Here is a 57,671-nt window from a genome sequence, read left to right on the forward strand (position 1 = left end):
TCCTCAATATTTTTGAACAGTGAATGTTTGAAGTAACTTTTTAGTCAAAATCAGTTGATAGGGATATTAGTGATACATATTTCAATAAAATGTACCAAAGAATTAAAGCTATGAATTATTCAGGTTATTAATTTTAAATTTAATTTTTAAGAGACATCTTTACTTAAAATTAAGACAGACGTTCTGAATCAAATAACCCATTAGATTTTAGGAACAGTTACTCTGACCTAAACGCAGAACTAACATCTAAAACCCCATTTCAATTTTCCTATGCAACGAACTAAAAATATATTTAAGTATCCCCATTTTATTTCTCAAAATATATTTTTTATTCAATCACCTCTTATTTATTTTTTGATACCAGCATAGCTATACTACTCCCCCAATCCCCAAACTTTTCACAAATAAAGACTGATATCTATCATTTGTATGGTTATTATAGCGCCATCTCTTTCCATATTCCAATAAACGGTACTTTTTTGAATTAAAAAAATAAAATAACTTGTTTTTTTAATATACTTTTAATATAAAGAGGATTTTAAACATAATTTCTATAGGATTAGTTATTCACACAAACAAAAAAGGTCGTATTCATTAGAATACGACCTTTTCTTACATTTTCTTGTCTAAATAATTTTGTAAAATCATAACAGCAGCGACTTTATCAATCACTTTTTTTCTTTTAGCGCGAGAAGCATTTGCTTGTTCAACAAGCATTCTTTCAGCTTGAACGGTTGTTAAACGCTCATCTTGATAATGAACAGGTAACCCAAATGTATCTTCTAACATTTTTCCATAAGCCATTGATGCTTCAGCTCTTGGTCCAATGCTATTATTCATATTTTTAGGTAATCCTACTACAAAACCTTTGACTTGATACTCTTTAACAAGCTCTCCAACGCGTTCAATACCAAAAACTTCTTCAGCTTCATTTATTCTAATAATTTCAATTCCTTGTGCAGTCCAACCTAGCGGGTCACTTACAGCAACTCCAACGGTTTTAGAGCCAACATCCAGACCCATCAATCTCATTATAAGTTAATTCCTTGATGAGAAAGATAATCTTTCACTAATTCTTCCATAATTTCATCGCGTTCATGACGTCTAATTAAATTACGAGCATCTTGATAACGTGGAATATAGGCAGGGTCTCCTGATAATAGGTAACCAACGATTTGATTAATCGGGTTATAACCTTTTTCTTCTAAAGCTCGGTACACGATTGTTAAAGTTTCACTTACTTCTTTTTTGTTGTCTTCGTTAAAATTAAATCTAACTGTCTCATCTGTAAAGCTCATCTTTGTTCCCCCCAATATTTTGATTTGTTATGATTATTCTACAAGAAAGTTCATTAAACTACAATATTTTTTAATTTATTCGTTAATACTTACACCTAATTTAAAACTTGCTCCAACTTCATACATATCAGGCAATTCTAGAATCCCTTTAACTTCTGGTGCATTCGGTAAGTTTAGTTCACGTGCTGAACAAACCATACCATCACTCTTAACACCTCTTAATTCACCAGGCCAAATAATCATTCCATCGGGCATCATAGCTCCGACTTTAGCAACAACTACTTTTAATCCTTCACGAATATTTGAAGCACCACAAACAATTTGTAATTCTTCATCATTATCTACGACAATTTTTGTCACACTTAGGTGATCTGAATCTTCGTGTTTTTGGCATTCTTTAACAAATCCAACTACAAACTTAGGTGAATTATCTAATTCAAATTCTGTATCGAATCCTGCTTCCTTAACAGCTAAATTAAGTTCTGTTAATTGAGAAGGTGATAATTCAATTTGACCTGCTCCATTTAGGTTAGTGATTTTGTGACTTGCTGAGAAAATATTCCAAGCAACAACTTCTTTCGTTTCTGTAATACTAACGCAAGCGACGTCACCTTTTCTTACTGAGGTAACCTCTTGCCCTTTACTATCTGCCATAACTAGCATCAGTGTGTCTCCCACACCATTTAAATTATAACTAACTATCATCCTATTAATCCTTTCCTTTACATAAAGAAAGTAAGCACAAATAATTGTACTTACCTCCTATGTTTATTCCGGTCTTACAATTAAAACATCACAAGGAGCTGTACGAATAATATGATCACTAACACTCCCCATCACTAAGCGCTCTACTGCATTTAAACCTGACTGACCAACCATGATTAAGTCTGTTTTAAATTTCTCAGGTAAATCCTTAGCCATAAGAACTTTAGGAGAACCAAACTCTAAAACAGTTTCAACATGATCGTAATCTAGTTTTTTAGCAATTTCTACATAACTATCTAACAAAACTTTTGCTTGATCTGATTGGGCTTGTAGTAAATCTGGAGTGAAAGTTGAAAACGACATTGTTCCACCGTATAACTTATTTTCCATAATATGGGCAACAACAACACGAGCATTGTTTCTTTTAGCTACTGCAATTGCTTTTTCAAAAGCTAACTTAGCTTGGTCACTACCGTCTGTTCCAACTAATATTGAAGTGTATTCTTGTGATTCTATCATAAGCTCATCCTCTTTCTATAATGTTTTTAAAAATTCTGTAATCTCTTCTTTAGTTTTACGGTCTTTACTAACAAAACGACCAATTTCTTTACCACCATCAACAGCGATAAAACTAGGAATACCAAAGACATCCCATTGTTGACATAAATCAATGTATTCATCTCGGTCAATTTGCACAAATTTGAATTCTGGGAAATTAGCAACTATCTCAGGCATATGCGGTTTGATAAAAACACAATCACCACACCAATCAGCTGTAAAGAAAAGAATTGTTTTTTCATTTTCAATATATGTTGCAATTTCTTCTAATGAAGTTGGAATTATCATCTAGTAACCTACTTTCCGTAAATTATTTCGTCTACTTTTTCTCGATCTAAAGATGTTAACAAAGCAAGTACCATCGCTTTTGCAGCTTCGTAATCTTTTACACTAAACATAGTTTGGTGTGTATGGATGTAACGTCCTGGAACCCCAATTACAGCACTTGGAATACCATCATTTGCTAAGTGAGCAGCACCTGCGTCTGTTCCACCTTTTGACACAAATGTTTGGTATGGAATTTCTTTTACATCAGCTGTTTCAACAATGTATTCACGCATACGACGTAACATAATCATACCTGGGTCAAAAATTCTTAATAAGAAGCCACCATCTAAACGACCATTAGCATCTTTTTTACCTTCCAAATCATCAGCAGGGGAACAATCTACTGCAAAGAATAAATCTGGTCTGAATTTTGTTGTAGAGACTTTTGCTCCACGTAAACCAACTTCTTCTTGAACGTTTGCTCCAGCAATTAATGTATTAGGTAATTCTGTATCTTTTAATTCTTCTAATACGTCTAACACTAGTGTACAGCCATAACGATTATCCCAAGCTTTACTGATAATACGTTTACCATTAGCCGTTTGAATCGTTTCTGCATCAGGTACAATAGCATCTCCTGGTCTAACACCATATTCTTCGGCTTCTTCTTTTGAAGTAAAACCAGCATCGAATAAAATATCAGAAACATCAATTTGTTTTTGCCCATTTGTTCCACGTAATAAATGTGGTGGAACAGATGAAGAAATCACTGGATAATTTCCTTTTTTAGTTTGTAAGGTAAATCGTTGTGCTGAAACCACATAAGGATTCCATCCTCCTAGAGGGACAACTCTAAACAAACCGCTATCTAATATTTGTGATAACATAAATCCAACTTCATCCATATGAGAAGCAAGCATAATGCGTGGCGCATTTTCAGCTTTACTTTTTTTAATTCCAAATACGCCGCCTAAACCGTCGTACTCAATTTTATCCACTAAAGGTGTCATTTCTTTTGTCATAACTTCACGCATGTTTTCTTCAAAACCACTGACACTTTGAATTTCTGTTAATTGTTTGATTCGATTAAATAATTTTTCTTCCATAATTATCTACTAAAATTAGTAGACCCACCTCTCTTTCTATCCTCACTTAATTATAACATAATTCGGCTGTTGCAAAAAAATCTTTAAGCATCTAGCAACATTTTTTATGATTTTTTTTTGCTTTTTCTCTTTTTATGCTACAATAAACGTAAGTAATTACTAGAGGAGGTAGGACACATTGAGAAACAACAAAAATAAAGAGTTTTATCAACATGGTCTAACAACTGGTATGGGAATTGGTTTAGCTGTCGGCGCTATTGGTGGCGCAGCTCTAGCTTACTTCTACAAAAAAAATAAAACTTTATCTGCAGATGATATTTTAGAACGTGTTAAGGCTGACTTTTTACAAGAAGGACCTATTGAAGGGTCATGGATTCATTTCAAAAAAGAGCCTTTCCAAAAGTTTGCTGTTCAATCTAAAACTTATACAGGTGGTATTTCACGTATTGAAGATGGCGAATTAGCACAATACGAATTCTTAGCAGATGCTTACACAGGTACAATTTTAGATATTTATCGTTTACAATAATATCAATAAAGAGACTAACCCCGATGGTTAGCCTCTTATTTTTTACTATCAAATAACTTTATTCAACTTCTTTTTTCATTTTCTTTAGCACAATTGTTCCAATCCCAACAATGATCACTAAACCTAGTACGATTATTCCTTTTTGATTAACCTCTCCTGTTTGAGGTAATTTTTTTCCTGGTTTCACAGGTACAACTGTTTTCTTATTTTCTTTTACTGTAACAGTTGCCGTTGCTGTTTTTCTACCATATGTATAATCTACTTTGTAAGTTCCTGCTTTTTGAGTATTCACTCTTTCCCCAGTTACTCCTGTATGTCCCACTACTACAATATCTTTTTCAACATCTTTCCAAGTTCTCTCTGTTCCATCTGACATTTTTATTTGTTTAAAATTATCTTTTGGTTCCCATTTGCTTCCTACTGTAATCTCTGTATTTTTTACAATTATTTCTTGAACTTTTACAACTTCCATATTTTTCACTGTAATAGTTGCCGTTGCTTTTTTATCTCCGTAAGCATAAGTTACTTTGTATTTTCCTGGTACTGATGTTTTCACTTCTCCTGATACTTTCAATTCTTTTTCTACTTCTTTGAAGGTTCTCTTCGTTCCATCTGACATTAAGACATAGTTAAAGTTATCTTCAGCTTTCCATTTTTCGCCTGTTGGTAAGTTAGAATCTTTCACTGAGATTTCTTGGACTTTTATTTCTTCCATATCTTTTACTGTAACAGTCGCCGTTGCTTTTTTATCTCCGTAAGCATAAGTTACTTTGTATTTTCCTGGTACTGATGTTTTCACTTCTCCTGATACTTTCAATTCTTTTTCTACTTCTTTGAAGGTTCTCTTCGTTCCATCTGACATTAAGACATAGTTAAAGTTATCTTCAGCTTTCCATTTTTCGCCTGTTGGTAAGTTAGAATCTTTCACTGAGATTTCTTGGACTTTTATTTCTTCCATATCTTTTACTGTAACAGTCGCCGTTGCTTTTTTATCTCCGTAAGCATAAGTTACTTTGTATTTTCCTGGTACTGATGTTTTCACTTCTCCTGATACTTTCAATTCTTTTTCTACTTCTTTGAAGGTTCTCTTCGTTCCATCTGACATTAGTACGTAATTAAAGTTATCTTCGGCTTCCCATTTTTCTCCTGTTGGTAAGTTAGTATCTTTCACTGATATTTCTTGCACTTTCACAACTTCCATATCTTTTACCGTAACAGTTGCTACGGCTATTTTATCTCCATAAGCATAGTTAACTTTATAGGTTCCTGGTATGTTATTTTTCACTTCTCCTGATACTTTTAAATCCTTTTCAACTTCCTCAAATGTTCTTTTCGTTCCATCTGACATTAACACATAATTAAAGTTATCTTTTGCTTCCCACTTTTCTCCTGTTGGTAAGTTAGTATCTTTCACTGAGATTTCTTGAACTTTTACTACTTCATTAGCTTTTACATTAATCACTGCAGTAGCAGTTATACCGTCATATGTATAATCCACTTTGTAAGTTCCTGCTTTTTTGGTGTCAACTAATACACCATCTTTTAACTCTTGTCCAACGATAACCATGTCTTTTTCTACTTCTTTAAATGATAACTTAGTACCATCTGACAATAAGATGTATTCAAAGTTATCCTTGGCTTCCCATTTATCTCCAATTGATAAATCCGTATTTTTCACAATAATTTTGTCAGTAGTTACTTTTTTATCTTCTTTTACTTGAACATTTATGGTCTGAGTTATATCGCCATATGTATATGTAACTGGATAGTCTCCGACTTTTTCTGTATCAACATTTCCGCCAACAACGATATCTTTAACAACATCATTCCACGTCAATACTTGATCATTTGATAATAGAATCGATTCAAAGTTCATACTAGGTGCCCATTTATCTCCGACTAAAAGAGTGCTATTAAAAACATTTAATGTTGTCGGCATCACAATTGGTTTATTTTCTACCACAGACACTTTAGAAGTCGCAGTTACTTTACCATAAGTAAAGGTTACAGTGTAAACTCCAACTTTTTCAGAGTTAATGTTGTTCTCTATGTTCAGATTAGTAGCAATCTCTTCCCAAGTAGCAAACGTGCCATCTTTTTTTTCAGCACTTTCAAATAATGTGACTGGATCTAGTGCTTGTCCAACTTTTATTTCCATGTCTTTTACTTTTATGGTCTTCAAATCTAATAAACCAGATATCTTTTTATCAATGACTTTCACTTTTACTGGCTGCTTTATTTTATTGTACGTAAAGGTTACATCATAAGTACCGACTTTGTTTGTATCTACTTCTCCAGCAACAAGTACTTTTTCACTAATATCTTTCCATGTTAATTTTTTCCCATTTTCATCCGTTGCTAAATCAAAATTAGTTTCTGCTTGCCACTTACCACCAACTTCTACTTGACTGTCTTTCATTTTAAATTCTGCTTTTTTCACTTTTTCACTTGTTTGAGTTACTTGATCATTTGCTTTTAGTTTCATCGGTTTTACCGCCGCTGCTGTTGGAATAATAAATGACATCATCAATACTCCAACTAATAAAGCTCTCAATTGTTTCATTTTATTCTCCCCACTTTCTAAAAACTATTATATTAGTATTATAACATGTTATTAACCTCACATGTGTTTTTTGACCAAAAATAATTCTATTTAAATATAATTGGTATATATCTATAAAAGTATATAAAATATTATATAATAACAATTAAACAAAAAAAGGTATACTATATAACCTTAAGAATTCCATAGTCTACTAGCATCTATATTAAAACAAAAAAAGAAGGTGATTCTTCATAGAATCACCTTCTTAAGGAGTTGTTTTATTTACTTTGGAGGAGTAAATAAAATGAAAAAGTTTGTTAGGGTTGTTTTGTTGGTATGTCTATATAATAGTCTCTGTTTATGAATTTTCTGTGACGAAATAATTTGTTTTTTAGTAAGAAATACTTATTTATAAGATTGAAACCGTTCTATCAATTTTTGTTGATGGCTTATCAGTATGTCCTCAAATTCAATATCATATTTATCAGCTAAAATAAAAATATTATCTAAAACATCTCCTAATTCTTCTTTTAAATTATCTATTAATTCCTTATCACTTTTAACCTCTTCATCTGGCCTATCTCTGCCAATTTCAATCCCTCTAACAGCTCTTGCTACCTCACCTGTTTCTTCTGATAAAAAATTAACTCGAACAAAAGGATCTAAATCATACCATCCTCTTTCTTGATAAAAAAAACGTACCCATTTTTGATAATTTGATAAATCCATCTATTTTTTCCTCCTTTTATTTTTATACTATGGTATCATATATAGACGTAAAGGGGGATAAAAATGAAAAATATCGCTATATATTGTGGTGCAAACTTAGGTGCCCAATCTATTTATCAAGAAAAAACCAAAAAATTAGCTAACTGGATGATTGATAATCAATATGGCCTAGTTTATGGTGGCGGTGCAGTTGGTTTAATGGGTGTCGTAGCTGATACCATAATTGAAGGTGATGGGAAATCAATCGGTGTTATGCCCCACTTCCTAGAACAAAGGGAATTAGCTCATCGTGGTTTAGATGAATTAATTTTAGTTGAAGATATGCATGAACGTAAAAGAAAAATGATTGAGCTTTCTGATGCTTTTATTGCTTTGCCAGGAGGCCCTGGTACTTTAGAAGAAATCAGTGAAGTTATTTCTTGGGGAAGAATTGGTCAACATAAAAACCCATGTATTTTTTACAATATTAACGGATTTTATAACCCTCTTATTACTTTTTTTGATTCAATGATCGAAGCTGGCTTTTTAACACAAAGTGATAGAAATAATTTTCTTTTCACAGACTCTCTAACAGAGATTAGAGAATTTATTGATACCTTTGAAGAACCTACAATCAGAACATATAAAAAAGGAAGCTGATATTATTCAGCTTCCTTCCCGTTAAATATTGCTTCTAAGCGGTAGATTGGTTGACCTTTACTTGAAAATTTCTCTTCGTATTCTGTCATAATGTTACCTTCATAATTACTATTATGTAAGTCTAACCACACTTTTTTAATAGTCATTCCATACCATGTAACACTTGCTAACGAATATTCGAATAAACCTTGATTATCTGTTTTAAAATGAAGCTCAGCTTTTGGCTTTGCAATAGCTTCATAAGTTGCTAAAAATGATTCAAACGTTAGACGACGTTTTTCATGACGTGTTTTTGGCCATGGATCTGAAAAGTTTAAATAAACTTGATCAACTTCACCATCAGCAAAGTAATCAGTTAAATCAGCTCCATCAACTAAAAGTAATTGTAAATTAGGTAAGGTTTCTATTAACTGTTTTTCCAAAATCGAAATAATAGCATTGGTTTGCATTTCAATACCGATATAGTTAATGTCTGGATGTGCTTTCGCCATCTCTACAATAAATTGCCCTTTTCCACTACCTACTTCAATATGAATCGGTTGAACTTTTGAAAAGCGTTCTTGCCATTTACCTTTAAAGTCGCTACCATCTGTTAAAATATATTCTGGATAACTTAAGATAGTTTCTTTTGCTCCAGGTTTGTTACGTAATCTCATGATTCTCTCCTTTAAAACTCTTTAATAATGATAAATTGCTTTTAATTGTGCAATGTGAAAATTAGCTTGCTTATGATCATTTCTTAGATAACTACGTTTGATTTGCATCAGTAAATTCATCCCAGCATACCAGTAAGCTCGTTCTGACAGATTGTCAGCTCCCACTGGATCATAAAGATTTAACCATAAATCCCAGTAGTTAGTTGGAATGTACTGACCTAAAATCATTCCCACATCTAAAGCTGGATCAGCTAATACAGAATGATCCCAATCAACAAGATACACTTTTTCATCTGTTGAAAGGAGCCAATTATTATGAATCGCATCTCCGTGACAAGCAACATAATAAACTTGATGGAAAGAGGGTAAATGATCCTCCAAATACCTAAAAACCCCCATCAAATAGAGATTATTTTTTAAATCTTGAGGCAAATCTTGAGCATATTCACTTAAAAAATCAAAAGCAGAACTTTCTTTTCCATCCATTCTCTGTAGCATTGATTTTAATGATTTAGATTTATGTAAATGTTGTAAAATGCGAATGACATCTGAACTTTCACTCATTTCCCTAGGGGTCAACTGTCTACTATCCAACCATTCTTGGGCAGTTAAAATGTCTCCATCTCCCGTTCGTTTGGTCCAAAGTAACTTAGGTGTTATCCCTTCTCTTGATAGAGCAGCTAAAAAGGGTGTTGAGTTTCTTTTTATAAAGACTCTTTCGCTATCTTTCATTCCTTTATAGGCTTTTCCAGTATCTCCTTTGATTGGTTGGAGATTCCAGTTTTTATCAAAATTAAACATGTTTCTTTTCTCCCCATCCACTTTCTCTCAGGTAACTTAATCAACCTATCCTTTAAAAGGAAGTCGAAGAATAGTATAACATATTCTTTCTATACTTTCTTTTTAAAAAAAAGATTTCTCCATTTTTTTTAGTCTCTTTGTTCCATAAATCTTCGTTAAAATAAAACTTTCTACAAACAAGCCTCCACAGATTGCTACAGCACCTAACTTATCTTCTAATCGACTTACTAAAATCAAACTAAAAATAAGTGAAACACTTACTAAAACAACCCCCACTAATTGTTGGACAGCTTTTAATTTCATTTCGTTTTTTACCGGGTATAACTGAGTCATCAGCATATAGTCAAATTCACCATAAATCGGTAATAACTGAAAGCCAATTAAATAAACAAATAATACGCTGATAATCCCGTTAAGAATAAGTTGATCGCTAAAAATTAAAATCAAACTCCCAATAATAGTTAAACGTAAAACCAATCCACTATATTCAGTCCCTCTTAGAAAGACTCTACTATATAAGTAAGTATACGTTTGTCCTTGTTCCTTCTTGATTTTTTGAAGAATCGGATCTAAATAGCGTCTTCTCTTGATATTACTAGAAAGTCCTGGTACATCAGTAAATAGATTAATAAATGAATAGATTTTCTTCATTCTTTTTCTTTCTAAAGTAATAGCTTTTTCCCAATCAAGAGGATTGTCTTCTACCATTTTTTTACTTTGAACATAAATTATCCCTACAACTATTATTGCAATAGGTAAGCCTAGCCATGGCATGATTAAGACATTTACCACCATTGTAGTAACACTTGCAGCTAACCATATAAAAGACATTAATTTAATTGATTTATCTGTATTCAAATATAAGTTTGCTACTTGTAGCATTAAGTGACCTAATTTTAATACCCACAAAGTCAGCAAAATAGGATAAAAATCGGTAAATTCTAAGGAACTAGTTGCCACAAGTAGAGGCATCATAATCCCAGTAACTAAAGTTAAAACAACAAAAGGAAGAACGATTGAACGAAGCAATCCTTCTTTAAAGTAATGAATCATTTGTCTTTCTTTAGGTAAAACAAATATACTATCCGCTTCTTTTATTAAAGTCGCCACTTTTCCAACAAAAAGAGTAAGGACACAAAAAAGAATCCCTACTACTTTTCCTAATACAAAATCTTCTGGAATTGTTTTAATGAACTCTGAATAATATAAACCAAATCCACCCATTGAAATTAGCATAACCAATAAAAAATGGTCATTTAGAATATATTTTAAATATTTCATCATAGATTGACGATGTTTCTGTTGCCGCTTAAGGTAAAACTCTTTCATTATAACGCCTCCGCTTCTTTAGTTAATGAAATATAAATATCATCTAAAGAAGAATCTGGTAATTCAAACTCTTGGCGTAAGTCTTGAATAGAACCTAGCGCTCTTACCTCACCTTCATGAAGTACCACAAAACGATCACAATATTTTTCAGCTGTGGCTAAAATATGAGTAGACATTAAAATAGCTGCTCCTTCATTTTTCATGTCATTCATTAATTCTAACAACGCATTAATAGCTAAAGGATCCAACCCTAAAAACGGCTCATCAATGATAAAGACACTTGGTTGCGTTAAAAAGGCACATAGAACCATTACCTTTTGTTTCATCCCTTTAGAAAAGTGCGTTGGAAACCAATCTAATTTATTATCTAATCGAAAAGTCTTTAATAATTTATCTGCGCGTTTAAAAGCTTCTTCCATCGGAATATCATACGCCATTGCAGTAACTTCAATATGCTCTCTAAGGGTTAACTCATCATAAAGTATGGGAGTTTCTGGGATATAACCTATCTTCTGACGATAAGCTTCTGGTGATTCTCTTAAAGTTTTACCATCTACCATTATCTTCCCTTTTTGCTCAGTTAATAAACCAATAATGTGTTTAATAGTCGTACTTTTCCCCGCACCATTTAATCCTATTAAACCTACTATTTCTCCTGAAGCTACTTCAAAATTTATATCTTTTAAAACAGGGATATGTCCATATCCACCTGTTAAATGTTCAATCTTTAAACTCACGTGTTGACCCTCCCTATTAATTCTAGCTAAATTATAGCATATCTTTAACGCCGCAATTCTATTTTTGTCTAATATAGCATACAATTCCCTTACTATTTATGGTAAAGTTGTTATAAAACAAAGGAGGTCTTTTTTATGACAGACTGTATTTTTTGCAAAATTATTAATCGAGAAATCCCTAGTTACCCTGTATACGAAGATGATGAGGTTTATGCCTTTTTAGATATTACACAAACAACCAAAGGCCACACTCTAGTTATTCCAAAAACACATGTCAAAGATATCTTTGAGTATGAAGACGAATTAGCTGGAATTTTATTTTCTAAAATACCTAAAATAGCTCGTGGATTAGAGAAAGCTTTTCCTGAAATGGAAGGTCTAAATCTAATCAATAACAATAAAGAGTTAGCCTATCAATCTGTTTTCCATTCCCATATTCATCTAATTCCTCGTTATAGTACGGAAGATGATTTCAGTATTACCTTTAAAAACAATGGCGACAAATACTCAACTGATGACATGACCAATATTGCTAAAACCATAAGGGAGAGTATCTAAAATGGCTAAAAAATCTTTATCTGGAAAAAAAGTAATAAAAGGACTGCTTTTTGGAAGTCTTGTTGGTGGAGCGACAGCTCTTTTATTTGCCCCAAGGTCTGGAAAAGAAACAAAAGAATTAATTACTAAAGAAGTCGATGACACAATCAAATTAGTAACCGATGTAAAAAATAGTGCCCAAGATGTGCAGACAAATATTGCTAATTTAGAAAATGTTACTAACGAACTACTTCCAGAGTTTATTGAAGGAACTCAAAAATCATTAGAACGTTTTGAATTCCGTTCAAAATACCGTATCAATGATATCAAAAATCAAATCGAAAAGATTAACACAGAAATGGAAAATTTAGCTAATGAATTAAACGAATAAGACATATTTAGTTTGATTGATGGATTAAACATGTGTTTATTGTATGAATTTTTTTTGAATTCCATATTTTTTATAGAAAGAGTATGTTATAGTAATATTCGTGATGCAACGAATGATGTAACAATCAAAAATATAAATGAACAGGATGTGCAGTAATTAATGAAAAGTAAATCATTTAAATTAGCAGCAGTTACTCTTTTAGGAGTATTAACATTAGCTGGATGCTCAAGCAGTAAAGAAGTCGCTTCAATGAAAGGTGCTAAAATCACCGAAGAAGACTTATACAAAGAATTGAAGAAAGATACTAATACTACAGGCCAAGTATTAACTGGTATGATTTTAAGTAATATTACTGATAAAGAATACGGTAGCAAAGTTGATACAAAAGAAATCGACAAACAATACAATGACATGCAAGAACAAAATGGCGGTAAAAAAGCTTTTGAAGATTTATTAAAACAAAATGGTTTAGATGTTAAAACATACAAAGAAAACATCAAATCTCAATTAGCTTATAAAGAAATGTTAAAAGCTCATTTAGATATTAAAGAAGAAGATTTAAAAGCAACATGGGCAACATATCATCCAAGCGTTGATACTCAAATTATTAAATTAGATTCTGAAGATGCTGCAAAAGCTGCATTAAAAGAAATTAACGATGGTAAATCATTTGACGAAGTAGCAAAAGCTAAATCTTTAGATGAAACAACTAAAGCTGATGGTGGTAAAGTAACATTTGATTCTACTTTCACTACTAAACCTGAATACGTTGCTGTTCCTGATGCTGTTAAAGAAGCTGCTTACAAATTAGAAGACGGTAAAGTATCTGAAGTTATCACAACTACTGATATGACTACTGGAACTGATGCTTTCTACCTAGTGAAAATGGTTAAAAACCAGAAAAAAGGTAATGACTACAAGAAATTTGAAAAAGAGTTAAAAGAATTAACAGAAGAAGCTAAATTAGCTGATCCTACTTTCCAACAAGAAGTTATTGGTAAAGAATTAGAAAAAGCTAACGTTAAAATTTCTGATACTGACTTCAAAGATATCTTAACTCCTTACTTACCACAAAAAGAAGAAAAAGCTGACGATTCAAAAGATAAAAAAGCTGACAAAAAAGAAGATAAAAAAGAAGAAACTGACTCAACTAAATAATAGAATAGAGGCTGTCCTTTTGGGACAGCCTCTATTTTTATATTCAACTAATGTTTTAGGCAAAATAAAAAAGCCTTAATATTTCTATTAGGCTCTCATATTTATCCCATTAATCCTTGTTCTTCACATTCATTAAATTGGACTTCTACCGATTTTGTTAAAATGTCAGCATAGCTATAAGACACTCTTTCAAAGGCATTTTCTTCTTGATCCAAGTCAACTATGAAAACGGATGGATATGTTTCTGATAAGATACCACTTCGCTCTGTTTGTCGTTTTCTACCTGTCTGAGCGACTAACGTAATACGACTTCCTACTTTATTTTCCAATTCTTCTTTAATTGATAAAATACTCGCTGCCATTCAACTCACCTCTTTTACCATTATACCATAATAAGTCGAAAAACTCAAATTTTATCATAAGATGATTTTATTATCAACTATTTTTTTCAATTTTAATTATTTATTCATGTTTTGTTTCCTTCTTTTTATGAACAGTTAAACTCATAAATACTACTATACGTCTAATTGTTTCTTTAACTTTCTTTTTACTCGACTATAGCCACCAATAACTTTTTGTTCTTCAACATTTAAATTTTCTGCTATGTCAGCTAACTCTGTTCCTTCTAAAATATGTTGATAGACTTTAATTTCAAAACTAGATAGTTGCTTGGATAAATCTTCTAAACTTTCTCTTACAAATATGTATTCCAACCTGATATCCTTTTTATACTCAAACTCAAAAGGTTCATTATAATCTCCTCTTTCTTCTATCCTTTGCTCTAAAGATTCAACTGGATGATTTATTTTTCTTTTTTGTGCTTGCTGATAGCGTATAGCACTGATTATCCATCGTTCAAAGTTAATCTTGAAAAACAAACCAAAAGTAACATTCACATCTGAGTTATATCTTTGTAAAGATTTATAACAAACAATTCTACCTTCTTGTAACCAATCTTCTAGCTCATAATCTCTTAAATAATATTTCCCCCATTGTTTAAGAACAATTGGGGTGTACTGCATAAAAATAGTTTCAAATGCATCGTTATCACCATTTTTGGCTTTTTCAATCATACTTAGGCTGATATCTTTCATTAAGATTCCTTCTTCCTTATTAGTTTGAAAACGCTTGCTGTTCTATTCGGAAAAATAGTACCATAAAATAAAAAAACATAAAAGAGAACTAATATTCTCCTTTATGTTCATTTATCGTCCATCTCATTATATAAATCTTGTAATGTTTCTAACTGTGACTGTGACCATGGGCTTTGTCTTCTATAGTTTTTATATTTATAGTCCTCTGCATGAGCTGTTATTTTTTTTTCAGATGTTTTAATAGCCTTATACAGTTCTCGTGCAGATACTCTTAACGCTCCCCGGGAAAAGATAATCCATTGTTCCGCCATGTCACTAGTAGCTACTCGAACATGAGTTAATGGATTGATCCGTTCACTTGCTTCGCGCTCAATATAAGTATCTGCTGTTTCATCTTCTTTTGTAAAAATAACAGTTAAGCCATATTCTTTATAGGTTTTAGTTACACCAGGAACAAACTGGGCATCAAATACAACAAGGATTTCAATGCCCTCATACTTAGCGTAATTAGATAGCACAAACAACAATTGATCACGTGCGTCTCCTAGTTTTTCTTGCTTTTTGAGTTGGTTTAACATTGGCCAAGCACCAATCATATTGTAACCATCTACAAACAAAACTTGACGCTTTAATGACGTCTTCATCTAATTAAGAGCGACGCTTTCTATGAACTTCATACATTAAAAGACCAGCTGCAACACTGGCATTTAAGCTTTGTACGTGTCCATCAATTGGAATAGTAATCATTTCGTCCATCTCTTTTTTAAGTGAAGAACCCATCCCTTTTCCTTCGTTACCAATCACTAAAGCAATATCTCCAGCTACATTCCAATGAGTGTAGTCAGTGCCTTCCATATCAGTCCCAAAAATCCAGACATTATCTTCTTTTAATTTTTTGATTGTTTGACTTAAATTCGTTACACGAGCGACAGGAACATGTTCAACTGCTCCAGTAGATGTTTTAACAACAACTGGTGTAATTCCTACTGCACGGTGCTTTGGAATAATAATGCCATCTACATTAACCGCATCTGCCGTTCTCATAATAGACCCTAAATTATGTGGATCCATAATACTATCTAAAATTAAAAAGAAGCGATTTTCTTTTTCTTTGGATTGTGTTAATAATTCATCTAATGACAAGTACTCGTATGGCGTAATTTTTAATACGATTCCTTGATGATTTTCTTTATTTGTCATGTCATCTAATTTTGATTTAGGTGCCCAAACGATAGGAACTGAAAATTCTTTAGATAACTCTTTTAATTCTTCAATACGGTGACTTTTTAGATCTTCTTGAATAAATAATTTATTACCTCTTCTTGCTTGAAGAGCTTCAATTGTTGGATAAGGTCCAAAAACAACATCCTCTAAGGCAGCAGGTTCAGATACTTCTTTATTAAAATCTCTTTTAGGCTCTCTTTTGTTATCTTTTTTATTATCACGTTTAAAGTCACGTTTATTTTTCATTCTTTTCACCTATCCTTTCAATACACCAAGCTACTAATCTATCTAAGCGTTCTTTTTGGTCTGTTAAGTGTAAATAACCTATCAAACACTCAAAACCTGTAGAGGCTCGGTAAATGAATACTGAAGTGTTTTTAGCACTTGTATGACTTTTAGCATTACGTCCTCTTTTATAGATTGCTTGTTCTTCTTCTGTTAAGATATTTTCTTTCAGCATTTCTTCAATTAAAAAATGTTGCGCTTTAGCTGATACATAGTGAGTTGCTAATCTATGTAGTTGATTCGGTCTTGTTTGTCCTGACCGGATTAAAAAGTCTCGAATGTAAACTTCATAAATCGCATCTCCTATGTACGCTAATGTTAACCCACTTAATAGTGAGTAATCTTTCTGTTCACTCATTTTTCTCTGCTCCATCTCGTTCCTTGTGAGGTATCTTCTAAAATAATACCTTGGGCTTTTAAGCTATCACGAATTTCATCACTGCGTTTAAAGTCTCTATTTTTTCTCGCTTCATTTCGCTCATTGATTAACGTTTCAATTTCTTCATCAAGAACTTCTTTTTCACCTAACTCTAAACCAAATACGCCCATTAATAACTTCAGTAAATCAAGAGCAGCTGTAAGAACTGTTTTAGAAACAGTGTTCTTTTCGATATAAGCATTCAACCATTTCACTAAGCTATAAACAGCTGTAATACCGTTAGCTGTGTTAAAGTCGTCATCCATTCCTTTTTCAAATTGCTCTTTAATTTGAGCTAATTCCTTTAAGTACTCTTCATCATCTTCAAGTGACTCAACCGCTGTATCCAATCTAAAGGTTACATTATTAAAGCTAGCTTTTAATTTAGATAAATTACTTTTAGCATCTTGTAAAATCGTTTCATTAAATGGCATCGGATGACGATAATGAGTTGTGGCTAAAGCAAATCTGACCACTTCAGGATCAACTTCCTCCATTAATTCATGGGCTGTTACAAAGTTTTTAAGGGATTTACTCATTTTTTCCCCTGATTCCCCTACTGTTAAGTACGCATTATGCATCCAATAATTAGCAAATGTTTCTCCTGTTTTTGCTTCACTTTGGGCGATTTCATTTTCATGATGAGGAAATTCTAAATCTTGTCCCCCTGCATGAATATCAATGGTTTCACCTAAATGTTTTGAAGCCATAACAGAACATTCAATATGCCACCCAGGACGGCCTGCTCCCCAAGGAGATTCCCAAGACACTTCTCCTTCTTTAGCAGCTTTCCATAAAGCAAAATCAATCGGATCTTCTTTTTTATTTTGTTCGTCACCTGTTCGTTGGCTCGCGCCAACTTCTAATTCATCTAAGCTCTTATTGCTTAATTGACCGTATTTTTCAAAGCGACGTGTGCGGTAATAAACATCTCCTTGAGATTCATAAGCATACCCTTTTTCAATTAATACTTCAACAAATTCAATAATTTCATCGATATGGTCAATGACACGAGGATGAACACATGCTGGCTTAACATTTAACTTAGCTGTATCTTCTGTAAAAGCATCAATATATTTATCCGCAATTTCTTTAGTCGAAACCCCTTCTTCAATGGCTTGATTAATGATTCTGTCATCCACGTCTGTAAAGTTTGAAACATAATTCACTTCATAACCTTTGTATTCTAAATAACGTCTCACGGTGTCAAAAGCAACCGTACTTCTGGCATTTCCTACATGAATATAGTTATAAACAGTTGGCCCACATAAATACATACGAACCTTACCAGGCTCAATTGTTTTAAATTCTTCTTTTGAACGTGTCAATGTGTTATATATTTTCATTCTTTTTACTCCTTATCTTTTTGATTAATTTTAACAACTTTTGCTGGGATTCCCACAGCAGTTGCATAATCAGGAACTGGTTTCAATACTACTGAGGCAGCTCCTATTTTAGCGTATTTTCCTATTTCAATTGGTCCTAATATTTGAGCATGAGCTGAAATCATAGCACCCTTTCTAATAGTTGGATGTCTTTTCCCAGTCTCATTTCCAGTACCGCCTAAAGTGACTCCGTGATAAAGTGTGACATCATCTTCAATCACAGTAGTTTCTCCAATAACAAGACCCATACCATGATCTATAAATAATCGCTTACCAATTTTAGCTCCTGGGTGAATTTCAATCCCTGTAACAAAACGCCAGAATTGGGCATGGCATTTAGCTAAGAAATACAGTTTCTTACGATATAAAAAATGAGAAACGCGGTGGGCCCAAATAGCATGCAAACCAGGATAAGTGAAAAACACTTCTGCATCTGATTTAGCTGCAGGATCCTTTTGCCGAATTGTTTTTATGTCTTCTTTGATACTCACTCTTATCACATCCTTCAAAATAAAAAACGCCTTCTAGTCATTACAACTAAAAGACGTTTTCACGTGGTTCCACTTTTATTCGTAGAATTTTTTTCTACCTTCAAATAATTTAACGATTATCACTCGTTTTTGGCTACTATAATTTCACCAAAACTACTCAAAGAGGCACTTCACTTGCTTTCTTCTTCCGTTTTCACCAACCACGGACTCTCTAAATCAAGAAAACAACTTACTCGTCTTATCAACGTATTTAGTTTGTTGCTTGTTTAATATGATCTAATACTTTTTCTTTTCCTAAAAGCATAATTGTTTCAGCTAATTCAGGTCCATGCATTTGTCCACTAACAGCTACACGAATTGGCATAAATAAGTTTTTCCCTTTAACACCAGTTTCTTTTTGAACTGCTTTAATACATGCTTTAATTTCAGCTGCTTCAAACACTTCTAATTCAGAAATATTTTTAGCAAAAGCTTCTAATACTTGAGGTACTGTTTCACCAGCTAATACTTCTTTAGCAGCATCATCTAAAGATAATGTATCGTTAAAGAATAGACTTGATAATTCAACAATCTCACCAGCATAACTCATTTGTGGTTGGTATAAAGAAACTAATTCTTCTACCCATGCTAATTTTTCTTCTGAAGGATTTTCTTCTACTAATTTAGCTTCCACTAAGTATGGTAGAGCTAATTTAGCCATTTCACTTCTTTCAACTTGTTTCATATATTGATTGCTAATCCACTCAAGTTTTTTATTATCGAATGCAGCTGGTGATTTACCTAAGCGATCTGCATCAAACATCTTAATAAACTCTTCTTGAGAGAAGATTTCTTCTTCTCCGACTGGTGACCAACCTAATAAACCAATGAAGTTAAACATTGCTTCAGGTAAATAACCTAAATCACGGTATTGTTCAATAAATTGTAAAATTGTTTCGTCACGTTTACTTAATTTTTTCCCTGTTTCAGAGTTAATAATTAATGTCATATGACCAAAGACTGGCGCTTCCCATCCAAATGCTTCATAAACCATTAATTGTTTTGGTGTGTTAGCAATATGATCATCCCCACGCAATACGTGAGTGATTTTCATCATGTAATCATCTACTGCTACAGCAAAGTTATAAGTTGGCATACCGTCACGTTTTAAAATAACGAAATCTCCACCCACACTATCTGATTCAAAAGTAATGTTACCTTTAACTAAATCATTGAAGCTGTATGAACGGTTTTTAGGAACGCGGAAACGAATTACTGGTGTAATACCTTCTGCTTCTTTTTTAGCTTGTTCTTCAACAGATAAATGAGCACATTTTCCATTGTAACGAGGAATCTCACCACGTGATTTTTGAGCTTCACGTTCTGTTTCTAACTCTTCTTCTGTACAGTAGCATTTGTATGCTAAGTTACTTGCTAATAATTGATCGATTAATGGTAAATAAATATCAGATCTTTCTGACTGACGATAAGGTCCATACTTACCTGGTTTTTGAGGAGACTCATCCCAGTCAATATTTAACCATGATAAGTTGTCTAATTGGCTTTCTTCTCCGCCTTCAATGTTACGTTTTTGGTCAGTATCTTCAATACGAATGATAAACTCCCCATCGTGGTGTCTAGCATATAGGTAGTTAAATAATGCTGTTCTAGCATTACCTATATGTAAATGTCCTGTTGGGCTTGGTGCATATCTTACGCGTACTTTTTTTGTCATGAAATTACCTTCCTTACTGTCTTTTTCAACTCTTATCCTGTTACTCTAGATTTTACATGCAATCCGTAGATTAGTAAAGGTAACAGAACAGTAAAATCCTTTTATTTTTAATTGTTAATAGTTGTTTGAGAATGTGATGGTTTAGCAAATATCATTCTACCTGCTGCTGTTTGAAGGGCACTCGTTACAATCACGTTAATTCGTTGATTCATAAAGTGCTTACCGTCTTCTACAACTACCATCGTTCCATCATCTAAATAAGCCACACCTTGTTGTCTTTCTGTTCCATCTTTCATTACTAAGACATCCATTGTTTCACCAGGTATGACAACTGGTTTAATGGCGTTTGCTAAGGCATTAATATTAAAGACTGGAACATTTTGAAACTCGCTCACTTTATTTAGATTATAGTCATTTGTTACTACGATACCATCTAACAATTTAGCTAATTTAATTAATTTACTATCAACTTCTTGAATATCTTCAAAATCACCTTCATACATCTCTACTGAAATATTAGGTTCTTTTTGAAGAGCGTTTAAAATGTCTAATCCTCTACGACCACGAACTCGTTTTAAACTATCTCCAGAATCAGCAATGTATTGTAATTCATACAATACAAAATTCGGAATTAATAACGTTCCTTCAATGAATCCTGTTTTAGCCACATCATAAATTCGACCATCAATAATCACACTTGTATCTAATATCTTATATTCATGATAATTAGTTGTTGTTTTTTTATCGATAATTTCCTCTACACCTTTTTTAGGCTTTGGAGAAAATAATTTTTTCCACTCTTCTGTTTTTGTTGTCCCCACTTTAAAACCAAAGTAACCTAACGTTAGCATGATTAAAGCAGGTAGTAATATATTTAAAAGAGCGATTTTTAAAGAATACAAAGGAATCGATACAAGAGCTCCTAATAATAGCCCTACAATTACCCCGATACTTCCAAAAACAATATCTTGTAAGCTTTGCTCACCAATAAATTTTTCAACCTTTTTAATAGCACTTCTGACATAACGAAACGTAAATACAGAAATAATAATAAAAATAATGGCACCAATCAATCCGTTTGTTATATCATTATTCAACCACTGATTCTGATCTAAATTAAATACAGTCCAAATGATAGGTACTAATGTAGCTCCTAAACTAAAGCCAATTAAGCCCATCACAACATAAAATATCTTTTTTTGCACACACATTTCCTCCCTTCTATTGGAACACTTTTCTTAATGTTTCTGATACAGTTGATACACCAATAATTTCAATTCCAGTTGGAGCTTTCCAACCTTGTAAATTATTTTTAGGTACATAAATCTTTTTAAATCCAAGTTTCTTAGCTTCCTGGACACGTTGATCAATTCGATTAACTCGACGCACTTCGCCAGTCAACCCAATTTCACCGATAAAACATTCATGAGGAGACGTTCCTTGATCTTTATAACTTGAAGCAATACTAACTGCAATTGCTAAGTCTATAGCAGGCTCATCTAATTTCACTCCACCAGCAGCTTTTAGATAAGCATCTTGGTTTTGTAATAGTAAGCCAGCTCTTTTTTCTAAAACAGCCATAATTAATGATACTCGGTGGCGATCAAGTCCGGCTGCTGTTCGGTTTGCGTTGCCAAAAACAGATGGTGTAATTAAAGCTTGTACCTCTGCTAAAATGGGTCTTGTTCCTTCCATTGAACACACAATAGCTGAACCAGTTGCATCAGCTAATCGTTCTTCTAAGAAAGCTTCTGAAGGATTGGTCACTTCCACTAATCCTTCTTGTCTCATCTCAAAAATACCAATTTCATTTGTTGAACCAAACCTGTTTTTTACTGCTCTTAAAATTCTAAAAGTATGATGTCTCTCGCCTTCAAAATAAAGAACGGTATCTACCATATGCTCAAGCATTCTTGGTCCAGCTAAAGAACCTTCCTTGGTCACATGTCCCACAATAAAAATCGTAATTTGATTGGTTTTAGCAATTTGCATTAACTCAGCCGTTGTTTCTCTGACTTGACTAACACTTCCTGCTGCACTTGTAATCTCTGGATGAACCATGGTTTGAATCGAATCAATCACCACATAATTAGGTCTAAGTTGCTCAATGGTCTGTTTGATTAAACTCATATCCGTTTCACCATAGACGTAAAAATTATTGTTGGCTTCATCCAGTCGTTCTGCTCGCATTTTAATTTGTTGAGCACTCTCTTCACCAGACACGTACAAAACATTGTCATCAATTTTACTTAATTGTTGAGACACTTGGAGTAACAAGGTAGATTTCCCAATACCAGGGTCGCCACCAATTAATACCATTGAGCCAGGTACCACACCGCCACCTAGTACACGGTTAAGCTCTTCTAATTCAGTCTGTACTCTTTTTTCTTTATTGAAAACAATATTGTGTAATTTTTCTGGTTTAGTACTTTCACCTGTTAAGCTAACACGACTGTGACGTGTTGGTTTTTCTTGTATGATTTCTTCAACTAATGTGTTCCAATTGCCACAATTGGGACATCTCCCTAAATATTTAGGTGAGATATACCCACATTCCTGACAAACAAATTCATTTTTCTTTTTCTTTGCCATCTCTATCCCTCACCTATTGTTTAGTTTGTTCACAAGTATATAAACAGTTTATCATACTATTATGTTATTCATTTAAGAAAACAATGATTTTTTACCGAACTTTATCTTATTTTCCTGAAGAACCAAAGCCACCTGTTCTATCCATCACTGTTTCGTCACCATCAGCTTTTAAAAATGGTAAGAAGATACCTTGGCCAATTCGTTCACCTTTTTTAATCGTTAAATCTTTTAAGCCAAAATTAATAAATTGGAACATGATGTGTCCTTCGTTATCTGCATTATCATAATAATCACTATCAATAACGCCAACACCATTTCCTAATAATAAAAAGTTCTTTAAAGGATTACTTGAACGATTACATAATTGTAAAAATTCATCTTCTCCCATATAAGCTTTGATACCTGTTGGAACAAGTGTTGGTTTAACTTGTTTTAACATCTTTTCATCTAATAAAGCTTCTTCTTTATTTAATGCAGCTTTTAGAGCTACGCCAATACCTGATTTATAAATTGATGGAATGATAATATCCTCAGCTGCTTCAAAATCATAACCTGCTGCATGTGTTGTCGCTCGTTTTGGTAAATTAATCCCTTCAAATGTCGATACTTTTTCAAATCCTCTAATTTTCATTCACTACGCTTCCCTTTTTCATATTATTTTCTATCCTTCTAATTATACCTAAAATAACAAGAAAAAGGAGATAAAACTTTAATGTTTTATCTCCTTTTTTTATTAGTCATCTTCTTCGTCAAAATCATCTACTTGAATTTGTGTTAACGGATCTCCTAATTTTTTCTCACCAATAATAAGAGGTACGTGTTCTACAATCACATCACTGTATTCTAATCCAAACCATCTAGCTGGATCAAAAGCGATTTTTTTGATCGCTAATTTAATTTGCATCACCATAGTATCAATCGTACTTAATGATGTTACTCTTGTTAATTCTTCTCGAATCAGTACAAAAGCAAAGTCACCAACTTCTCTACCTTTCATAATAGAGTATTTTTGAGGTTGTTTTGGTAACTGACCATTTTCCATCAAGTCATTAACGATTTGTCTTAGATAAACATTCACTTCTTGGTTCATTCTAAAACCTAAACGCAATTGGACGTTAACAATATAATCAGTACCCATCATATCCACATAGTACTCTTTCGTATAAGGTTCATCCGTTACAAAGACGTTAACAAACCAGTACACTTTCGCTTTTTTAGGTCGTTTGTCTAAAATGGAATAAATAATCTCTTTTCCAATTTGATGACCTTTTATTTTTGATGTTAAAAAGACAATATTCGTTTGATATTGAGGTAAACTTGGATCTTGACGTAACTCTTGTAACTGATCCATGTAATCACATAACGAAACTCTATCATACTCTCTTTCTTGAATGACATTACCGCGATGCCAAATCATCATGATACCAAAAATAACGAGCGCCATAAGGACTGCTACATAACCACCATGTAAAAACTTAGTTGCACTTGAAATAAAGAAGACACTCTCAATTAAAGCAAAGAATGTAAAAATTCCGTAGGCGAATATTTTTGGTACACCCTCTTGCAATAAATAAAATAGAATCAAGAAGGTTGTCATTAACATAGTAATCGTAATCGCTAAACCATAAGCTGACTCCATACGAGCAGAAGTTCTAAAGAATAAAACAACTGCTAAACAACCAAACATTAATAACGTATTAACGGCTGGAATATAAAGTTGCCCTTTTTGATCAGTTGGATAAATAATTTTTAGTCTTGGTAATAGACGTAATTTAATTGCTTCAGATACTAATGTATAAGAACCTGAAATAAGAGACTGAGAGGCGATAATCGCTGCCATTGTGGCAAATAACACACCAATTACAGTCATTGAACTTGGCATCATTCTAAAGAATGGGTTTAATAATTCAATGTCTTGGTAAACTGGATTATCTTTAACACTTATAATCCATGCTGCTTGACCAAAATAATTCAATGTTAGACAAACTTTGATGTACGGCCAACTCACGCGGATATTTTTTCGTCCTGCATGACCTAAATCTGAATAAAGGGCCTCTGCTCCTGTTGTAGCTAAGAAGACACTTCCTAAAATAAAGATTCCCATAGCATTTTCATCTGAGGTTAACACATGAAACGCATAATAGGGATTTAAGGCACGAATAACTGACCAATCATTTGAAAAATTAATGATTCCCATAACCGCTAAAAATGTAAACCAAGCAAACATGATAGGCCCAAAAGCTGTTCCTACTTTTTGAGTTCCTAATCGCTGAATCATAAACAAACCAAATATAATAATCATGGTAATAATCACAATAATATTTTGGTCATTGCCAAAAGCATCATAAAAAGCAGGAATCCCTCGGAGCCCTTCGATGGCAGTTGTCACGGTAACCGCAGGAGTTAAAACCCCATCAGCTAAAAGAGCAGCCCCACCTATCATAGCTGGGAATAATAAATATTTCCCTGATTTTTTGACCAAGGTATATAAAGAAAAAATACCTCCCTCGCCATGATTATCAGCTTTTAAAGCAATCATGACATACTTCACAGTTGTTAATAAGGTTAACGTCCAAAATATTAATGAGACTGAACCTAATATAAAGTCTGTTGATACCTCCGAGAGTCCTCCATTACCTTCAATGATAGCTTTCATTACATATAATGGACTAGTTCCTATGTCTCCATAGACAACTCCCATTGCCACTAAGGCTCCTCCAATTTTGAAGGTATCAATATTTTGTTTAGTCAATTTCTGACTCACTTCTTTTCCCTCTCTTTCAAACTTTTACTACCCTTTTTATATAATATTTTTTATAAGAAACATACTGATTATATTCTCTTTTTTATAAAAGTCAACAAGTTTCTTTTATTTGTGGTATCAAAGGTTTAAATGGGTTAGAATCAGTAATAGATTAAGAAATATATTTGTTAAGTTTAACAAGAAATTATGAGGTTAAATTTTTACTTATCTACTTAAAAATGAACATGAAGGAATGGTAATATGTGTCGAACATCAATTAAAGCAGTCAAACGAATCGTTGTAAAAGTAGGTACTAGTTCTTTGATTTTACCTAATGGCAAAATCAACTTAAGAGCAATCGATCAAATGGCTTTTACACTAACTACACTTAATAATGAAGGTTATGAAGTGATTTTAGTCTCTTCTGGAGCTATTGGAGCTGGTCTTCATCAATTAGGACTGGATAAACGACCCACTACCATTTCACGACAACAGGCTGTTGCTGCCATTGGACAATCTGAATTAATTAAAATTTATAATCAACGTTTCCAGTATTACGACCAAACATCTGCACAAGTTCTCTTAACAAGAGACGTAGTAGATTATCCTGAAAGTCGTAGAAATGTTATTAACACCATACAAGAACTATTAGAAATGAAAGTTATTCCGATTATTAATGAAAATGATAGTGTCGCTGTGGATGAATTAGACCACTTAACAAAATTTGGAGATAACGACCAGTTATCAGCAATTGTTGCTCATTTATCAGATGCTGATTTACTTATTATGCTTTCTGACATTGATGGTTTTTATTCTGATAATCCAACAACAAATCCGAAAGCCAAATTGTATCATCGTATTTCTGAAATCACCTCTGACTTAGAAGCTGCAGCAGGTGGTGAAGGTAGTCGTTTCGGAACTGGTGGGATGTCTAGTAAATTAAAAGCCGCTAAACGTGTTTTTAAAAGAGACAGTCAAATGATTTTAGCCAATGGTAAAGACCCTAAAATCATCTTTGATATTTTAGCAGGACAGTCGATTGGTACTTTATTTGCGAGTGACACTTATCAACAGGAGGAACATAAAAATGACTAACCTATTAATAACTCTTGGTCAGCAAGCTAAAAAAGCAGCTCGATTTTTAGCTATAGCTAGTACCAAAGAAAAAAATAATGCTTTAACTAGCATAGTAAAACAATTACAACAAGATAAAGCTATCCTTTTAGCTGCCAATAAAAATGATATTATTCAAGCAAAAAAAAATAACTTACCTGAAGCCATGATTGATCGTTTACTTCTTACCTCTGAAAGACTAGACAATATGTGTCAAGACATTCAGACCATGATTCAGTTAGATGATCCTATTGGACTTGTGGATAAAATGTGGAAAAATGAAGACAACCTGTTAATTGGAAAACAACGTGTGCCCCTAGGTGTGATTGGTATGATTTATGAAGCGCGTCCTAATGTTACGACAGATGCAGCATCTCTTTGTTTTAAAGCTGGAAATGCGGTTATTTTAAGAGGTGGTAAAGAAGCCTTTCATTCAAATAAAGCTCTTGTCGACTCTATGCAACAAGCTTTAACCACAGCTGGATTCCCAAAAGAAAGCATTCAATTAATTGAAGATACCTCTAGAGAAACAGCAAAAGAATTTATGCAATTAAACGGCTATCTTGATGTGCTTATTCCTCGTGGTGGCGCTAACTTAATTAAAACAGTTGTTAACACAGCTACAGTACCAGTAATTGAAACAGGGACTGGCAATTGTCATATTTACGTGGACAAGGATGCTGATTTAAAGATGGCACTAAACATTGTTATTAACGGAAAATGTCAACGACCTTCAGTTTGTAATGCCACAGAAACAGTTATCCTTCACCAAGATATCATGACTGAATTTTTACCTCTAATGGAAGAAGCGTTAGCTCCTTATAAAGTTGAATTACGTGCTGATCAGCAAGCTAAAGAGCTGCTTTCAACAGCCGTTCTAGCAACTGAAGAAGATTTCGCTACTGAATTTAATGATTATATTCTAGCGGTTAAAACAGTCTCAGATTTTAGCGAAGCAATTGAGCATATCGACACCTTTAGCACCAGACACTCCGAAGTTATTGTGACAGAAAACTACACAACGGCTCAGCATTTTCTGCAACAAATTGATGCAGCAGCCGTTTATGTGAATGCTTCTTCTCGATTTACTGATGGTAGCGTCTTTGGATTTGGTGGCGAAATCGGTATTAGCACCCAAAAACTTCATGCTAGAGGGCCTATGGGATTAAACGAATTGACTTCAACTAAATATATTATTTACGGTAGTGGACAAATTAGAGATTAGTACACTAAACCAATAAGACTAGCCTTAAAAAGTTAGTCTTATTTATTTACAGTAGAATGACAATTGTATTTTTTAAATGACCATTCACTATTTTAGATTTATCTTATTTTTTTTATGTTAGAATAAATAAGGAAATGTACTTATGATTTATTGGAGGTTTAATAATTGAATTTAACTCGTTTTAAAGACTATTTTAAAAGAGAAGGAAAATACGGATTTGCGGCATTTTTAATACCTTTTCTTATTATGTTTTTGGCCTATTTAAGTATAGGTATCTATTGGGGAAGTAGTCGAAGTGTTTTGGCTAGTGATGCCTTTTCTCAATTTTCAAATTTTCATGCTAGTTTCAACAATGTCCTACACGGAGAGCAAAGTATCTTTTATACGTGGAATGCCTCGTTAGGTTTAAACTACTGGTCTCTTATTTCTTATTATTTGGGCGGAATTTTCACCCCGATTGTGTTCTTTTTTGACAACCAAAACATTCCAGATGCCCTTTATTTATTAACATTAATAAAAATTGGTTGCGCCGGTTTAGCTTTTTGGTATTACGGAAAAGAAACTTACCGCATCTCACCTTGGTCAGTTGTGGGTTTAAGTATTTCATATTCCTTGATGTCCTTTGTGACAGCTCATTCTGAACTCATTATGTGGCTAGACATTTTTGTTTATTTGCCATTAGTTGTTCTGGGGATTAACCGTGTCTTAGAAAAAGGTAAATCTAAGCTATTATTTGTTAGTTACTTTTTACTCTTTATATCGAATTTCTATTTTGGTTTTATGATTGGTGTCTTCACTTTCGCTTACTTTTTAGTTAGAGTACTAAGTCAACCAAAGCAATATAAACACCGTGTCTCACCTTACTTTATTACTTCTATCTTAGCTGGATTAAGCTCAATGATTATGATTTTACCAGCTGTTTTAGATCTATCAACAAACGGTGAAACCTTAACAGAGATGTCAAAATTCAAAACAGAAGCCACAGCTTTCTGGGATATTGTCATTAAAAATATGATTGGTGTTTTTGACACCACTAAATATGGTTCGATTCCTTTTATTTATGTTGGTATCTTACCACTTCTATTTTGTCTCTTTTATTTTGTTTCAAATAAAATAAAACTAAATCAAAAAATGGCTTACGGTAGTCTTTTTGTGTTATTAATTGCTAGTTTTTACATTGAGCCATTAAATCTATTTTGGCATGGTTTCCATGCACCTAATATGTTTTTATTCAGATTTAGTTTTCTCTTTTCATTTTTAGTTGTCATGCTTGCTGGTTACGGAATGGAAGTCTTTACTAAACAAGACAAAGGTTATTTTGTTAGTATCGCTCTTGTTTTACCGATTCTGTTTGTCATTGCTAAATTCACATCACCAAAAACAAGTTATGACTTCGTTACACCAGTACATGTATTAATTACTATTTTATTTATTTTACTCTATCTAACGGCTATTATCTTTTTCCAATTCAAAAAGATATCTGCTAAACGACTATCCATTCTTCTACTATTAATGGTTTCTGGAGAAGCGTTTTTAAATACTTCTTATATGGTTAATGGTATTTTAGATGATTGGAATTACGCTTCAAGAAGTCTTTATTCAGAACCTTATCCTAACTATAAAAAATTAGTAGATGAAGCTGATAAACAAAATAAAGATGAGTTTTATCGTTTAGAGTCTTTAGCACCTATCTCTTCAAATGATAGTTTTAATTATGGTTATAGTGGTATCAGTATGTTTTCATCGATTCGAAACAGACATGCTTCTGGCTTTTTAAATGACATAGGATTTCGTTCTAGAGGAACTAGTTTAAATGTTCGCTATCAAAATAATACTTTATTTATGGATAGTTTACTTGGCATTAAACACAATATAAGCGATCAAATTGTTAATAAATATGGTTTCTCTTCCACTTCAAAAGCTGGTAAATATCAGCTTTATAGTAATGAGTATGCTATGCCTTTAGGGATGTTAACAGATGATGAATTATACAAATTGAAGTTCCCTAAACAAAATAACTTAGGCACTCAGAAAATGTTAATCAATCATTTGGCACAGTTAGAAGAAGACTACTTTACCTTTAAGAAACCAACTGTTGCTGAAACAAATAATACTCAAATCATCAAAAAAGCTGATAATCACGTTCTTTATAAAGAAGAAAAACCAAATATTGCTAAGTCTATTACTTATGATATTTTTGTACCTGCTGGAAACCAAGCTTACTTAAGTCTTTTTCCAACAAACTTTGGTCAATTAGAGAGTTCAACTGCTACTGTTCTTTCTCAAGGAACTAGCTATAAGAGCCAAATTAATATCACTGGCCAATATTATAATTTAGGATACTTTGAAAAAGATACAACTTTGAGATTTACCTTAGAATTATATGGCACAAAAGAAGTGGAATTAATTGATCCACCTGTTGTCTTAATGGATACCGCTAAATATCAAACAGCCATGAAAAACATTCAAGAACAAGGGGTGGATTTTAAAGTTGATAAGCGTAAAGCAAGTGCCACTGTTTCAACACCAGAAGACAAAGTAATGATGACAACCATTCCTTATGATAAAGGATGGACGGTTAAAGTCGATGGCAAGAAAGTAGCCACTAAGCCTTTTAAAGACGCCTTTTTAACTTTTAAAGTCCCTAGTGGTGAGCATCAAGTGACTCTATCATTTTTACCACCAGGTTTTATGATTGGACTATTCTTATTTATTGGTAGTACCTTAACTTACATTGGTTACTACATTTTAATTAGTAAACGAGATAACAAAAAAACTGAGCCCTCTTAATAAGAGAGCTCAGTTTTTTATTTTAACCAGTTCTTTTTACTTAAACTTGTTTCGATTGCATTCGTGTCAGCATCAAGAGTCACTTCATTTGCTAGTGCTTTTAATTTATCTGTTCCATTAGCCATAGCAATTTTATAACCCACAGCATTAAACATAGGAATATCATTATCACCATCACCAAAAGCTATTGCCTGATCTTTAGTTAAAGATAATTTCTCTAAGACAAACTCAATGGCTACTTGCTTATCAATCCCTTTAACAGAAATTTCACCACTTTCTGGGCCAAACATAGCTACTGTGGAATGATACATTTGAAATTCATTACCAAATTTTTTATCTATTTCTTCAAAAGAAACCGTGTTATTAATAAAAGATATTTTATTAACATGACTATAATCAATCACTCTTCCCTCTTGATGAGCAATCAATTCATAAAACCATGCGACTTTTTGATTTTCTTCTTCAAAAGATTTTCCTTCTTTATCAGTAACTTTACGAACTTCTTCTTCGATTTTTCTTACACAGTTTTCACTACCAAATAAGCCATCATTTGATTCCAAATAATAACCTATATCATGTTGATTGAAGAAAGATATCACATCAAGAACACCTTCTTCAGGCATTGTTTTATGACTAACTACTTCGTTATCAATAACAATATAGCCTCCACCAGCTCCAATAACCCCATCAAAACCGACACTCAAAATACTATCTAAAATTTCAGGCTTAGAACGACCAGTACAAATAAAGGCTAAATTACCTTCATCTCGAAACTCTTTTATCCCTTGTCTAGTTGAATCCAAAACTTCTCCACTACTATTACAAAGGGTGCCATCTACATCAAAAAAAGCTATTCTCTTCATCTACTTACTCCTTCTCTTACAAAATACTCTAGTTTATTATAACGTAATTAAAAAATAAAGGCTAAGAGATTTCTCCTTAGCCTTTAATGAATTAAATAACTTCACCATTTGAAGCAATAACTTCTTTGTACCAATTAAATGAATCTTTTCTGTAACGAGTTAAAGGACCGTTTCCTTTATCATCTTGATCCACATAGATAAAACCATAACGTTTAGACATTTGAGACGTTCCACAACTAATTAAATCAATACAGCCCCAAGTTGTGTATCCCATTAAATCAACACCATCTTTAATAGCTTCTTTCATTTGTTCTACATGTTTTCTGATGTAATCAATACGGTATTCGTCATGAACTTGTCCATCCTCTGTTAACTCATCTTTTGCCCCTAAACCATTCTCACAAACAAATAACGGTAGCTCATAACGGTCGTATAATTTCATCAATGAGATACGTAAACCAATTGGGTCAATTGGCCAGTCCCATTGTGATAACTCTAAGTGCTCATTTTTAATCGGACTATCAAATGAACCTGCTAATTTTGAAGCATCTTCACGCGCTTCTGTAACGTGTGACATGTAATAACTGATGGCTACATAATCAACTTTACCTTCTTTAAGAATTTCAGCGTCCCCTTCTTCCATAACAATGTTGATGTCATTATCTGCAAAGTAGCGCGCCATATAAGTTGGGTACTCACCACGAGCTTGAACATCTGGGTAAAACATATTTAATTGATTTGATTTTAAAGCCTGTAATTGATCTTCTGGTTTTGTTGTTAATGCGTAGGATTCAATTTGGTTAATCATACAACCTACTTGTGCTTCTGGCATAATTTCTTTTGCTGCTTTTACAGCTAAGGCACTTGCTAAAAATTGATGGTGACTTGCTTGGTAAGTCACTTCTAATTTTTTCTCTGGATCAATTAAATCTTCTAAAATACCAGCTCCTGTGTATAAGCTATTTAAGTTCATGTTCATCTCATTAAACGTAATCCAGTATTTAACTTTTGATTTATAACGGTTAAATAAAACGCGAGCATATTTATCAAATAATGGAATCAATTCACGACTTGCCCAACCGTTGTATTTTTCTGTTAAAGCAATTGGCATTTCGTAATGAGACATGGTTACTAACGGTTCGATACCATACTTAGCACACTCATCAAATACTTTATCGTAAAACGCTAATCCTTCTTCATTTGGTTCACTTTCTAAACCTGTTGGGAAAATACGGGCCCAAGAAATTGATAAACGGAATGTTTTAAATCCCATTTCTGCAAACAAAGCAATATCTTCTGCGTAGCGATGATAAAAATCAATACCCCAACGTTTTGGAAATAGGTAATTAGCTTCATTTTCTTTGTATTCTGCTAATTCTTTTGATGTAACATTAAATGTAAAGTTGTCTACTTTTCCTGTTGCATAAGGATCTTTGTATGCTGCGTAATCTGAAGTTGACATCCCTTTGCCACCCTCATTGTAAGCTCCCTCGATTTGGTTGGCAGCTGTTGCCCCTCCCCATAAAAATCCTTTTGGAAATCCTGTTTGTAATTCTCTCATTGATAATTCCTCCTATGTAATAGTTAATCTATATATATTTATTTAGCTAACAACAATTAATATTTCTTCTTGAAGCTCTTCAATTTGTGTCTCTTCTTTCACAGCTACAACAACATCTAAAAAATTAGGTGTATTGGTAATCACGACTGGTGAAAATAGACTAAAACCTTTATTTTCTATTAACTTTTTATCAAAAGTCAGTAAGGGGATGCCAGCTTCAACTACATCTCCCTCATTAACTAAACGCTCAAACCCTTCGCCATTTAAACTAACGGTATCAATTCCAATATGGACTAAGACTTCTACACCACTTTCAGAAACAATACCAATAGCATGATTAGTTGGGGTTGTCATAGTAATTTTACCTTTAAATGGAGCTACTACTTGGTTACCAGTTGGTACGACACCAATTCCTTTTCCTACAATTTCAGAAGCAAAGGTATCATCTGGACAGTCAACTAATCTTTTAACTACTCCTGTTAAAGGTGACATGATTTTACTCGGTTCTTCTTTTTCAACAATTTTTTTAGTTGGTTCGCTTACTACTGACGCTTCTTGCTCACCTATATCAAATTTCAATAAAAACGTCACAACAAAAGCAACAACAAAACTAGATAGAATACCAATCATGGCAAACATAAAGTTATTAGTTCCTTTTTCAATATAAGTTGGAATCGCTAAAATTCCTGGAACAGCAAAACTAAATGACTTAACTGCAAAGGTTCCAAAAATGGCTCCTCCCACAGCACCACCAATCATACTAGCGTAAAATGGTTTTTTAAGTTTCATAGTGACACCATAAATTGCAGGTTCTGTAATTCCAAACACTGCTGGAATAACAGCTGAGAAAGCCACTTGTTTCATTTTTTGATCTTTTGTTTTAAAGAATACCGCTAATGTCGCTCCTGCTTGAGAAAGGTTAGCAACTAAGTTTAATGGTAATAACATAATGTCGTAACCAAATTTTTCTAAACTCGCAAAAGTTCCCGGGAAAAAAGCATAATGCATACCTGTAATAACAATTAATGGCATTAAACCACCCATTAAAGCTCCTGCAAAAGGACCTGCTACATTAAACAACATAGTAAAGAACTGTTCTAAGTAAACACCTAACAAGTTTCCAAGTGGTGCGATAAAAGCTAACATAATTGGTGCCGTTACTAATAAACTAATTAGTGGGACAAATATTATCGTCAAGGCTTCTGGAACAATTTTTTTAGCATATTTTTCAACATAACTAAGTAAGAAGACTGCTAAAATAATCGGAATCACAGATGACGCGTAGCTATTCATTGGAATTGAGATACCAATAAATTTCAAGCTTGTAATTTCCCCAGCTGCTGCATTGGCCATAAAGGTTGGATACATGAGTACCCCAGCTAAAGCCACAGCAATGGATGGATTAGTTCTAAATTTGTTAGCTGCAGAAAAGGCCACTAAGAATGGTAAGAAATGGAATGTTGCATCTGCAATAGCATTTAAAACAATATACGTTGAACTATCAGCTGATAAGACATTAAAGAATACTAAAATCGCCATAATTCCTTTTAACAATCCACTACCTGTAATCGCTGCTAAAATCGGTGTAAAAATACCAGATATTACATCAAAAATATAATCTAATCCTTTTACTTTGGCCCCTTCATTAGAAGTATCACTATTCAGATGACCTTCTGTTAAATCACTAATTTCTTGGTAAACTTTACCAACAGCACTACCAATAATAATTTGAAATTGTCCGCTTTGAAATTGCGCTCCCATAACACCTTCTAAAGATTTGATTTCATCTAATTTTACTTTGTCTTTATCTTTTACATTGAAGCGTAATCTCGTAATACAATGCCAACTTTGATTAATATTTCCAGTTCCACCTATTTTTTCAATAATAGTTTCTGCTAACTCACGATGATTCATTTTATTTCACTCCCTAATATTTTTGAGTAAAGAAAAAACCTAAACAAACTTTTCAACAGCTCAAAATAAGCTCATGAAAATTTGTTTAGGTTAATGCCAAAATTGTTACACACCTAATTTTATTTAATTTCTGAAACCACTCGTTCAATATGAATAATCAAATAAATCATTTCATCATCACTAACTGATAGATTATACTCTCTTTTTAACATTTCACGAATCATAAGACCACATGCATAACTTTTTGGGTATTGCTCTTGAATAATCTTATACAAATTATCGCTGCCACTAGCTTTCATCTCTTCATTATGAATTTGTCGATTCATAAAATAACGAATATGAGTCACAAATCGAGAATAATTCATACTTTCCTTATTCAAGGATACATCAAATAGAGATTGAATTGTTTTTACAATACTTTTGGTAATCTCAGTGATTAACATCGTCTCATCCATTGACTCTAAACCGTCTTGAGCGTTAACAAAATGAAGGGCAATAAAGGCTGCTTCCATTTCAGGTAATTCAACATCTAATTTTTCGGCTATAATAGTCAATGCCTTTTTACCTACTTTTGCTTCTTTCACATAAAGAAAAGGAATTTCCCATTGCAAAGAGCTCACACCAAATTCCATTCCTTCTTTTTGACGATTTATCGCACTTTGGATATGATCGGCTAATGAAATTAATAAACTAGCATTTAATTTCTTCTCTAAATACGTTTCCCCAGCATCAACAATTATCTCAGTAGTTGATAAAACATCAGGACTAATACCTGCCATAATAGCCGATATATCTTGATGTTCTTTCGTTTGAAATGTTTTAGTTATTAGAATCTCATCAATCGGATCCCCTGGTTTCTTTTTAAAACCTATTCCTTTTCCGAATAAAACATATTCCTCTAACTTATCATCATGAGCTAGGACTAAATTATTATTTAGCGATTTCACTGTCGAATACACACTATCACTCCCTATTTAAAAACAAAAAAACACCAAACTAAAGCAGTTAATCACTACTAAAGACTTGGTGGTGCCTGATCGTATCAGTTACACTCCGCGTGTTTTATGTAAATTTATATTATCACCTAAAGAAAGCGGTGTCAAGCGGATTATTTTTATTTTTTTACTCTGATGCTTTTTTGATAGCTCTCTCTAACATCTCATTCATTTCATTCGTATAAGATTCCTTGTCATGAGCACCTGAGATAAAAGCTAGTAAAATATTTTCTAGCTTATCATCTTGATTTTCTGCAAGCTCCCATTGTTTTTTGTTTTTCGTAAATAATAAACTCACTTCAACTTCTTCTTGAACAGAATGGCTGTTCTCTAAGGCTTCTTCAAAAGCTGCTAATAAACCTTGTTTGGCTTCATTTTCAGAGTAATTGGTTTCTTTCATCAACTCTTTAAAAACACTTTCTAATGTTTTTTCTACTAAATCTGAATAATCGAATCCTTTGATTTGATAGGTAACCTCGATTGTTTTTTTGTCTATTTCTTTAACTGTTGTACGATATTCACTTTTAGTACGAACTTGTTTCATTAAATCTTCTGATAATTTCTGTTTTTCTTCTTCCGTTAAATTCGTTACAACAGAATCAAACACGTCTGAAAATGTATCTTCAAATGTGGCTGTCATTAGAGTTAACTGCTTACTTAAGAAGTCACCTTCTACAAAGTTTTCTTTAAAATCTTTACTGTCTTTTTGATAGATAAAATGGTCCACAAATAACGGTCCCACTTTTTCAGCTTCTAATCCTTTTTTTCCACAACTACTTAGAATAAATAAAAATAAAATAGCACTTACTAGTATGGCTTTTTTCTTCTTCATTGTTTTACCTCGTTCTTTAAAATTCATATACAATATATCACAAAAGAATGAAAAAAGAATGATTTTAAAAAGAAAAACCTCCCTTTTTCTAATTTTATTTAAAAGGAGGTTATTTTATGATTGTCCATTTCTCTTTTACTTTTAGCTACTTGTTCATTTTAGCAACTTTATTACTACCAAATGTTAAGCAAAAATCTTCTTTCTTTTTAATAAGTTCTTTTCTTTGTTTGATAGGCTTACTAACACTTATTTTTATTTATTATTTTAACCATACAACTTACTTTTACTTACTCATATTATGGTTAATGAGTCTTGCACTTAGTTTAACTGATATGATTTATTTAACTGTTGAACCGATTATTTTATATCCCTTATCTTTTATTTCTTTTTTATGCTATTATCAAAATCACTCTTTTAGTTTCATTTCATTAGGAACCCCTTTATTCCTATTTCTCTTTTTCTTCATTCTAGATTACTTTTTACCTAATTCATTTGGCGGCGGTGACGTAAAACTACTAATGGTCTACAGTATTTTCTTATCTTTCATACAACTACTTTACCTCATTTTAATTGCTTCTCTTTTAGGGATTATATTCTTTTTTATTAACTCTAAACTTTTAAAAAAAGAAATATATCGCCTTCCTTTTGTACCATTCTTAACTGTCTCACTTATTTTCGTGTCATGTGTTTTTTAAGCATAAAAAAGGCTGATTCCATATAGGAATCAGCCTTTTCAATCACATATTAATCTTTTGATTTTAATGCGTCTGCTGCTGCCATTTGTGCTTCAATGTCACTAATACTGTAAACATTTTCGCTAGCAACACCCACTTCTTTTGGCTCCATGTTACGGTATTTTGGCATACCAGTACCGGCAGGAATAATCTTACCGATAATAACATTTTCTTTAAGTCCAAGTAAGTGGTCTTTCTTACCGCGAATCGCTGCATCCGTTAACACACGAGTTGTTTCCTGGAATGACGCTGCAGATAAGAAACTGTTTGTTTCAAGAGAGGCTTTTGTAATACCTAATAACACAGGACGACCTGTTGCCGGTGTTCCACCAGCTACTAATGTATTGTAGTTACGCTCTTTGAACTCACTAATGTCAATCAATGTACCTGGTAAGATATCAGAATCACCTGGATCCATGATACGTACTTTACGTAACATTTGACGAACCATTACTTCAATATGTTTATCTCCGATTTCTACCCCTTGCATACGGTACACTTTTTGTACCTCTTTAAGTAAGTAGTTCTCAACAGTTAACACATCAGTAATTGTTAATAATTGTTTTGGCTCAATTGAACCTTCTGTTAATGGAGCACCACGTTCGATGATATCTCCTTCAGCTACTTTCATACGAGAAGTATAAGGGACGCTGTACGTTCTAGTATCAGTTGTTCCTTTAACAATAACTTCTTTCGTACGATCAGATGCATCTTCAGAAATTTCAATAACTTCACCAGCAACTTCAGAAACAACAGCAACCCCTTTAGGATTACGCGCTTCAAAAATCTCTTGGATACGAGGTAAACCTTGAGTGATATCATCACCGGCAACCCCACCCGTATGGAAGGTACGCATTGTTAACTGTGTACCAGGCTCACCGATAGATTGAGCGGCAATTGTACCAACTGCTTCCCCAACTTCTACTTCAGAACCTGTTGCTAAGTTACGTCCGTAACAGTGTTTACATACACCGTGTTTTGTATTACATGTAAATACTGAGCGAATTGAAATTTCTTCGATTCCAGCGTCAGTAATTTCTTTCACTAAATCTTCAGTAATGATTTCATTAGCACCCATAATCTTAGCACCCGTTTCTGGATGGAAGATTGATTTACGTGTGTAACGACCTAACATACGCTCTTCAAGAGTTTCAATAATTTCATTACCTTCACGAATAGCTTTAATATCTAATCCGCGGTCAGTTCCACAATCAGTTTCACGAATGATAACATCTTGAGCAACGTCTACTAAACGACGAGTTAAGTAACCTGAATCGGCTGTCTTAAGGGCCGTATCCGTCATACCTTTACGAGCACCATGGGTAGAGATAAACATTTCTAAGACTGTTAATCCTTCACGGAAGTTCGATACAATCGGTAACTCCATGATACGTCCATTAGGTGCGGCCATAAGTCCACGCATACCAGCAAGCTGAGTAAAGTTGGAAATGTTACCACGGGCACCAGAGTCAGACATCATGAAGATTGGGTTACGGTCATCTAAACTTTCCATCAGTTTAACTTGGATAGCATCTTTCGTTGCATTCCAGATACCAATAACGCGCTCATAACGCTCGTCATCAGTGATTAAACCACGACGGAATTGTTTAGTAACTGCGTCTACTTGTTTGTGGGCTTCTTCAATCATACCTTGTTTTTCATGTAAAACTACGATATCGGCAATCCCTACAGTCATACCTGCATAAGTAGAATGTTTGTAACCTAGGTCTTTCATTCTATCTAACATCTTAGACGTTTCAGTAATCTTGAAGCGTTTGAAGACTTCTGCAATGATATTACCTAAGTTTTTCTTCTTGAATGGTCCAATTTGATCTTGCTCAGCAATATGAGCAGGAACATCTGTACCAGCTTCAACGAAGTATTTATCAGGTGTTTGAACTGTTAAGTTATAATCAGTTGGCTCATTTAAGTATGGGAATTCAGGTGGCATAATTTCGTTAAAGATAACTTTACCAGCTGTTGTGATTAAAATGCGATCACGTTGCCATTCTGTAAATGGTTTTTCAGGCATTGAGCTAGTTTGTAAACCAATACGCGTATGTAAGTGTACATAACCATTTCTCCATGCTAAAACAACTTCATCTAAGTTTCTAAAGATCATACCTTCCCCGATTTGTCCTGGCTCTTCCATTGTTAAATAGTAGTTACCAAGAACCATATCTTGAGATGGTGTAACAACTGGTTTACCATCTTTAGGGTTAAGGATATTTTGAGCAGCTAACATCAGTAAACGAGCTTCTGCTTGAGCTTCCTCACTTAAAGGAACGTGAACCGCCATTTGGTCCCCATCGAAATCGGCATTATAAGCCTCACATACTAATGGGTGAAGACGAATCGCGCGACCTTCAACTAAAACAGGCTCGAAAGCTTGGATACCAAGTCTATGTAGCGTAGGTGCTCGGTTAAGTAAAACTGGATGTTCACGAATAACATCTTCTAATACATCCCAAACTGCGTCTTCTTGACGTTCAATTTGGCGTTTTGCATTTTTGATGTTACTTGCGATTTCACGTTTAACTAATTCATGCATCACAAATGGTTTGAATAATTCAATAGCCATTTCTTTTGGTAAACCACATTGGTACATTTTTAAGAATGGCCCAACAACGATTACCGAACGACCAGAATAGTCAACACGTTTTCCAAGTAAGTTTTGACGGAAACGCCCTTGCTTACCTTTAAGCATGTGAGATAAAGATTTAAGCGGACGGTTACCTGGTCCAGTAACTGGACGGCCACGACGACCATTATCAATCAATGCATCAACAGCTTCTTGTAACATACGTTTCTCATTTTGAACGATAATACCAGGTGCGTTAAGATCTAATAATCGTTTCAAACGGTTATTACGGTTAATCACACGACGATATAAATCATTTAAATCACTTGTCGCAAAACGTCCACCTTCTAATTGAACCATTGGACGTAAATCTGGAGGAATAATTGGCACAACGTCCATTACCATCCAGTTAGGTTCGTTACCAGAAGTTCTGAAAGCTTCTAAAATATCTAAACGACGGATTGCACGAGTTCTTTTTTGTCCTTGTGCAGTTTTTAATTCTTCTTTTAATTCAACAACTTCTCTTTCTAAATCAACGTTTTCTAACAAGCGTTTGATAGCTTCTGCTCCCATACCTGCTTGGAAACCTTGACCGTATTGTTGACGTTTTTCGCGATATTCACGCTCTGTTAATAACTGTTTCACTTCTAAAGAAGTATCTCCAGCGTCTGTTACTACGTAAGACGCAAAGTAGATAATTTCCTCTAAAGCACGAGGACTCATGTCTAACACAAGCCCCATACGACTAGGGATTCCTTTGAAGTACCAGATATGAGTAACAGGTGCTGCAAGTTCGATATGAGCCATACGCTCACGACGAACTTTCGAACGAGTTACCTCAACTCCACAGCGGTCACAAACGATTCCCTTATAACGAATACGTTTATATTTTCCACAAGCACATTCCCAGTCCTTAGTAGGACCGAAAATGCGTTCACAGAAAAGACCATCACGTTCTGGTTTTAATGTACGGTAGTTAATGGTTTCAGGCTTTTTAACTTCACCATATGACCAGCTTCTTATTTTTTCAGAAGAAGCTAGGCCGATTTGCATGCTTTCGAATTTATTTACATCGATCAAAAGATGTCCCTCCGTTTCTTTATCTATCAGAAATAACTATTCGTCAAATTCTTGACTAGTTGTTGCCTTCTTGTCCATCTTTTAACGCTTTTTCAGCTTTTTCTTTTTCAGCTTGCTCTTTAGCATATTTTGCTAAAGCATCTACTGTAATTAAATCATCATCTTCATCATCCATATCACGTAGCTCAAGTTCGTTATCATCCGCATCTAATACGCGCATGTCTAAACCTAAAGCTTGTAATTCTTTTACAAGAACTCGGAATGATTCTGGTACACCTGGTTTTTGGATAGGTTCACCTTTAACGATAGATTCGTAAGTTTTCACACGTCCTACAACGTCATCTGACTTGTAAGTTAAGATTTCTTGTAATGTGTAAGCAGCACCGTATGCTTCAAGTGCCCATACCTCCATCTCACCAAAACGTTGTCCACCAAATTGAGCTTTACCTCCAAGTGGTTGTTGCGTTACTAATGAGTATGGTCCAATTGATCTTGCATGAAGTTTGTCATCAACCATGTGAGCAAGTTTCAGCATGTACATAACCCCAACAGAAATACGGTTATCAAATGGTTCACCAGTACGTCCATCATAAAGGATTGTTTTAGCGTCTTTTGCTAAGTTAGCTTCTTGTACAGTTGCCCATACATCTTCCTCGTCAGCTCCATCAAATACAGGAGTCGCTACATGAATGTTTAGAGAACGAGCAGCCATACCTAAGTGTAACTCAAGTACTTGCCCGATATTCATACGAGAAGGTACCCCAAGAGGGTTTAACATGATATCAACAGGTGTTCCATCAGGTAAGAATGGCATATCTTCTTCTGGCATAATACGAGAAACTACCCCTTTATTACCATGACGACCGGCCATCTTGTCACCTTCGTTGATTTTACGTTTTTGAACGATATAAACACGGACTAACATGTTAACACCAGGTGCTAACTCATCGCCTGCTTCACGAGTAAAGATTTTCACATCATGAACAATACCGCCACCACCATGTGGTACACGTAATGAAGTATCACGAACTTCACGAGCTTTTTCACCAAAGATAGCGTGTAATAAACGCTCTTCAGCTGATAATTCAGTAACTCCCTTAGGTGTTACTTTACCTACTAATAAATCACCATCTTTAACTTCAGCACCGATACGGATAATACCCATTTCGTCTAAGTCTTTAAGAGCGTCGTCACCAACGTTTGGTAATTCACGAGTAATTTCTTCAGGTCCAAGTTTTGTATCACGAGCTTCTGATTCATATTCTTCAATATGGATAGAAGTGTATACATCATCTTTAACTAGACGACGACTCATGATAATCGCATCCTCGTAGTTATAACCTTCCCACGTCATGAATGCTACTAAAACGTTTTGTCCTAAAGCCATTTCCCCTTCTTCCATAGAAGAACCATCTGCTAAAGTATCACCAGCTTCAACGATTTCGCCTAATTTTACAATTGGACGTTGGTTGTAACTTGTACCAGCATTTGAACGGTGGAATTTAATCACATTATATTTATCTAAAGCGCCGTTGTTACGACGAACACGGATTTCTTTTGCATCAACGTATTCAACAACACCATCATGTTTACATAATAGAGCAGCACCCGAGTCATGAGCGGCTTTATATTCCATACCTGTACCAACAATTGGAGAACGTGGTTGGATTAATGGAACAGCCTGACGTTGCATGTTCGCTCCCATTAACGCACGGTTAGAGTCATCGTTTTCCAAGAAAGGAATACACGCTGTCGCTACCGCAACTACTTGTTTAGGAGAAACGTCCATATAGTCAACTTTTTCAATTGATACTTCTAAGTTTTCACTTTGGATACGAGCCATTACTAACTCCTCAGCAAATGAACCATCTTCGTTTAATGGAGAGTTTGCTTGGGCAACCATATAATGGTCTTCCTCGTCAGCTGTTAAGTAATCAATATGCTCAGTTACTTTTCCGTTAGCACGGTCAACACGACGATAAGGTGTTTCGATAAAGCCGTATTTATTTACTTTCGCATAACTTGATAAACTGTTAATCAACCCGATATTTGGTCCCTCAGGCGTTTCAATCGGACACATACGACCGTAGTGAGAGTAGTGAACGTCACGTACTTCATATCCAGCACGGTCACGTGTTAAACCACCAGGCCCTAAGGCAGATAGACGACGCTTATGAGTTAACTCACTTAATGGGTTTGTTTGGTCCATGAATTGTGACAACTGTGAAGAACCAAAGAATTCTTTCATAGAGGCAACAACTGGACGAATATTAATTAATTGTTGTGGTGTTAACGTTTCAGTGTCTTGGATAGACATTCTTTCACGTACCACACGTTCCATACGAGATAAACCGATACGGAATTGGTTTTGTAATAACTCACCAACCGAACGAATACGACGGTTTCCTAAGTGGTCAATATCATCAACTGCGCCAATTCCTTCTTGTAAGTTCAAGAAGTAGCTCATTGTTGAAATAATATCTGCTGGACGAACTGTTTTCACTTTATCTTCTAAGTTTCCATTACCGATTACGTTAACAACGCGCTCTGGGTCTTTTGGAGATAAAACTTTAATAACTTGAACTGTCATTGGTTCAGTTACAACACCGTCTTCACTTGGGTAGTAAGTGACGCTATTAATACCATTATCTAAATGTTCTTCTAATGTATCCATTACTTGGCGAGAAATAACTGTTCCTTTTTCAGCAACGATTTCTCCTGTTTCAGGATCCACTAGAGTTTCAGCTAATGTTTGGTTTAATAAACGTGTTTTTAAGTTTAATTTTTTGTTTAATTTGTAACGACCTACAGCGGCTAAGTCATAACGCTTTGGATCGAAGAAACGAGAATTTAATAAGTTTCTTGAACTTTCTGCAGTTTTTGGCTCACCTGGACGTAATCGTTCATAAACATCTTTAAGAGCTTCTTCTGTACGAGAATCTCCTGAGTTTTTATGAATATCTTTTTCGATAGTAGCTTGTAAACTTTCACTCTCACCGAAAATTTCCATAATAGTAGAATCTGATCCAAATCCTAAAGCACGAACTACTACTGTAAATGGAATTTTTCTCGTACGGTCAATACGAGCGTAAGATAAGTTTTTAGCATCTGTTTCTAACTCTAACCATGCTCCACGGTTAGGGATAACAGTTGTTCCAAATCCTTGTTGACCATTTTTCTCTGTTTTACCATTGAAGTAAACACCAGGAGATCTAACTAACTGAGAAACGACAACGCGTTCCGCACCGTTAATGATAAATGTACCCATTTCAGTCATTAATGGGAAATCACCAAAGAATACTTCTTGAGATTTGATTTCACCAGTTACTTGGTTGTCTAATCTTAATGTTACATGGATTGGTGCTGAGTAGTTAGCGTCATGTGCACGAGCTTCTTCTACTGTGTACTTAGGTTCTTTCATTTCATAATCTACAAATTCTAATGATAACTTGTCACTAAAATCTGTAATTGGCATAATATCTTCAAACATCTCTCTTAAACCTTCATCTAAGAACCATTTGTAAGAATCTGTTTGAATTTCAATTAAATTTGGCAGTTCTAAAACTTCACTAATTTTTGAATAACTGCGTCTTTCTCGGTGTTTTCCGTATTTGACAACGTGTCCAACCAAATTAAGTCACCCCTTCTGAGTTTGCTTCAACATTCGCTTTATATTACAAATATTAAATGTTTATTACAGATTTTGTAACAAAGCATTTTTAAGTAAAAAAAAACCAAAAATAGATGGTGAACGCATAAAATATGGTCATTCTATCTTTGTTTTCCTATAATAAAGGGGTATGGACAATATTTCACACCACTTTTCATTTGAAAATATAAAACCTTCTGCAACTAATCATTTTAACGCCTTACGCATCATTTGTCAACAATAAAAAAAGCCAGATCCCCATCTGGCTTTTCTCCCCATTAATCCTTGCCCTCGCTTCAATAAACATTTAACGTGGCCACTATCTTTTTAACCTTACTTAAAAAGAAGCAGGACTATAAGTTCCCGTTAATTACTTTCAACTTGTCAATCACCCATTATTTGACTAAACAAATAATCTTACGTGAATTTCTTTTAATCTGATTATTTATAAAAATAAATTATCTGCTTGTTTCATTGCCCCTTAAATATCCCCATATCAACTAAACAAGTTTTTATAAAAGAAACTTATTTTATAAAAAACAAATTAACAGAAAATCTTCTTTTTATCCAAGAAGGAAACAAATAAAAAAAGTAACAAACACTAAAACGGAACTGCATAAATTATTATATAGTATCCGTTTAAAAAAAGTTACCGTTTTTTTCTTATAGATAAGTAATTTTTGGCTCTCGAATTTTTTTATCAAAGTTATGCGCTTACAAATGTTAATATTTCACAATTTAGTTTTTTGATAAAATTTTCATTGTAATTAAAGTTTTACAATTAACACCCTTAACTGAACTGTTTTCATAAAAGATGTTATCTTTCGAACAAGTATTTAAAATCTTATTAGGCTCAATGATTATAATATTTTTTGTGAAAGATAACGTTTCCTTTTCTTGAAGAAAAAGACTTTTTTCACATAACGATTTTACAAAAATGGTATCATTTAAAAACAATATTGTATAAAAAAGAAGCACCTCATTTGAGTTACTTCTCACTTACTATAATAAAATAACCTTTTTCTTTCGTCACAATTTCTGCATTACCAAAAATTTCTTCCATTTTTTTCTGAGCACTTGGCGCTCCCTGTTTTTTCTGAATAACAATCGTTAAAGTGCCACCTGTAACTAATTTATCATAAGAACCTGAAATAATTTCATGTACAACTTCTTTCCCAGCTCTAATAGGTGGATTACTTACAACAGCCGCAAAGTTAGTTGTTTCAACTGATTCATAAATATATGACGGATACGCTTTAATATGACTGATGCCATTTAGTGCAGCATTTTCCTTCGTTAATTCTACAGCTCGTTCATTAACGTCAACCATCTCAACAAAACGCCCTGTAGCATGAGCTAAAGATAATCCCATTGGACCATAACCGCAGCCTACATCTAAAATCGGTCCATCTGGTAACTCAGTATCGTCAAAAGCATCGATTAAGACGCGTGAGCCAAAGTCCACTGTCGCTTTTGAAAAAACATTGCTATCTGTAATAAATTTAAAATTCTTACCTCTTAATGGAAACTCCCATTGTTTTCTATTGTGGGCAACATCTGGTTGGTTTGTATAATAATGATTTCCCATTGTTATCCTTCTTTCTTTTTGATTTCTTGATTAATTAATTGGCCTAATAACTGATAACCTTTTCTTGAAAAATGAAGGCCGTCTTCTTGTAAGTAAGACAAAGACTCTTGTTTCAACATACTCTCTAATACATCAACATAAGTGATTTTGTTTGATTCAGCAATTCTTCTAACTGCCTCATTATAAGCCGTAATGCTTTCTAAAGATCTTTCGTTACTATAAATACGTTGGTCTGCATATGGCGGACCTAGTAATATCACTTTAGAATAGCCAATTTGATTCACTATTTCTTTTAAATTAATAACATATTCTTCTATATTAATACCGATTACATTTGACACATCATTAGCCCCGAAAAAAACAACGACTAAATCAGGTTGATATTTTAAAACGTGAGCGTCTAATCGACTTAAAGCACCGTGAGTAGTATCTCCAGGAATTCCCGCATTAATGACCTCGCTATCAGGGTAAACTGCTTCTATTTCCTCATTTAACCTGAAGTCTGTTACGCCATCTTCGTAACCAGCTGTAATACTATCTCCAAAAAGAATTATTTTTAGCATAATTAACACCTCTTGTTTCAATCTAATGGCCTGTTTATGATATAATCATGAAGACTTTAACATCATAGCATGAATTAAGGAGTTGTAAACATGTTTATCCCAAATCAAAATCAATCAAAAAGCAAAGATTCATGTTCAGACTACTGGTTTACATCTTCTGCTATTAGTAGCATACCACAGGAATCTTATTTAGGAGTTTAACTATGACTGAAAAAACAAACTACTATCATTTGACTCGTGATGAGTGGCAAAGTTTTTATCGAAACGGTATTGCCCCATTGACTGATACGGAGTTACAACAGATAAAAAGTTTTAACGACCGAATATCATTACAGGATGTACAAGACATATACATCCCCTTAACTCATTTGATTCATATCTATATGAAAGAATATGAATCACTACACCTAAGCAAAGGTATGTTCATGCAACAATTCGTACCTCCTGCGCCCTTTATTATTGGTGTAGCTGGAAGTGTAGCTGTAGGAAAAAGCACTACTTCTCGCTTACTTCAAATGATGCTTTCAAGAACCTTTAAAAGACGTAACGTTCAACTTATTACCACAGATGGTTTTTTATATCCAACTGCTGAATTAGAAGAACGTGGCATTTTAGATAAAAAGGGGTTTCCTGAAAGTTATGACATGGAATTATTATTAGATTTTCTTAATGCTGTTAAAAATGGTAAAGATAATTTACAAATTCCACGATATTCACATGAAATTTATGATATTATCCCTGGAGAGTTCGAAGAAATTACTCAACCAGATATATTAATTGTCGAAGGTATCAACGTTTTACAGCTACCTGCAAACCAACAAATCTATATTAGTGACTTTTTTGACTTCTCTGTTTTTGTGGATGCTGAACCAGATTTAATTGAATCTTGGTACTTAGAACGCTTTGAAGCATTATTAGACCTTGCAAAAGACGACAAAACTAATTATTATTATGAATATGCGAATGGACCTAGAGAAGACGCTTTAGCTTTTGCACGTCAAGTATGGAGAGACGTTAACCTTAAAAATTTAACAGAATTCATCTTGCCAACCAAAAGCCGAGCCGACGTGGTTTTACATAAAACTGTCAATCACACGATTGATGAAATCTCTTTAAGGAAGTTCTAGTAACACAAATAAAAAGAAAGATAGGGTGAAGCAAGTGACAAACACGTCAGATTTTAAAGACATGGAAAAAATCATTGTATTGGATTTTGGTAGCCAATATAACCAGTTAATTACACGCCGCATTAGAGAATTTGGAGTATTCTCTGAATTAATGAGCCACAAGATTACTGTGGAAGAAATTAAGGAAATAGCTCCAAAAGGAATTATTTTCTCTGGTGGCCCAAACAGTGTATATGACGAAGAAAGTTTCTCGATTGACCCTGAAATTTTTGAATTAGGTATCCCAATTTTAGGTATCTGTTACGGTATGCAATTAATGACTCACAAATTAGGTGGAGTTGTTAAAAGCGCTGGAGCTCCTGAATACGGAAAAGCGATGTTAGATATTTCTAACGCATCAACAAAATTATTTAACGGATTACCTGAACACCATCAAGTATGGATGAGTCATGGTGATTTAGTAACAGAAGTTCCAGAAGGATTTGAAGTAGTGGCAACAAGTGCTAACTGCCCTATCTCAGCAATGGAAAACCATGAAAAAGGTTTATACGCTGTTCAATTCCACCCAGAAGTTCGTCATTCTGAGCATGGTAACGACGTTTTACGTCACTTTGCTTTTGATATCTGTGGCGCTAAAGGTGACTGGTCAATGGAAAGCTTTATTGAAGTTGAAATCAACAAAATCCGTGAACAAGTTGGAGATAAAAAAGTTCTTTTAGCTCTTTCTGGTGGTGTGGATTCAAGTGTTGTTGGAGTTCTTCTACAAAAAGCAATCGGCGACCAATTAACATGTATCTTTGTTGACCATGGTTTACTACGTAAAGATGAAGGCGATCAAGTAATGGATAGCTTATCTGGAAAATTCGGCTTAAACATTATCCGTGTGAATGCTAAAAAACGTTTCTTAGATAAATTAGCTGGCGTTTCTGATCCAGAAACAAAACGTAAAATCATTGGTAACGAATTTATCTACTTATTTGATGATGAAGCTGCTAAATTAGACGGAATTGACTTCTTAGCTCAAGGAACTCTATACACAGACGTTATCGAAAGTGGAACTGATACTGCTGAAGTGATTAAATCACATCACAACGTTGGTGGTTTACCAGATGATATGGAATTCGAATTAATCGAACCATTAAACACATTATTTAAAGACGAAGTACGTGCATTAGGTATTGAATTAGGAATGCCTGAAGCATTAGTATGGCGTCAACCATTCCCAGGCCCTGGATTAGGTATCCGTGTTCTTGGTGAAATTACAGAAGAAAAATTAGAAATCGTTCGCGAAAGTGACGCGATTTTACGTGAAGAAATTGCTAACGCTGGTCTTGACCGCGATATCTGGCAATACTTTACAGTTCTTCCTGGCATCCGTTCAGTTGGTGTTATGGGAGACGGTCGTACTTATGACTACACAGTTGGTATCCGTGCCATTACATCTATTGATGGAATGACTGCTGACTTCGCTCGTATTGATTGGGACTTATTACAAAAAATCTCAGTTCGTATCGTAAACGAAGTAGCCCACGTTAACCGTATCGTGTATGACATTACGAGTAAGCCACCAGCAACTGTTGAGTGGGAATAAACCTTTTAATATCAAGGATTCTCATTCATTCTCAATGGTGCTATAAATCAATAGTTTTCGTAATAAATCATATCAATAATTATCATTTGTTATCAAAATATGGCATTTAGATGGCATTAACATTGGGAGCATAAAAAGAGAGCTAACCTTAGTGGTCGGCTCCTTTTTGTTGCTTCCATTCTTTAATTTGTTCTATATCACTTTGCATAGGAAACATTGGTGCAGTATTTGGTACATATACTCCTTCAGAAATCGCTTGTTTTATATGTAACCTAACTTCATCATAACCTTCAATGTGCAATCTCTTTATCATTTCCAAAACTTCTTTATCATCCGAAAAATCCTTCAAATCAATTTCTTCTAAAAAAGTCATTAAACCATCCTGACCTACATAATTTTTTAACAAACTATAAGAAACTGTCACATTTTCTGTATCTGACAACCTATCTTTATCATATGAACAACATTCGTTATTATGTACTAAATGTAAATCATATCTTTCATGGTTTCTTGTATTTTTCCACTCTAAAATTCCATCTTTTACATCTACAATATCACTTTTACAGCTATCGCAACTCCATACCATTTTATATCACATCCTATATATAGTTTTATATACTATCTTTCTGTATCTTCATTATTTTTTTGAGGTAATTTTTGCTTTTTTACATCTTTTTCAATTCTGTTTGTCTCTACCATATCTTGTAAATCAAATACCGTTGTTTGTTTTGCTAAAATGTCTGTATAGTTCTTAATTCCAGTTATTGCGTTTACTCTCTTCATAAGTGATTCATGTGCTGACATTTGTTTTGCTAAAATGTCTGTATAGTTCTTAATTCCAGTTGTTGCGTTTACTCTCTTCATAAGTGATTCATGTGCTGACATTTGTTTTGCTAGAATATCTGTATAGTTCTTAATTCCAGTTGTTGTATTTACTCTCTTCATAAGTGATTCATGTGCTGACATTTGTTTTGCTAAAATATCTGTATAGTTCTTAATTCCAGTTGTTGCGTTTACTCTCTTCATAAGTGATTCATGTGCTGACATTTGTTTTGCTAAAATGTCTGTATAGTTCTTAATTCCAGTTGTATTTAACCTATTATCAATATAACCTTCAAAATCATCTGCCATGTCATTTAATTCTTCACTATCTATTCCACCCGAAAGTATTTTTTTAAATGCTGACTCTAATAAGTTTATATATATTTTTAATTTTTTCTGTAATTCTTGATACACGAGTTCAGTTATTTCTTTATTATGACTTACACTATTCCTACCTTCTCTAATTAATTTCATATCTAATTGAATCTCTTCTAATTTGATATCAACATACTGATTAAAAATATCCTCCCATAGAGAATGAGGTTTGGATAGCGTATATGTTCCCTCAGAAAAAAAGTCTATCAATTCATTAGAGTTATATTCTTTAAACCTAAAAACTTCTTCTCCATCATCTCCTGATATTTTTACATAATTTTCACCAAATAAATACTCTTCAATATCATATAAATCCAATGATTGTAGTAAATTTTTAGAATCATATTCACCTTTTTGTTTCTTTTTAATAGTACTTATTATCTGCTTAGGTACAGATTTTTCTACCCAATCATCTGAAAAATATGCAGGAGCGACCAAGTAAATTAGCTTTCTCATAGACCACTCATAATTATGTAAGTAGGGTAATAGCTTCTTTGAAAAAAATAATGAATTAGTATCTAATAGAGTTGTATGGTTTATTCCTGATTTACTAACTTCAATATTTATTTTTTCTAAAACTCTTTGAAAGATTCGTACTTCTTTAATTCCAATTTGCCCTACTTTATTATATATAAAAATAACATTCAACGAATTGCCATATGTCACCATTTCGCACTGAAACACTAAGTTCTCCCACTCAAAATCACTTTGAAATTGAGAATCATTTGAAAACTTTGACATAATACCTCGGAATACTTCTTCGATATTTTCTATAGTTCCTTTTTTAGCATAGTATAGATATTCAACCATTTGCTTTCCCACAAACACACCTCTCATCTCTAATTATATAAAATAGACATAAAAACTTGCGTATCCCAATTATACATACTCTTTTCAATAATATCTATACATGAAATATTTGCAGGTCTGTTACAGATAATTTTTCCCCACTGTTTTGTAAGGTATTTCAGATATTTTAGTCTTAAAAGTAGCTTTTAATGGATGGATAGTTGAAACACACAAAACTTATTATACCAACATCTATATAGCTTTGTTTCAGATAAGTTTCAGATACAAAATTTTTTATCCTTTTGCAATTGACAGAAAAAGAATACCCCAAGTAAAGCCTTATAGCTTTAAATGAGGTACCCTTATATACGATTCCGCAGTAACGGGGTGGGGTTATCTTATTTATTCTATTCCTTGTACAATTCTTCCGAACGTATGGTTTGCCTGAGTATACTCTCCATCGACAACTGTTAAACTATACTCTGAAATATTAGGCTCTTTAACTTTAATCGGGAGTCCTGTTCCTACTTCAGTCTTTATTTTACCACTTAATACAGTGGCATGGTCTATCACTGCTTTAATTGATTCTTTATCATTTGGAACCTGTTCATTGAGGTAGTACGTCACACCTTCGTTATCTTGTAAAATATATCCCTCAAAAGGCAATTCGTCAGTAAAATGATTGCTTACAAAGTCTTTTAATATATTATCGTTATTTGCCTGATTTTCTACAGGCGTTTTTACTTTATATCCAATAATATCAGCAAAACCTTTACTCAAATTACCATCCTCTAATGGACTAAAATACACATAGTTTGTAATTTCATTTCCTTGACTCTGAGAAGACATTAATACTTCAGGTGTTCCATCAGGGAGTAATGTAAAGAAATATAAATATTTTTTATCATACGGCTGATTAAAAGCATTAGAATATACTCCTACTAAGGTACGGTCTACATCATTAACTATTTTCCCATCTTCCGACCAAGCAATTGAAAATTGATTCCCTTCGATTGCACCAGCTATTTTATTGGTATCAACTAACAAATCTTTAGGCATCTCTACTCCATACCAATCTAAGTTTTCAGATGGCGTATACGATGATAATTTATGGTTATTTCCTTCTCCCCATTTAATCACAAAATCATCTAATTCCTTTTTGCTTCCTGCATTCCACTCGTTCTTAACTTCAGGATTTGAAGTTGTGTCTGTAGTATTATTTTCAATAGATTCTTTTGAAATTTTTACTGAACTTGATTTAGTAGTTTCAATAGTTTCCTTTTCCTCTGTAACGTTTTTACAACCAGTAAAAACAAAAAGAACTAAAAACATCATCATTAAATTACTTTTCTTCATCTCACTTCACTTCTCCTTATTGAAAGATACATATAACCCAGTACTTTAATAGTAAAGAATATCATCTTCTTCTAAAATATCATTTATTTGGCTATCTATCTTTTCGATTTTCTTTTCAATTTTAAAAGAATCTCCAAAAAATTTATTTCCCTTCCTCTGAAAACCTTTAGACTGTTTTTCTATCAATTCTAATTGTTCACTTTGTAATTTCATTATTTTCTTTCCTTTTTTGTATATACCATTTGTTAAATACCAAGGAACTTTATTTTCTTTAATTTTTTTCTGAGCTTCTTTTAATTCAGTGTCTATTTCATTAAAAGATTTTTCAACCTCTTCAGAACTTTTCTCAACATACTCTGTACCTAAGTCTTCATTAAGTTGTTTATACGCTTGTCTTGTCTCAGAATCAGGGTCATCTAAATAAAATACATTGCTACTAATAACAATTGACGATTTTTCAACCAAATCAGCTGAGTTCCAGTATACTTCTCTAAATCTTGTATGAGCCCATTCTTGAGCCTTTACATCTTTGTTAGACCATGAAGGAAACATCATAAGACCAATAACAATAATTAAACTCCCTATCCCTACCTTTTTAATTTTTTCATTTTTTTCTTCAACTTCTTTGATACCACTAAAGACTTGAACTCCTCCATAAATTAGTACCACTAAACTGATTAATTTTAATATTAAAACCATACTTCTCCTCCTTGTAAATAATGATATCATACAAAAAATAATAATACTCGGTTACATAGTATTAACTAATGACATTAAATTCCTCATAAAATAATTCATCAATATCAATTTCAAGTACGTTAGAAAGTTTTTTCATTTGATGTAGTTTTGGGACAGTTCTTCCTCTCTCCCATGAACTAACAGTCTGCTGTGTTATCAATAACTTTTCAGCAATTTCAAGCTGGGTATACCCCTTCTGTTCTCTGTAATAAGCAAGCTTTCTTTTATTATTCATACATATCCTCCCAACAACATTATATACAACAATATGATGTTAAACAACACTTATAACGAGTTTTACAACTTTAGATATGTTCCGATACAACGAATTGTTGTATCCTTGATTTATTGAGGAGGTAGTTACATGAAATCTCAATCATTACAATATGCAAAAGTTATAAAAGAAAATAGAAAAAAATTAGGTTGGTCTCAAAAACAACTAGCTGAAAAAATCCATACTTCTCAGCAAGCAATTGCACGCTGGGAGCAAGGAATAACCGAGCCTAGAACTGAGAACTTAAACCTGCTCTCAAAAGCTCTTGGAGTCCCTCTAAGCCACTTTATAGATAGAGATACATATTATAAAGACAGTGATTTTAATGCCCTGTACGGCTCTTTATCTGATGATGATAAAGAAAAAACATTAGACTATATGACTCTTCTAAAAAGGCAAGAAATAGAAAGAAATGAGTTCAAATAAAGACACCTATCGTAAGCAAATAAGTGTCTTTATTCGTTTATTTAAATGTGTATACTACATTGGTCTGTATATCAGGATTTAAGTCTTTTATAACCTGATATAATTCAAGTTCATCATCACTACTATAGGTCACTGTTTTAGCATCAACATTCGACGGTTCTTCTATTAATACCTTATAGAAATTTGGTGCACACCTATTGTCACTTATATAATGACCTGATTGAACGATTTCAACAAGTCCCATCTGTTCAAGTTCTCTAATATTTTTAATACTTCGTCCCGCATTCTTATCATTTCCCATCTCACCAAGTTTTTCATGAGTAACAAAAAATTCACCATTATCTTTTGCATACATTTTAGAAACTCTCACTAAGCTAAACAAAAGTTTTCTTAAATGTCTTGGCTTAACATCCATAATCTTATCCATTTCCTGTTGATTGAATGTAATTTCTTTAGCTTTCAGGCTCATTCCATAATCTTTTTCATAAACTAACTGAACAACCCTTTTAGTTTCACTAGCTAACGTTGACATTGTCCACTTTCTATCTAAATAGCCCCTAGTTTCTACATTATTAAACGTATTTTCTAACACCTTGATTACTATATCAAATGCATCTTCTGAATTATGTCCTTGGTTTTTTAGTACTCTCGAAGCATTAAAAGTAAAATCATTACGGCTATTAGATTTTAATAAATGTCCTGCATTTAAGATATTTACTACATTATGCTGAATTTCTTTTCCTTTACCATTGACTTGAAATTCAGTGTTATTGGTTTGATTATTTATTTTTTTTATAGTTATTGAAGAATATTTCTCTTCAACTCCATCTAAGATATTCTCCTTAAATTCTTCCAATGATTGAGGTACTATATTTAAAAAATAGTCCTCTGATAAAGGTTCTAACGTTTGATTGTTTACATAGTAGCATGAATTACCTGTAGCGAGATGAACACCTAAGGGTAATTTAACGCCCATTCCTGTAGTTGGTCTTCTTTCAATTCTTTTAGGAGTTTCCCTTAATTCGTGTAAAACCTCATAATAAAATGGTTCTAGTTCTTTCTCAGATATCACATTATCAAAATATAAATCAACATGATAACCTTTTAACCCTGAATACCAAACATGAATATCTTTTAGCGGTATTCCGTAGTAGTTCCTTAATTTGTTTACCAAAGATAGAGTTGTTAGTCTTCTATCAGTTTCATCCATAATATCAACATCAAAGGTAAAGAATTTTGTTAGACCTCCCTTACCTAGCTTAACACCTATAGTGTTTCCATGAACCAAATGCTCTTCAATTTGCCATGGAGCTAATACCATTCCTGTCATCGTTATAAAAGTACTTCCACTTTCTGTTTTCACCTGTTTTAGATACTGTCGTCTATATGTAATGAACAATGTATCCATCTGTTTTATTAGTTTATTAACTGTTACTTCTCTATCCATCTCTATATACCCTCCTATAATTTACACTAAGTTTCTCTACTCTCTTATGTTAAAAAGAAAAATAGATATTACTAAGACATTTAGATACTATGACTTAGCATAAAACTATCTATATCAGATTTAGCAATACGTTTAATACCTTCAATTTGCATAACTGGTAATCCATAGTCATCAATATATTTTGACAGTGTATTTCTAGATACATCAATGTATTTACACGCTAAACCTATAGTCATGTATTCAGGATAAGGTTGATTAGAACTAGATAAGTTTTCAATAACAGCTACTAAGCTCGAGAATTTCTCATCTATTAGTTCACTGATAGCATTTTTAAAGATACTATCAAGATTAGTCATTTGATTGTTCATGATTATTGTCCTCCTTATGTATTTAACCTGACGGTTATCATATTTATCATCTCCTCTTTAATTAATAAACCAATAGTAACATATATTCGCATTTTTGTCTACTATAAGTAAACAAATAAAAACAATGTTGACTTATAGTCAACTATATGGTAAAGTAGTATGTATAGAAGGAGTTGATTAAAATATGAAGTTCGGATTCGCAATTAAACACTTTAGAAAGATTAAACCAAAATATACACAAGCTGACCTTGCTGAAGCAATAGGAGTTGACCGTTCTTATATTGGTGGACTAGAAACAGATAAACGTACACCTTCTTTATCAACACTAATAAAGATTGCTGATAATTTAGACGTTTCACTGAGAACTTTAATTAATTTATCCATGTACCAAGAACTGTATGAAAAATATACTATTGAATCTAACAATACTAGAAAAATACTATCAGATGAAGAAATCGATTCTATCGGTTCAGCTGAAGCATTTGCATTTAGAGATGTTTACAATGAAACAGATAAAACAAATTTATATAATCATCTAGGTGATTTTTTAGATAAGATTGAACTACGAACAAGACAATATGAATCATGTTCAACAGCAACACACTCTGTAGAAAAAACTAATATAACTTCTAACGAAGTTGATGTTTCGACAATCATTAACGTAGGTATCAATAAGGAGAAAAATATCTTATTTAAAAAACAACAATTAACAGACGGACAATTGCTAGGTTTAAATCAATACTTGAATGCGATTACAAAACAATAAAAATGGAGGTGTTAGAGATGGAGCAATGTTAAATTCACCATCTAAAAAAACAATAATTTAATTTACAACTTCTAATATTGCTCCCAATGGGTAATGCCTATTGACCAATAATAGGAGGCTACAACATGGCAAAAATTACAAAATACACTGATAAAAAAGGGAATACAGCTTAC

General features: G+C 33.4%; 54 protein-coding genes and 1 other annotated feature (1 of these 55 running past the window's edge). Of the genes, 14 read left to right on the top strand and 40 right to left on the bottom strand.

Annotated features, from left to right (window positions below; genetic code table 11):
• Positions 1-612: 612 nt before the first annotated feature.
• The 6 genes from ruvX to pepA all read right to left on the bottom strand — a co-directional run bounded on the left by ruvX (position 613) and on the right by pepA (position 3,934).
• Positions 613-1,032: a Holliday junction resolvase RuvX gene (gene ruvX / locus ACODH8_RS05740; protein ID WP_332467055.1), complete on the bottom strand. Its 420-nt coding sequence runs from the start codon at positions 1,030-1,032 to the stop codon at positions 613-615.
• Positions 1,032-1,298 (bottom strand): IreB family regulatory phosphoprotein, encoded by a 267-nt coding sequence (locus tag ACODH8_RS05745; RefSeq protein WP_332467056.1) that lies wholly within the window; start codon positions 1,296-1,298, stop codon positions 1,032-1,034. The genes ruvX and ACODH8_RS05745 overlap by 1 nt, the downstream gene beginning before the upstream one ends.
• A 75-nt stretch (positions 1,299-1,373) precedes the next feature.
• Positions 1,374-2,003, bottom strand: a complete 630-nt coding sequence (ytpR, locus tag ACODH8_RS05750) for a YtpR family tRNA-binding protein (RefSeq protein WP_332467057.1) — start codon at positions 2,001-2,003, stop codon at positions 1,374-1,376.
• 63 nt (positions 2,004-2,066) lie between these two features.
• Entirely contained in the window at positions 2,067-2,519 is a 453-nt protein-coding gene (locus tag ACODH8_RS05755; RefSeq protein ID WP_332467082.1) for a universal stress protein, read from the bottom strand.
• 18 nt (positions 2,520-2,537) lie between these two features.
• Entirely contained in the window at positions 2,538-2,849 is a 312-nt protein-coding gene (locus ACODH8_RS05760; RefSeq protein WP_332467058.1) for a thioredoxin family protein, read from the bottom strand.
• A gap of 8 nt (positions 2,850-2,857) precedes the next feature.
• On the bottom strand, positions 2,858-3,934 hold the full coding sequence (gene pepA, locus ACODH8_RS05765) for a glutamyl aminopeptidase (RefSeq protein ID WP_332467059.1): 1,077 nt from the start codon (positions 3,932-3,934) through the stop codon (positions 2,858-2,860).
• A 229-nt stretch (positions 3,935-4,163) separates the two neighbouring features.
• Here pepA and ACODH8_RS05770 point away from each other — a divergent pair, with 229 nt between their 5' ends.
• On the top strand, positions 4,164-4,463 hold the full coding sequence (locus ACODH8_RS05770) for a PepSY domain-containing protein (RefSeq protein WP_332467083.1): 300 nt from the start codon (positions 4,164-4,166) through the stop codon (positions 4,461-4,463).
• A 58-nt stretch (positions 4,464-4,521) separates the two neighbouring features.
• On the opposite strand, the gene ACODH8_RS05775 is transcribed toward ACODH8_RS05770, so the two are convergent.
• Positions 4,522-7,026 (bottom strand): bacterial Ig-like domain-containing protein, encoded by a 2,505-nt coding sequence (locus ACODH8_RS05775; RefSeq protein WP_420517619.1) that lies wholly within the window; start codon positions 7,024-7,026, stop codon positions 4,522-4,524.
• A 387-nt stretch (positions 7,027-7,413) separates the two neighbouring features.
• Positions 7,414-7,737, bottom strand: a complete 324-nt coding sequence (locus ACODH8_RS05780; RefSeq protein ID WP_332467061.1) for a MazG-like family protein — start codon at positions 7,735-7,737, stop codon at positions 7,414-7,416.
• A gap of 63 nt (positions 7,738-7,800) precedes the next feature.
• On the opposite strand from ACODH8_RS05780, the gene ACODH8_RS05785 reads away from it, so the two are divergent.
• Positions 7,801-8,376 carry a TIGR00730 family Rossman fold protein gene (locus ACODH8_RS05785; RefSeq protein WP_332467062.1) on the top strand — a complete coding sequence of 192 codons (576 nt, stop codon included), beginning with the start codon at positions 7,801-7,803 and terminating at the stop codon, positions 8,374-8,376.
• 2 nt (positions 8,377-8,378) lie between these two features.
• On the opposite strand, the gene trmB is transcribed toward ACODH8_RS05785, so the two are convergent.
• From trmB to ACODH8_RS05805, 4 genes are all read right to left on the bottom strand, one after another.
• The gene (trmB, locus tag ACODH8_RS05790; RefSeq protein ID WP_332467064.1) at positions 8,379-9,032 is read right to left on the bottom strand and encodes a tRNA (guanosine(46)-N7)-methyltransferase TrmB; all 654 of its coding nucleotides are present in this window, start codon (positions 9,030-9,032) and stop codon (positions 8,379-8,381) included.
• Positions 9,033-9,053: 21 nt separating this feature from the next.
• Positions 9,054-9,833 carry a phosphotransferase family protein gene (locus ACODH8_RS05795; RefSeq protein WP_332467065.1) on the bottom strand — a complete coding sequence of 260 codons (780 nt, stop codon included), beginning with the start codon at positions 9,831-9,833 and terminating at the stop codon, positions 9,054-9,056.
• A 102-nt stretch (positions 9,834-9,935) separates the two neighbouring features.
• Positions 9,936-11,162, bottom strand: coding sequence for an ABC transporter permease (locus tag ACODH8_RS05800; protein ID WP_332467066.1), 1,227 nt, complete (start codon positions 11,160-11,162; stop codon positions 9,936-9,938).
• Positions 11,162-11,899 (bottom strand): ABC transporter ATP-binding protein, encoded by a 738-nt coding sequence (locus ACODH8_RS05805; protein ID WP_332467067.1) that lies wholly within the window; start codon positions 11,897-11,899, stop codon positions 11,162-11,164. Before ACODH8_RS05805 ends, ACODH8_RS05800 begins: the two co-directional genes overlap by 1 nt.
• A 135-nt stretch (positions 11,900-12,034) precedes the next feature.
• On the opposite strand from ACODH8_RS05805, the gene ACODH8_RS05810 reads away from it, so the two are divergent.
• From ACODH8_RS05810 to ACODH8_RS05820, 3 genes are all read left to right on the top strand, one after another.
• Positions 12,035-12,457 (top strand): HIT family protein, encoded by a 423-nt coding sequence (locus tag ACODH8_RS05810; protein ID WP_332467068.1) that lies wholly within the window; start codon positions 12,035-12,037, stop codon positions 12,455-12,457.
• Position 12,458: 1 nt separating this feature from the next.
• Positions 12,459-12,827, top strand: a complete 369-nt coding sequence (locus tag ACODH8_RS05815; RefSeq protein ID WP_332467069.1) for a YtxH domain-containing protein — start codon at positions 12,459-12,461, stop codon at positions 12,825-12,827.
• Positions 12,828-12,986: 159 nt separating this feature from the next.
• Positions 12,987-13,985: a peptidylprolyl isomerase gene (locus tag ACODH8_RS05820; RefSeq protein WP_332467070.1), complete on the top strand. Its 999-nt coding sequence runs from the start codon at positions 12,987-12,989 to the stop codon at positions 13,983-13,985.
• A 101-nt stretch (positions 13,986-14,086) separates the two neighbouring features.
• Here the strand turns inward: ACODH8_RS05820 and ACODH8_RS05825 are convergent, their stop codons facing one another.
• From ACODH8_RS05825 to ACODH8_RS05880, 12 genes are all read right to left on the bottom strand, one after another.
• The gene (locus ACODH8_RS05825) at positions 14,087-14,347 is read right to left on the bottom strand and encodes a Veg family protein (RefSeq protein ID WP_332467071.1); all 261 of its coding nucleotides are present in this window, start codon (positions 14,345-14,347) and stop codon (positions 14,087-14,089) included.
• 153 nt (positions 14,348-14,500) lie between these two features.
• Positions 14,501-15,079, bottom strand: a complete 579-nt coding sequence (locus tag ACODH8_RS05830; protein WP_332467072.1) for a sigma-70 family RNA polymerase sigma factor — start codon at positions 15,077-15,079, stop codon at positions 14,501-14,503.
• 107 nt (positions 15,080-15,186) lie between these two features.
• Positions 15,187-15,723, bottom strand: a complete 537-nt coding sequence (locus ACODH8_RS05835; RefSeq protein ID WP_332467073.1) for an NYN domain-containing protein — start codon at positions 15,721-15,723, stop codon at positions 15,187-15,189.
• A gap of 4 nt (positions 15,724-15,727) precedes the next feature.
• Entirely contained in the window at positions 15,728-16,549 is an 822-nt protein-coding gene (gene rlmB / locus ACODH8_RS05840; protein WP_332467074.1) for a 23S rRNA (guanosine(2251)-2'-O)-methyltransferase RlmB, read from the bottom strand.
• Positions 16,539-16,961, bottom strand: coding sequence for a Mini-ribonuclease 3 (locus tag ACODH8_RS05845; RefSeq protein ID WP_332467075.1), 423 nt, complete (start codon positions 16,959-16,961; stop codon positions 16,539-16,541). Before ACODH8_RS05845 ends, rlmB begins: the two co-directional genes overlap by 11 nt.
• Positions 16,943-18,352, bottom strand: a complete 1,410-nt coding sequence (gene cysS, locus ACODH8_RS05850) for a cysteine--tRNA ligase (RefSeq protein ID WP_332467076.1) — start codon at positions 18,350-18,352, stop codon at positions 16,943-16,945. Before cysS ends, ACODH8_RS05845 begins: the two co-directional genes overlap by 19 nt.
• 5 nt (positions 18,353-18,357) lie before the next feature.
• Positions 18,358-18,882, bottom strand: coding sequence for a serine O-acetyltransferase EpsC (gene epsC / locus ACODH8_RS05855; protein WP_332467077.1), 525 nt, complete (start codon positions 18,880-18,882; stop codon positions 18,358-18,360).
• A 46-nt stretch (positions 18,883-18,928) separates the two neighbouring features.
• Positions 18,929-19,136, bottom strand: a binding site (T-box leader).
• On the bottom strand, positions 19,133-20,596 hold the full coding sequence (gltX, locus tag ACODH8_RS05860) for a glutamate--tRNA ligase (RefSeq protein WP_332467078.1): 1,464 nt from the start codon (positions 20,594-20,596) through the stop codon (positions 19,133-19,135). It overlaps the preceding feature by 4 nt.
• Before the next feature lie 107 nt (positions 20,597-20,703).
• Positions 20,704-21,801, bottom strand: a complete 1,098-nt coding sequence (locus ACODH8_RS05865) for a PIN/TRAM domain-containing protein (RefSeq protein ID WP_332467079.1) — start codon at positions 21,799-21,801, stop codon at positions 20,704-20,706.
• A gap of 16 nt (positions 21,802-21,817) precedes the next feature.
• Positions 21,818-23,188 carry a DNA repair protein RadA gene (gene radA, locus ACODH8_RS05870; protein ID WP_332467080.1) on the bottom strand — a complete coding sequence of 457 codons (1,371 nt, stop codon included), beginning with the start codon at positions 23,186-23,188 and terminating at the stop codon, positions 21,818-21,820.
• A 106-nt stretch (positions 23,189-23,294) separates the two neighbouring features.
• Complete coding sequence (locus ACODH8_RS05875) at positions 23,295-23,819, bottom strand: dUTP diphosphatase (RefSeq protein ID WP_332467081.1); 525 nt, start codon at positions 23,817-23,819, stop codon at positions 23,295-23,297.
• Positions 23,820-23,921: 102 nt separating this feature from the next.
• Complete coding sequence (locus ACODH8_RS05880) at positions 23,922-25,889, bottom strand: KUP/HAK/KT family potassium transporter (RefSeq protein WP_332467084.1); 1,968 nt, start codon at positions 25,887-25,889, stop codon at positions 23,922-23,924.
• Between the two features lie 303 nt (positions 25,890-26,192).
• On the opposite strand from ACODH8_RS05880, the gene proB reads away from it, so the two are divergent.
• The 3 genes from proB to ACODH8_RS05895 all read left to right on the top strand — a co-directional run bounded on the left by proB (position 26,193) and on the right by ACODH8_RS05895 (position 31,059).
• Positions 26,193-27,026, top strand: coding sequence for a glutamate 5-kinase (gene proB, locus ACODH8_RS05885; RefSeq protein WP_332466358.1), 834 nt, complete (start codon positions 26,193-26,195; stop codon positions 27,024-27,026).
• The gene (locus tag ACODH8_RS05890; RefSeq protein ID WP_332466359.1) at positions 27,019-28,269 is read left to right on the top strand and encodes a glutamate-5-semialdehyde dehydrogenase; all 1,251 of its coding nucleotides are present in this window, start codon (positions 27,019-27,021) and stop codon (positions 28,267-28,269) included. The genes proB and ACODH8_RS05890 overlap by 8 nt, the downstream gene beginning before the upstream one ends.
• 165 nt (positions 28,270-28,434) lie before the next feature.
• Positions 28,435-31,059 carry a YfhO family protein gene (locus ACODH8_RS05895; protein ID WP_332466360.1) on the top strand — a complete coding sequence of 875 codons (2,625 nt, stop codon included), beginning with the start codon at positions 28,435-28,437 and terminating at the stop codon, positions 31,057-31,059.
• 17 nt (positions 31,060-31,076) lie between these two features.
• Here ACODH8_RS05895 and ACODH8_RS05900 read toward each other — a convergent pair whose 3' ends face one another.
• From ACODH8_RS05900 to ACODH8_RS05920, 5 genes are all read right to left on the bottom strand, one after another.
• Positions 31,077-31,922: a Cof-type HAD-IIB family hydrolase gene (locus ACODH8_RS05900; RefSeq protein ID WP_332466361.1), complete on the bottom strand. Its 846-nt coding sequence runs from the start codon at positions 31,920-31,922 to the stop codon at positions 31,077-31,079.
• A 91-nt stretch (positions 31,923-32,013) separates the two neighbouring features.
• Positions 32,014-33,483 (bottom strand): glycoside hydrolase family 1 protein, encoded by a 1,470-nt coding sequence (locus tag ACODH8_RS05905; protein WP_332466362.1) that lies wholly within the window; start codon positions 33,481-33,483, stop codon positions 32,014-32,016.
• A gap of 42 nt (positions 33,484-33,525) precedes the next feature.
• A complete protein-coding gene (locus ACODH8_RS05910; RefSeq protein ID WP_332466363.1) occupies positions 33,526-35,397 on the bottom strand; it encodes a beta-glucoside-specific PTS transporter subunit IIABC in 1,872 nt (623 codons plus the stop codon).
• Positions 35,398-35,516: 119 nt separating this feature from the next.
• Positions 35,517-36,356 carry a PRD domain-containing protein gene (locus ACODH8_RS05915; RefSeq protein ID WP_332466364.1) on the bottom strand — a complete coding sequence of 280 codons (840 nt, stop codon included), beginning with the start codon at positions 36,354-36,356 and terminating at the stop codon, positions 35,517-35,519.
• A 163-nt stretch (positions 36,357-36,519) separates the two neighbouring features.
• On the bottom strand, positions 36,520-37,224 hold the full coding sequence (locus ACODH8_RS05920) for a DUF5105 domain-containing protein (RefSeq protein ID WP_332466365.1): 705 nt from the start codon (positions 37,222-37,224) through the stop codon (positions 36,520-36,522).
• Between the two features lie 116 nt (positions 37,225-37,340).
• On the opposite strand from ACODH8_RS05920, the gene ACODH8_RS05925 reads away from it, so the two are divergent.
• The gene (locus ACODH8_RS05925) at positions 37,341-37,919 is read left to right on the top strand and encodes a prepilin peptidase (RefSeq protein ID WP_332466366.1); all 579 of its coding nucleotides are present in this window, start codon (positions 37,341-37,343) and stop codon (positions 37,917-37,919) included.
• Between the two features lie 49 nt (positions 37,920-37,968).
• Here ACODH8_RS05925 and rpoC read toward each other — a convergent pair whose 3' ends face one another.
• The 4 genes from rpoC to ACODH8_RS05945 form a co-directional block, all read right to left on the bottom strand.
• On the bottom strand, positions 37,969-41,619 hold the full coding sequence (gene rpoC / locus ACODH8_RS05930; protein ID WP_332466367.1) for a DNA-directed RNA polymerase subunit beta': 3,651 nt from the start codon (positions 41,617-41,619) through the stop codon (positions 37,969-37,971).
• Between the two features lie 55 nt (positions 41,620-41,674).
• The gene (rpoB, locus tag ACODH8_RS05935; RefSeq protein ID WP_332466368.1) at positions 41,675-45,250 is read right to left on the bottom strand and encodes a DNA-directed RNA polymerase subunit beta; all 3,576 of its coding nucleotides are present in this window, start codon (positions 45,248-45,250) and stop codon (positions 41,675-41,677) included.
• A 1,006-nt stretch (positions 45,251-46,256) separates the two neighbouring features.
• Positions 46,257-46,856, bottom strand: coding sequence for a class I SAM-dependent methyltransferase (locus ACODH8_RS05940; protein ID WP_332466369.1), 600 nt, complete (start codon positions 46,854-46,856; stop codon positions 46,257-46,259).
• Between the two features lie 2 nt (positions 46,857-46,858).
• Entirely contained in the window at positions 46,859-47,419 is a 561-nt protein-coding gene (locus tag ACODH8_RS05945; protein ID WP_332466370.1) for an SGNH/GDSL hydrolase family protein, read from the bottom strand.
• A 203-nt stretch (positions 47,420-47,622) separates the two neighbouring features.
• On the opposite strand from ACODH8_RS05945, the gene coaA reads away from it, so the two are divergent.
• Positions 47,623-48,546, top strand: coding sequence for a type I pantothenate kinase (coaA, locus tag ACODH8_RS05950; RefSeq protein WP_332466371.1), 924 nt, complete (start codon positions 47,623-47,625; stop codon positions 48,544-48,546).
• A gap of 61 nt (positions 48,547-48,607) precedes the next feature.
• Positions 48,608-50,137: a glutamine-hydrolyzing GMP synthase gene (gene guaA / locus ACODH8_RS05955; RefSeq protein ID WP_420503961.1), complete on the top strand. Its 1,530-nt coding sequence runs from the start codon at positions 48,608-48,610 to the stop codon at positions 50,135-50,137.
• A 148-nt stretch (positions 50,138-50,285) separates the two neighbouring features.
• On the opposite strand, the gene ACODH8_RS05960 is transcribed toward guaA, so the two are convergent.
• The 5 genes from ACODH8_RS05960 to ACODH8_RS05980 form a co-directional block, all read right to left on the bottom strand.
• Entirely contained in the window at positions 50,286-50,723 is a 438-nt protein-coding gene (locus tag ACODH8_RS05960; RefSeq protein WP_420517622.1) for a hypothetical protein, read from the bottom strand.
• A 32-nt stretch (positions 50,724-50,755) separates the two neighbouring features.
• Positions 50,756-52,156 (bottom strand): hypothetical protein, encoded by a 1,401-nt coding sequence (locus ACODH8_RS05965; protein WP_420517623.1) that lies wholly within the window; start codon positions 52,154-52,156, stop codon positions 50,756-50,758.
• Between the two features lie 369 nt (positions 52,157-52,525).
• Positions 52,526-53,479 (bottom strand): DUF4767 domain-containing protein, encoded by a 954-nt coding sequence (locus ACODH8_RS05970; protein WP_420517624.1) that lies wholly within the window; start codon positions 53,477-53,479, stop codon positions 52,526-52,528.
• A 45-nt stretch (positions 53,480-53,524) separates the two neighbouring features.
• Positions 53,525-54,178, bottom strand: a complete 654-nt coding sequence (locus ACODH8_RS05975) for a hypothetical protein (protein ID WP_420517626.1) — start codon at positions 54,176-54,178, stop codon at positions 53,525-53,527.
• Positions 54,179-54,239: 61 nt separating this feature from the next.
• On the bottom strand, positions 54,240-54,452 hold the full coding sequence (locus tag ACODH8_RS05980; protein ID WP_420517628.1) for a helix-turn-helix transcriptional regulator: 213 nt from the start codon (positions 54,450-54,452) through the stop codon (positions 54,240-54,242).
• A 129-nt stretch (positions 54,453-54,581) separates the two neighbouring features.
• Here ACODH8_RS05980 and ACODH8_RS05985 point away from each other — a divergent pair, with 129 nt between their 5' ends.
• On the top strand, positions 54,582-54,917 hold the full coding sequence (locus ACODH8_RS05985; protein ID WP_420517630.1) for a helix-turn-helix domain-containing protein: 336 nt from the start codon (positions 54,582-54,584) through the stop codon (positions 54,915-54,917).
• 37 nt (positions 54,918-54,954) lie between these two features.
• Here ACODH8_RS05985 and ACODH8_RS05990 read toward each other — a convergent pair whose 3' ends face one another.
• Both ACODH8_RS05990 and ACODH8_RS05995 read right to left on the bottom strand, forming a co-directional pair.
• Positions 54,955-56,364 carry a DNA primase gene (locus ACODH8_RS05990; RefSeq protein ID WP_420517631.1) on the bottom strand — a complete coding sequence of 470 codons (1,410 nt, stop codon included), beginning with the start codon at positions 56,362-56,364 and terminating at the stop codon, positions 54,955-54,957.
• A gap of 80 nt (positions 56,365-56,444) precedes the next feature.
• Positions 56,445-56,732 carry a helix-turn-helix domain-containing protein gene (locus ACODH8_RS05995; RefSeq protein ID WP_420517632.1) on the bottom strand — a complete coding sequence of 96 codons (288 nt, stop codon included), beginning with the start codon at positions 56,730-56,732 and terminating at the stop codon, positions 56,445-56,447.
• A gap of 184 nt (positions 56,733-56,916) precedes the next feature.
• On the opposite strand from ACODH8_RS05995, the gene ACODH8_RS06000 reads away from it, so the two are divergent.
• On the top strand, positions 56,917-57,498 hold the full coding sequence (locus ACODH8_RS06000; RefSeq protein WP_420517633.1) for a helix-turn-helix domain-containing protein: 582 nt from the start codon (positions 56,917-56,919) through the stop codon (positions 57,496-57,498).
• Between the two features lie 125 nt (positions 57,499-57,623).
• On the top strand, positions 57,624-57,671 hold the 5' portion of the coding sequence (locus ACODH8_RS06005) for a tyrosine-type recombinase/integrase (protein ID WP_420517634.1). The gene runs 1,119 nt beyond the window's last position; only the first 48 of its 1,167 coding nucleotides appear in the window; its start codon is at positions 57,624-57,626; the stop codon falls past the right edge of the window.

The organism is Vagococcus fluvialis (genome assembly GCF_048815235.1).
In the GTDB taxonomy this organism is placed as follows: Bacteria; Bacillota; Bacilli; order Lactobacillales; family Vagococcaceae; genus Vagococcus.

What these genes read in the sequence shown, in the direction of transcription:
- ruvX (WP_332467055.1), bottom strand. Translation starts at nt 1,032, where the DNA reads ATGAGATTGATGGGTCTGGATGTTGGCTCTAAAACCGTTGGAGTTGCT.
- ACODH8_RS05745 (WP_332467056.1), bottom strand. Translation starts at nt 1,298, where the DNA reads ATGAGCTTTACAGATGAGACAGTTAGATTTAATTTTAACGAAGACAAC.
- ytpR (WP_332467057.1), bottom strand. Translation starts at nt 2,003, where the DNA reads ATGATAGTTAGTTATAATTTAAATGGTGTGGGAGACACACTGATGCTA.
- ACODH8_RS05760 (WP_332467058.1), bottom strand. Translation starts at nt 2,849, where the DNA reads ATGATAATTCCAACTTCATTAGAAGAAATTGCAACATATATTGAAAAT.
- pepA (WP_332467059.1), bottom strand. Translation starts at nt 3,934, where the DNA reads ATGGAAGAAAAATTATTTAATCGAATCAAACAATTAACAGAAATTCAA.
- ACODH8_RS05770 (WP_332467083.1), top strand. Translation starts at nt 4,164, where the DNA reads ATGGGAATTGGTTTAGCTGTCGGCGCTATTGGTGGCGCAGCTCTAGCT.
- ACODH8_RS05775 (WP_420517619.1), bottom strand. Translation starts at nt 7,026, where the DNA reads ATGAAACAATTGAGAGCTTTATTAGTTGGAGTATTGATGATGTCATTT.
- ACODH8_RS05780 (WP_332467061.1), bottom strand. Translation starts at nt 7,737, where the DNA reads ATGGATTTATCAAATTATCAAAAATGGGTACGTTTTTTTTATCAAGAA.
- ACODH8_RS05785 (WP_332467062.1), top strand. Translation starts at nt 7,801, where the DNA reads ATGAAAAATATCGCTATATATTGTGGTGCAAACTTAGGTGCCCAATCT.
- trmB (WP_332467064.1), bottom strand. Translation starts at nt 9,032, where the DNA reads ATGAGATTACGTAACAAACCTGGAGCAAAAGAAACTATCTTAAGTTAT.
- ACODH8_RS05795 (WP_332467065.1), bottom strand. Translation starts at nt 9,833, where the DNA reads ATGTTTAATTTTGATAAAAACTGGAATCTCCAACCAATCAAAGGAGAT.
- ACODH8_RS05800 (WP_332467066.1), bottom strand. Translation starts at nt 11,162, where the DNA reads ATGAAAGAGTTTTACCTTAAGCGGCAACAGAAACATCGTCAATCTATG.
- ACODH8_RS05810 (WP_332467068.1), top strand. Translation starts at nt 12,035, where the DNA reads ATGACAGACTGTATTTTTTGCAAAATTATTAATCGAGAAATCCCTAGT.
- ACODH8_RS05815 (WP_332467069.1), top strand. Translation starts at nt 12,459, where the DNA reads ATGGCTAAAAAATCTTTATCTGGAAAAAAAGTAATAAAAGGACTGCTT.
- ACODH8_RS05820 (WP_332467070.1), top strand. Translation starts at nt 12,987, where the DNA reads ATGAAAAGTAAATCATTTAAATTAGCAGCAGTTACTCTTTTAGGAGTA.
- ACODH8_RS05825 (WP_332467071.1), bottom strand. Translation starts at nt 14,347, where the DNA reads ATGGCAGCGAGTATTTTATCAATTAAAGAAGAATTGGAAAATAAAGTA.
- ACODH8_RS05830 (WP_332467072.1), bottom strand. Translation starts at nt 15,079, where the DNA reads ATGAAAGATATCAGCCTAAGTATGATTGAAAAAGCCAAAAATGGTGAT.
- ACODH8_RS05835 (WP_332467073.1), bottom strand. Translation starts at nt 15,723, where the DNA reads ATGAAGACGTCATTAAAGCGTCAAGTTTTGTTTGTAGATGGTTACAAT.
- rlmB (WP_332467074.1), bottom strand. Translation starts at nt 16,549, where the DNA reads ATGAAAAATAAACGTGACTTTAAACGTGATAATAAAAAAGATAACAAA.
- ACODH8_RS05845 (WP_332467075.1), bottom strand. Translation starts at nt 16,961, where the DNA reads ATGGAGCAGAGAAAAATGAGTGAACAGAAAGATTACTCACTATTAAGT.
- cysS (WP_332467076.1), bottom strand. Translation starts at nt 18,352, where the DNA reads ATGAAAATATATAACACATTGACACGTTCAAAAGAAGAATTTAAAACA.
- gltX (WP_332467078.1), bottom strand. Translation starts at nt 20,596, where the DNA reads ATGACAAAAAAAGTACGCGTAAGATATGCACCAAGCCCAACAGGACAT.
- radA (WP_332467080.1), bottom strand. Translation starts at nt 23,188, where the DNA reads ATGGCAAAGAAAAAGAAAAATGAATTTGTTTGTCAGGAATGTGGGTAT.
- ACODH8_RS05875 (WP_332467081.1), bottom strand. Translation starts at nt 23,819, where the DNA reads ATGAAAATTAGAGGATTTGAAAAAGTATCGACATTTGAAGGGATTAAT.
- ACODH8_RS05880 (WP_332467084.1), bottom strand. Translation starts at nt 25,889, where the DNA reads ATGGGAGTTGTCTATGGAGACATAGGAACTAGTCCATTATATGTAATG.
- proB (WP_332466358.1), top strand. Translation starts at nt 26,193, where the DNA reads ATGTGTCGAACATCAATTAAAGCAGTCAAACGAATCGTTGTAAAAGTA.
- ACODH8_RS05890 (WP_332466359.1), top strand. Translation starts at nt 27,019, where the DNA reads ATGACTAACCTATTAATAACTCTTGGTCAGCAAGCTAAAAAAGCAGCT.
- ACODH8_RS05900 (WP_332466361.1), bottom strand. Translation starts at nt 31,922, where the DNA reads ATGAAGAGAATAGCTTTTTTTGATGTAGATGGCACCCTTTGTAATAGT.
- ACODH8_RS05905 (WP_332466362.1), bottom strand. Translation starts at nt 33,483, where the DNA reads ATGAGAGAATTACAAACAGGATTTCCAAAAGGATTTTTATGGGGAGGG.
- ACODH8_RS05910 (WP_332466363.1), bottom strand. Translation starts at nt 35,397, where the DNA reads ATGAATCATCGTGAGTTAGCAGAAACTATTATTGAAAAAATAGGTGGA.
- ACODH8_RS05920 (WP_332466365.1), bottom strand. Translation starts at nt 37,224, where the DNA reads ATGAAGAAGAAAAAAGCCATACTAGTAAGTGCTATTTTATTTTTATTT.
- ACODH8_RS05925 (WP_332466366.1), top strand. Translation starts at nt 37,341, where the DNA reads ATGATTGTCCATTTCTCTTTTACTTTTAGCTACTTGTTCATTTTAGCA.
- ACODH8_RS05940 (WP_332466369.1), bottom strand. Translation starts at nt 46,856, where the DNA reads ATGGGAAATCATTATTATACAAACCAACCAGATGTTGCCCACAATAGA.
- ACODH8_RS05945 (WP_332466370.1), bottom strand. Translation starts at nt 47,419, where the DNA reads ATGCTAAAAATAATTCTTTTTGGAGATAGTATTACAGCTGGTTACGAA.
- coaA (WP_332466371.1), top strand. Translation starts at nt 47,623, where the DNA reads ATGACTGAAAAAACAAACTACTATCATTTGACTCGTGATGAGTGGCAA.
- guaA (WP_420503961.1), top strand. Translation starts at nt 48,608, where the DNA reads ATGGAAAAAATCATTGTATTGGATTTTGGTAGCCAATATAACCAGTTA.
- ACODH8_RS05960 (WP_420517622.1), bottom strand. Translation starts at nt 50,723, where the DNA reads ATGGTATGGAGTTGCGATAGCTGTAAAAGTGATATTGTAGATGTAAAA.
- ACODH8_RS05970 (WP_420517624.1), bottom strand. Translation starts at nt 53,479, where the DNA reads ATGAAGAAAAGTAATTTAATGATGATGTTTTTAGTTCTTTTTGTTTTT.
- ACODH8_RS05975 (WP_420517626.1), bottom strand. Translation starts at nt 54,178, where the DNA reads ATGGTTTTAATATTAAAATTAATCAGTTTAGTGGTACTAATTTATGGA.
- ACODH8_RS05980 (WP_420517628.1), bottom strand. Translation starts at nt 54,452, where the DNA reads ATGAATAATAAAAGAAAGCTTGCTTATTACAGAGAACAGAAGGGGTAT.
- ACODH8_RS05985 (WP_420517630.1), top strand. Translation starts at nt 54,582, where the DNA reads ATGAAATCTCAATCATTACAATATGCAAAAGTTATAAAAGAAAATAGA.
- ACODH8_RS05990 (WP_420517631.1), bottom strand. Translation starts at nt 56,364, where the DNA reads ATGGATAGAGAAGTAACAGTTAATAAACTAATAAAACAGATGGATACA.
- ACODH8_RS05995 (WP_420517632.1), bottom strand. Translation starts at nt 56,732, where the DNA reads ATGAACAATCAAATGACTAATCTTGATAGTATCTTTAAAAATGCTATC.
- ACODH8_RS06000 (WP_420517633.1), top strand. Translation starts at nt 56,917, where the DNA reads ATGAAGTTCGGATTCGCAATTAAACACTTTAGAAAGATTAAACCAAAA.